This is a genomic window from Desulfuromonas thiophila (assembly GCF_900101955.1).
Lineage (GTDB): Bacteria > Desulfobacterota > Desulfuromonadia > Desulfuromonadales > Desulfuromonadaceae > Pseudodesulfuromonas > Pseudodesulfuromonas thiophila.
In genome coordinates this window covers 1-52,422 of record NZ_FNAQ01000017.1, presented here as the reverse complement: position 1 = coordinate 52,422, position 52,422 = coordinate 1, and the positions used below count along the sequence as shown (strand labels likewise).

Here is a 52,422-nt window from a genome sequence, read left to right as displayed (position 1 = left end):
AGCTTGACCAGGTGATCCAGCAGAACGCCAGCGCCTCGGAGGAGATGGCCTCCACCAGCGAGGAGCTCTCCAGTCAGGCCGAGCAGCTGCAGGACACCATCAGCTTCTTCCGGGTGGCGACCACGGGCAAAAGCCAGCGCAGAGCCTCTGCCCCCAAGGTTCCGCCGCGCATTGCGCATGTGGCCCGGGGCGGCGCGGCCCGGCCGGCGGCCAAGGCTGGCGCTGCCAGCGGCGCCGGGGTGCTGCTGGACATGGGCAGCGGCAAGGACAAGCTTGACGACGAGTTCGAGGAATACTGAAACCGGCAAGACACGCGGGTGCGTATCAGAGGTGGACCGCCACGGGGCCTGTGCCTGACGCAAGACGGTGGCGAACGGCGGGAAAAAGGCCGCTGAGAGCTGCTGCGCGGCTCTCAGCGGCCAAGGCTCTGCGTGAGGACAGCATGGACATCGGCCCGGCGGAATTCCGGCGTATCAGCGCCTACATCTACGATGAACTCGGCATCCGGCTGACCGACAACAAGCGCACCATGCTGGCCGGCCGGCTGCACAAGCGCTTGCGCGAGTTGCAGCTGGCCACGGTGAGCGACTACTGCGACTATCTGTTCAGCCCCCGCGGCCAGCAGCTGGAAAAGATTCATCTGTTCAACGCCGTTACCACCAACAAGACCGATTTTTTTCGCGAACCGAGCCATTTCGACTACCTGGTCGGTCAGGTGCTGCCGGCCTGGCAGCGCCTGGGCCGGCGCAGCTTCCGCGTTTGGAGTGCCGGCTGTTCCAGCGGCGAGGAACCCTATACCCTGGCCATGGTGCTGGATGACTATGCCCGCCAGCACAGCGATTTTGTCTTCGAAATCATCGCCACCGATATCTCCACCCGTGTGCTCGATCAGGCCAAGCAGGCGGTCTATCACGAGGAGCGGATCGCGCCGGTGCCCATGGCCTTGCGCCGCCGCTACCTGCTGCGCAGCCGCGACCGCACCAGCCCGCTGGTGCGCATTGTGCCGGAGCTGCGCCGGCATGTGCGTTTCGGCCGGCTCAACTTCATGGACGAACAGTTTGCCCTGCCCTTTGTTCTAGATGTCATTTTCTGCCGCAATGTGATCATCTATTTCGATCACCCGACCCAGGAGCGGCTGGTGCAGAAATTCTGCCGTCATCTGCAGCCCGACGGCCATCTGTTTCTGGGGCATTCGGAATCGCTGCATGGCTATGCGGTGCCCCTGCAGCAGATCGCGCCGACCGTTTACCGTCACCAGCCGGCGCTGGCTGCGGTCTGAGCCCTGAACCCTTTTTTGCTGAGGTGGTAACAGCTCAGCAACGCGCCCAGGGCCGGACGTTTTGCGACTTCATCTTTTTTGCCGGGAGGCAGGCCATGGCCGAGAAGATTCGTGTTCTGATCGTTGACGATGCCGCCGTGGTGCGCGAGGCTCTCAGCAGCATCCTGGCGTCCGACCCGCAGATCGAGGTCATGGCCACTGCCGGCGATCCCTTCATCGCCGCGGCGCGCATGAAGGAGCAGATTCCCGATGTCATCACGCTGGATGTCGAGATGCCGCGAATGGACGGCCTGACCTTTCTGAAAAAGATCATGACCCAGCATCCGATTCCAGTGGTCATGTGTTCGAGTCTGACGGCCCAGGGGTCGGAAACGGCGCTCAGGGCGCTGGAATATGGCGCCGTCGATATCATTACCAAGCCGCAGCTGGGCACCAAGCAGTTTCTGGAGGAATCGCGGGTGCGTATCTGCGATGCCGTCAAGGCGGCGGCGCAGGCGCGACTGCGCCCCACCGGCCGGCCGTCCCTGACGGTGGCGCCCAAGCTGACCGCCGACGCCGTGCTGGAAAAGGGTTCGAGCCGCGCCCTGGTGCAGACCACTGAAAAGGTGGTGGTGGTCGGCGCCTCCACCGGCGGTACCGAGGCCTTGCGTGAATTTCTGCTGCAGTTTCCGGCCGATGCGCCGGGTATCGTGATTGTCCAGCACATGCCGGAGAATTTCACCGCCGCCTTTGCCCGCCGCCTCGATGGGCTGTGCCGCTTGTCGGTCAAGGAGGCGGCCGATGGCGATTCGGTGATCCGCGGCCGCGCCCTGATCGCGCCGGGCAATCGTCATACCCTGCTCAAGCGCAGCGGCGCGCGCTATTATGTCGAAATCAAGGACGGGCCGCTGGTTTCGCGCCATCGGCCGTCGGTGGATGTGCTGTTCCGCAGCGCGGCCCGTTACGCCGGCAAGAACGCCATTGGCGTTATCATGACCGGCATGGGCGACGATGGCGCCAGGGGCATGAAGGAAATGAAGGAGGCGGGTGCCGCCACCCTGGCGCAGGACGAGGCGACCTGTGTGGTCTATGGCATGCCCAAGGAAGCGGTCAAGGCGGGCGGGGTCGATCTGTCGCTGCCTCTTGACCAGTTGGCGGCCAGGGTGCTGCAACTGGAACGCTGATGGCTTGCTGGCGGTGTAAAAACGCTCCCACGGCGGTTTTGCGCTGGCACCAGCAGCGCCCAGAAAAGGATGAAACGGATGCTTGGGACGACGCGATCTGTTACGGTTTTTAGCCTCGGCTGGCAGCGGCGGCTGGCATTGCTGTGTGCCTGCCTGGCGCTGGTGCTGCTGGGGCCGGGCCAGCCACCGGCGGCGGCCCATTATGTGCCCAGCCGCAGCCTGAACCCGGACAGTCTGACCCTGGGGGTGCACCCCTATCTCAATGCCGCGGAACTGCAACGGCGTTTCGCGCCGCTGTGCGCGCACCTCAGCCGGGTCTGTGGCCGACCGGTGCAGTGGCGGATTCTGCCCAGTTTTGGTGACATGGCCGAACAGTTCGGCCAGCCGGGGCTGGAGCTGGCCTTCACCGGCCCGACCCTCTATGTCCGGTTGCGCCAGCAGCAGCCCCGCCTGCAGTTGCTCGGCAGCCTGAGCGACGGCCGGGGATTGCTGCGCGGCGCTCTGGTGGTGCGGCAGGACAGCCCGCTGCGCCAGGTTGCCGATCTGCGCGGTCAGACCCTGGCGCTGGTGGCGCCCTATTCCACCATGGGCTGCATGGTGCCCCGGGCGGTGCTGGCCGAGCATCGGCTGGGGCTGGAGGATCTGGCGGCGGTGGCTTTTCTGGGCAACCACGATAACGTGGCTTACGCGGTGCTGGCGGGGCGCTATGCCGCCGGCGCGGTCAAGCAGGAGGTGCTCGACAGCCTGCAGGGGGCGGGCCTGCGGGTATTGGCGCCGTTGCCGCCGGTGGCCGATCACCTGTTTATCGCCAGCCCGACCCTTGAGCCGCAGCTGGTGGATTGCCTGCGCACGGCCCTGCAGCAGCTGCATCTGAGTGCCGAAGGCCGGACGCTGTTGCGGGCGCTGCGTCCCGATGCCCGCTGCGTGGCGCCGGTGCAGGACAGCGACTACGACGGTCTGCGGGGGCTGGAGTCTCTTGCGGACACGCCAGTGGACTGGGCGCAGGATCAAGGCGTCGCGGGTATGGAACAGGGGGAGGAAGCAGCTGGTGTCACGCCTGCGCACTAAATTTTCGACGGGTTATGGTCGTACCCTGGCGGTGGTGCTGCTGCTGTTGCTGCTGTTTGTGCTGCTGCAGAGTCTGCTGATCCAGCGGGCGCGCCAGCTGGGTCTGCAGAAGACCCTGCAGCAGAGCTTTGTCAGTGAACAGAATCTGCTGCGGGCCCAGCTGCGCGATCCGCTGTTGCGGGGCGACTATGTGCAGGTCCGCGCCCTGCTGGAGGGCTACTTTGAACAGGATGCGCTGATTGCCGGCGTGGCGTTGCAGGCGCCCAACGGTTTTATGCTGTACCAGGCCGAGCGGCCGCAGCCAAGCACCGGACTACGTCAGGCGCAGCTGGAGATTGCTGTTGCCGGTGAGCTGCTGGGGCGGCTGCAGTTACGTCGCAGCGATGGCCAGGTTCCCGGCTGGTGGGGTCGACACAGCCTCAAGGTGACCAGTGGCCTGCTGCTGCTGACACTGGTGTTCGGTTTTCTGGTCTGGCGGGTGGTGCGCCGTTATGGCCTTGACCCGCTCAGCAGCGCGGTGGCGCGCGAGCAGCAGGCTTATGCCGCCCTGTTTGAACAGTCGCGCGAGGCCATCGTGGTGCTGTCGCCCCAGGGCGAGGTCGAGCGCATGAATCCGGCGGCGGCCCGCTTGCTGGGCCTGGCGGGTGATCAGACGGGGCTGGCCATTCGCGAACTGCACAGCACGACGGTCTGGCCCCAGGTGGAGGCGCTGCTGGCGGCGGTGGTGCGGCAGGGCCAGGCGGCGCAGGAGGTTTGCCTGACCACGCGGCGGCGCCAGGTGGAGATTCGCGCCAGTCGGTTGAAGTTCGGCGACGACGACCATATCCAGCTGCTGCTGCAGGATGTGACCGAACGCCGGCAGGCCGAGGCCGAGCTGGAGGCGTTGCGGCTGGAACTGCGCCGTAACCTGGAGAGCTATCAGGAATTGTTCGATCACAGTGCCGATGGCCTGGTGCTGCGCGATTTCAACGGTCTGCTGCTGATGGCCAACCAGACCTATCTGCGGATGGTGGGGTATTCGCTGGAGGAGCTGCTGGGCACTCATTGCACCCTGCTGTGCCAGCGCAGCAACTGCAATCATTTCAGCGATCTGTTGCACAATGGCGTGACCCGCTTCGAGTGTGCCCATCGCCATCGCGACGGTTCCTGGGTGCCCGTCGAGGTGCGCAGCGCCCTGGTGCATTTTCAGGGCAGTCAGGCGGTTCTGACCAGTGTGCGCGATATTCGCGAGCGGCGCGAGCGTGAGGCGCGCCTGCAGCTGCTGTCGCTGGTGATGGAAAACAGCAGTGAAGGGGTGCTGGTCACCGACAGCAGCGGCAGCATCCAGGCCGTCAACCAGGCCTTCAGCCGCATCAGCGGTTACAGCGAGGCCGAGGTGCTGGGCCAGAACCCGCGCCTGCTGCAGTCGGGCAGCCACGGGCCGGAATTCTATCAGCAGCTGTGGCAGCAGCTGCGCCAGCAGGGCAGCTGGCAGGGCGAGATCTGGAACCGGGCCAAATCGGGCGAGAATTTCCCCGCCTGGCTGCAGATTCGCGCGCTCTGCGATGAGCAGGGCACGCTGCGTCATTATGTGGCGCTGTTCGCCGATCTGCGTGAGGCCAAGGCCTGGGAAGAAAAGATGCTCAAGCTGGCCCAGACCGATCCCCTGACCGGTATGGCCAACCGGGTGTTGTTGCGCGACCGCTTGCAGCAGGCCCTCAAGCGCGCCAGCCGCAAGCAGGTCGGCGTGGCCGTGCTGGCGGTGGGGTTGGATCATTTCAAGAAGATCAATGACAGTCTCGGCCATGCCGTCGGCGATCAGGTATTGGTGGAAATCGGCCAGCGGCTCAGGGACTGTGTGCGGGCCGAGGACACCTTTTCGCGGCTGTCGGGCGATGAGTTTGCCCTGCTGGTGTGCGGCCTGCGCAACGACGAGGCCACCCAGATTGCCATCAAGGTGCTGGAGGCGGTGCGGGCGCCGCTCCAACTGGACGGCATGGAACTGTTTCTCAGTGCCAGTATCGGCATCGCCTGCTATCCCGATGATGGCGCCGATGACAGCGCGCTGCTGGAGAATGCCGACCGTGCCATGCATCAGGCCAAGCTGCAGGGCCGCGATCGTTTCTGTTTCTTCTCCAGCGATTTCGCCCGCCGTGCCAGCGAGCACTTCAGCATCGAACGGCATCTGCGGCGGGCCATCGAGGCCGGCGAACTGCAGCTGTACTACCAGCCGCAGGTTAGCCTGGCCGATGGCCGGCTGGTCGGCGCCGAAGCCCTGCTGCGCTGGCAGTCGGCCGAGCTGGGCTGGGTCACGCCCGATCGCATGATCCCGGTGGCGGAAAGCAGTGGCCTGATTCTGCCGATTGGGCAATGGGTTCTGGCCACCAGCTGTGATCTCATCCGCCGCCATCAGGCCGCCACTGGCGACTGGCTGCGCATTGCCGTCAACGTGTCGGTGCGCCAGTTCCAGACCGCGGGCTTTGTCGAAACGGTGCGCCAGATCCTGCAGCAGAGCGAGGTTCCACCGGCCTGTCTGGAACTGGAACTGACCGAAAGCCTGATGATGAACGATGTCGCCCAGGCCATTCCGCTGTTGGAGGAACTGCACGCCCTGGGCGTGGCCCTGGCGCTGGACGATTTCGGCACCGGTTATACCTCACTGGCCTACCTCAAACGTTTTCCGGTCGACCGGGTCAAGCTCGACCGCGCCTTTGTCACCGATATCCATCGCAGCCGCAGCGACGCGGCCCTGGCCCAGTCGCTGGTGGCCTTTGCCAGTGCCATGGAATTCGAGCTGGTGGCCGAGGGTATCGAGGAGGCGGTGCAGCACGAACGGCTGCGCCAGATCGGCTTTGCCTATGGTCAGGGCTATCTGTTTGCCAAACCGCTGCCGGAAGCCGAGTTTCTCGCCCTGGTGCGGGCTGGCCAGCCGCTGATTCATTAACCGGCTGTTTTGCGTCTTTGATCCCTCTCCCGCCAGCGGGCATGACACGCTGGCCGACCGCCCCGTGATCTTTTTGCCGGCGAAAACCGTTTTTCCCGTTCTTGCGGTTGCCAGCTGCCGGCGGATTGGGTAACATCCGAGCCCTGTTTTTTTCGCGATGTCATGGGTTGTTCCTGGCGTCGAACCTGCCGACCCCCCCTTTTGTGTACCAGGAGCATGCCATGAACGACAGCCCGACCGGCCTGAGCCTTGATCAGGCCCTTGAAGAGTACCGCGACAATCCGGAAAATCCCGACGTGCAAAGCCGCTTCTACGATCTGGTGCTCAATACGGTGTTTTTCCTGCCGCTGCATCCCGAGACCGAGCCTCCGGCAGCGGAAGGCGAGGAGCAGTCTCAGGGGTTTCCGCTGGTACTTGAATCGGACGGTGATGACTACCTGCTGCTGTTTGATTCCGAGCAGCGTCTGCAGGATTGGGCGCAGCAGCCGGTTCCCTTCATGAAGGCACCGGGCTATCTGCTGGCCGAACAGTCGCAGGCGCCGCTGCACTGGGCGCTGAATGTCGGGACGGATTTTTCCAAGACCTTCGTACCCGATGAAATTGCCTGGCTGGCCGAGGTGGTTCAGCAGTGTCAGCAGGCGGATGCCGCCGACGAGGACTGATGCTGGCGCCAGCGCCAGCCGGGACGGATCACCCGCGGGACGCACTCCCATGCTGAATTTATTTACCCGCCTGCTGGCGCTATTGCGCCGTGGGCCGCTGGTTCTGACCAGCCGCTTGCGCCTGAGCGAGAATACCTTCATGGCCATCCTGGCGGTGGCCATCGGCCTGCTGTCGGGGTTGTGCAATTTCGCTTTTCGCCGGACCATCGAGTTTTTTCACTGGCTGGTCATCGAACAGGGCGTCAGCTTTTTCGCGATCGATTTCAATCAGTTCAGTCCCCAACGTTTCTGGGTGGTGCTGTTCCCTCTCAGCGGCGCGCTGCTGCTGATTCCCTTTGGACTGTTCTTTGCCCGCGATCTGCGCTTTGGTTTTTCCGCCTTTCTTGAGCAGGTCAATCTGCGCGGCGCCAAGATCCCCGGTCGCACCATTCTCACCCGTGGCCTGGCCAGCGCCATTACCCTGGGAACCGGCGGCAGTGCCGGCCAGGAAGGCCCCATCGCCCAGATTGGTGGTGCTGTTGGCAGCCAGTTCGGTCAGGGCTTCAAGGTCAGTGGCAACCGCCTGAAGGTGCTGGTGGCCTGTGGCGTGTCCGGCGGGGTGGCGGCCACCTTCAACGCGCCCATTGCCGGGGTGTTCTTTGCCCAGGAAATCGTGCTGCTGTCATCCTTCGAGATCGCCAGTTTTACCTCCATTGTGATTGCCAGCGGCATGAGTACCGTGGTGTCGCGTGCCCTGCTGGGCAATGAGGTCGCTTTCGCGGTGCCGCCCTATCAGGTCGGTTCGCACTGGGAACTGCTGCTTTATCTGCTGCTGGGTCTGCTGGTCGGGGTGCTGGCGGCGGCCTTTATCGACAGTCATTTCCGGGTCAAGGGTCTGTTTGACCGTTTGCGGCTGCCGCGCCTGGTCAAGCCGCTGCTGGGCATGCTGCTGGTCGGCCTCATCGGGATCGGTCTGCCGCAGGTGTTTGGCAACGGCTATGAGTTTATCAACGGTTTTCTGCAGGGGGACGGTACCTGGCGGCTGCTGTTGGCGCTGGTGCTGTTCAAGGCGCTGGCCACCTCCATTACCCTGGGATCGGGCATGCCCGGCGGTCTGTTCGCGCCGGTTCTGTACATCGGTGCCGTTATCGGCGGCTGCTTCGGCCACCTGGCGCAGCAGTTGCTGCCACAATTGGGTCTGTTGCCCGGCGCCTACGCCCTGATTGGCATGGGGGCCTTCCTGTCCGCCGCCACCCACGCGCCCATGACGGCAATCTTCCTGCTGTTCGAGATGACGGCGTCCTATCAGGTCATCGTGCCCATCATGCTGACCTGCGTGGTGGGGACCACCATCAGCCGGCATTTCTGCAAGGAAAGTCTCGATACCGTTGAACTGGCGCGCGCCGGCATCAATCTGGAGGCTGGCAAGGAACGCAATATCATGAAGTCGCTGCGGGTGGGCGATGTGATGGCCCGTCAGCCGGTGACCCTGCCCGAAAGCATGACCCTGCGCCAGTTTACCGATTTCATCAGCCAGACCCGCCACACCAATTTCCCGCTGGTCAATCAGATGGGCGAGTTGACCGGTATCATTTCGGTGCAGGATTTTCTCGGCGTGGTGTTCGAGAAGGATCTGCTCGATCTGGTGGTGGTCAAGGAACTGGCCACCATCGAGGTGACCACGGTGTTTGAGGATGAGAACCTCGACCAGGCCATGCGCCGCATCGGTTACCGCAACATCGAGCAGCTGCCGGTGGTGGCGCGCGATTGCCGCCAGCAGCTGGTCGGCATCATTTCGCGGCGCGACATGGTGTCGGCCTATAACCGCGCGCTGATGGCGCGCACCCTCAAGGAGGACAGCGGTGGCTGAAACCGCAGCCAGTCTCAATGACCGTCAGCGCGAGGCGGTGGAATACGGCGATGGCCCGTTGCTGATTCTGGCCGGTGCCGGCAGCGGCAAAACCAGTACCCTGACCCGGCGGGTGATCCATCTGATCCAGCAGCAGGGGGTGCCGCCCTGGCGCATTCTGGCGGTGACCTTCACCAACAAGGCCGCCGCCGAGATGCGCGGCCGCATCGAACGGCTGCTGGATGGTGGTGAACCGCCCTGGGTGGCCACCTTTCACAGTGCCTGCGTGCGCATTCTGCGGCGCGAGATCGCCGCCCTGCCCGGTTACAGCGCCAGCTTCAGCATCTACGATGATCAGGATCAGGAACGGCTGCTCAAGGTGGTGCTGAAGGAATTGGGCATCAGCGAGAAAAGTCTCAAGCCGCGCACGGCGGCCGCCGCCATCGATGCCGCCAAGAATCGTGGCCTTTTGCCAGAGGATCTGCCGGCCGATGATCCGCGCAGCGCCCAGCTGCGCCAGGTTTATCAGGCCTATCAGGAGCAGCTGCGCCAGGCCAACGCCCTCGATTTCGGCGATCTGCTGCTGCAGTGCTGCCAGCTGTTCGAGCAGCAGCCGGCCATTCGCCAGCGCTACGCCGAGCGTTTTCTCCACGTGCTGGTGGACGAATTCCAGGACACCAACGCCGTGCAGTACCGGCTGGTGCGCATGCTGGCGACCGGGCACGGCAACCTGTGCGTGGTGGGGGATGATGATCAGTCGATCTACCGCTGGCGTGGCGCCGAAATCGGCAACATCCTCAATTTTGAACGCGATTTTCCCGGCTGTCATACCATCCGGCTGGAGCAGAACTACCGCTCGACAGCGGTGATTCTCGAAGCGGCCAGCCAGCTGGTGGCCAACAACCGCGCCCGGGCCGGCAAGACCCTGTGGACGCAGCAGCAGGGCGGCGAGCCGATCCATGCCGAGGTGCTCAACGACGATCTGGCCGAGGCTGACTTTGTTGTCCGTCAGCTGCGCCAGCTGCATGCCGCCGGCCGCCACCTGCGCGACATGGCGGTGCTCTACCGCACCAACGCCCAGTCGCGCGTGCTGGAAGAGGCGCTGGTACGCGAGCGCTTGCCCTATGTCATGTTCGGTGGCATGCGCTTCTTCGCCCGCCTGGAAATCAAGGATGTGCTGGCCTATCTGCGCCTGCTGGTCAATCCGGCCGACAGTGTCGCGGCGCGCCGCATTATCAATGTGCCGGCGCGCGGCATCGGCGCCGCCACCGTCGAGCGGATTGCGCCCTTGTCCGAGGCCGCCGGCGGTTTCTATCCGGCCTGTTGCCAGGCTGTCGCCGATGGGTTGCTCGGCGGCGCGGCGGCCCGCCGGCTGGCCGAGTTTGTCGCGCTGATCGAGGACTTTCGCGCCCGTGCGGCGCAGACGCCGTTTCCGCAGCTGACCGCTGAACTGATCGATGCCAGCGGTTATGGCCCCATGCTGCGTGAGGACGATAGCAGCGAAGCCCAGGACCGGCTGGAGAACCTCGATCAGCTGCTGGCCGGCATGGAGGAACACGACAGCCGCCTGCAACAGGCGCAGGACAGCGCCAGTCCGCTGGAGCGGCTGCAGGACTACCTGGAGCAGATGGCGCTGGTCACCGATTTGGATGCCTACGATCCCAGTCTCGACCGGGTGACGCTGATGACCCTGCACGCCGCCAAGGGCCTGGAGTTTTCCGTGGTGTTCATGACCGGCATGGAGGAAGGGCTGTTTCCGGCCGAGCGCGCCGGGGGCCAGGAGGAGCAGATCGAGGAGGAGCGGCGGCTGTGTTATGTCGGCATGACGCGGGCGCGCGAGCGCTTGTTTCTGACCGCCGCCGGTCGCCGGCGGGTCTATGGCAGCTACCAGTTCAATCCGCCCAGCCGCTTCCTGACCGAGGTGCCGCCGCATTTGCTGGCCGGTTGTGGCAGCGCGCCGCTGCGCCAGCCGGCAGCGCACAATCTGGCATCGTTGTTTGAACAGCTGCCCCGCACGGACCAGGACGAGGCGATTGCGGCGTTGCCCGTGGTTGAGCGGCCGCCTGCCCCGCCCTCGCCCGGCCCGCGCCTGGCGGCGGCGGAGCCGGTTATCGAGGTGGAGGCCGGCGCCGCCCCGACCCTGCGTATTGGCAGCCGGGTGCGCCACGCCCGCTTCGGCGTCGGCACCGTGCGCCGGCTGGAGGGGGCCGGCGACAAGCAGAAGGTGATCGTCTATTTCAACCTGCATGGCCCCAAACGTCTGCTGCTCAAGTTTGCCGGTCTTGAACCGGCCTGAGCGCCGCCTGTATCTGTGAAGCAAAAAGCCCGTTGCGCGGGACTGTTCGTGCGCAACGGGCTTTTTTGGTGTTTCTGGCAGGGGCGAATTGGCTGGCGGGCTGTCCGTCAGCGGGTGGCGCCGAGCTGTTGCTCCACTTCGGTCAGTTTGCGGCGCAGGTCCTTTTCGCGGGCGTGACGGGCGCTGACATCGCGCAGGATGGCGGCAATGGCACAGGGGGCGCCGGCGCCATCGTGCAGCAGAACAATGCTGAACTCGCTCGATAGCTGCTGGCCGTTTTGGTGCAGGGCCGGCACCGCCAGCAGATCGTCGCCGTAACGGCTGGGCGCGCCGGCCATCACCCGGTGGTAGCCCTGCCAATGGCGTTCACGCAGGCGCTCGGGAATGATCAGATCAAGGGAGGCCCCCAGGGCTTTGGCGGCGCTGAAGCCGAACAGCCGCTCGGCGCCGCGATTCCAGTAACGGATGGCGCCGCCGGCATCCGCCAGCAGAATGGCATCGGGTGCCTGGTCGATGGCCTGGCGCAGCAGGTCGGCGAGGTTGCGTTGCGCGTTGTCGGGTGGCGAGGTGGCGGTCGTCATGGCGCTCTCCTTGGGCAGGGGCTGACCGGTCAGTGGCCGATGCGGTCGGCCAGGGGGATCAGCCGCAGGTAATCGCTGTATTCCAGACTGCTGTGCCAGTGGCCGCTGACCATGCCGAGGCTGACGCCGCCGCTGTAGAGGACCAGCACCAGCAGCGGAAAAACCCAGCGTGGCAGGGGCTTGCGTTCGATCAGGGTTCCCATGCGCAGGCTGCCGTGCGGGCAGCTGTCGACACAGGTGAGGCAGCCGGTGCATTCCACGCTCATCACCGTATCAAGCCGGTGTACCGGCAGCAGCGCCGGGCAGGCGGCGCTGCAGCGCTGGCAGCTGGTGCAGCTGTGGCGCTCGCGGCGGATCTTGAACGGGCTGAGCAGACTGAACAGTCCGAGCAGTGCGCCATAGGGGCACAGATAGCGGCACCAGAAGTTTTGGTACACCAGCGACAGCAGTGTCGCGACCCCGACGACCGTCAGGGTCAGGCTGGACGGCGCGGTGAAAAAGCGCAACATTTTTACGTCGCTGATGGCCCAGTAGGGCGATTGCAGAAAGGACGCGATGGCGAAGCTGGGCATGTCGAGCAGCAGAATCTTGACGAAAAAGCCCAGCAAGGCGTACTTCAGCCCGCGCAGCGGAATATCGAGCCAGCGCCACATGCGCCAGTTGCGGCCCAGCAGCTTGCGGCCCAGCTTCCAGGCGCCTTCCGACAGGGTGCCGACCGGACAGAGCCAGGAACAGAAGGATTTTTTCGCCAGCAGACTCATGGCCAGAAAGGTCAGCAGCAGCACCAGCGCTGCCGGGTGGCTGGGGTCGATTTCGCCGCGCAGCAGCCACAATTTCAGGCTGGCCAGACCGCCAATGGGCAAAAAGCCATCGACACCGGCCGGGCGTGGTACAAAGGCGGTTGCCCCCTGGCTGGTAAAATGGCCAACGAATTGGCCGAAGCGCCAGCCCAGCCACAGAATCCACAACAGGAACAGCCATTGTATCAGTTGCCGCCAGCGGCTCGGCCGGTTGAGGGCGGCAGGACGCGGGAAGGTTGGGTTCATGATCTCTCCTTGGTTGGAGCGGCGGTCAAGGCAGCGGCCGGACCGGGCTGCTGACCACAACGGTTTGTTCCGGCTCGCCATTGGGGGTGTAGAGTCCCTGCTGCCGGCGTTTTTCAGCTGTGCGTGAGATCCAGCTGTCTTCAACCAGATCCAGCCCCAGACGACTGACCAGGATTTTGAGATAATCCAGGTGCGGGCAGGGTGGCCCGTGGTGGTTGTCCTTGCAGATGCAGGAGGCCAGATGTACCACCACCTGCGCCGGTTCAATGCCGTCACGCTGGTGGGCGCTGCGCAGCAAATGACTGAGCTTGCGCTGCAGGGCACGGCCACAACAGCCGCCACAGGTCAGACTCAGCCGCCGCAAGCCGGGCTGATCGGCATAACGGGCAAAGCCGCCGGTGCGGTCGGTAAAGGCTTTTTCGCAGTGAAAGCCGCTGCAGCGCTGCTGCACTAGGTGGCACTGCACCACCACCAGATAGGTTTTATCGCTTGCTGTCATGCTGTTGTCTCCTGGCGCGTGGCCGCTGTGGCTTTATGGCAAGCAGCCTGCCACAGAACGGCGGGAGAAAATTTGATCGGGGTCAAAAACGATGAAGGGATAATTGCACAGCGGGGCGTGGCCGTACCATAAAAGAGGGGAAGCAGCCCGTTGCTGCTTCCCCTTGTTGTTGTCGGCATGGTCCTGCGCGGGCGGTATGGATTTTTAGCGGCGTGCCTGCGGCAGCAGTTCCTCCAGCAGGGCAAACAGCTCGTCCAGGTCGGCATCAGTCATGTCGGCCATGTGGGCAATACGGAAGCTGGTGTTCTTGATCTTGCCGTAGCCGTTATCGATGGCATAGCCGCGCGCCCCGGCCAGTTTTTTCAGCGCATCGAGATCGGTGCGGCCATCGTTGCAGCCGCTGGTGAGGGTGACGGAGCGGTAACCTGCGGCAGCGAACAGGCCGAAGCCCTGGGCCTGAATCCAGGCGCGGGTTTTTTCCGCCATGGCGGCGTGGCGGCGGTAACGGTTGTCGAGTCCTTCAATGAACATTTTTTGCAGCTGGGCGTCGAGACCGTAGATCAGGCTGATGCAGGGCGTGCTGGGCGTGTTGTGCTTCAAATCGTTCTTTTCGAATTCTTCAAAGTCGAAGTAATAGCCACGGTTGGGCGTGGTTTTAGCTTTGTCGAGGGCCTTGCGTGACACGGCGCAGACCGCCAGCCCCGGCGGCAGTCCGAAGGCCTTCTGCACCCCGGCCAGACAGACGTCGAGACCCAGGGCGGCGAAATCAATGGGCACGGCGCTCATGGAGGAAACGGTGTCGGTAATGAAGGAGACCTCGGGATAGTTTTTCATCACCTCGGCAATGTCTGCCAGTGGCGACAGCACGCCGGTGGAGGTTTCATTGTGCACCAGGGTGATGGCGTCGTAGCGGCCGGTTTTGAGTGCGGCCTCGACCATTTCCGGCGTGACCGGCTGCCCCCAGTCGGCCTCAAACAGATCCGCTTCAAGGCCGCAGCGGCGGGTGACATCGTGCCATTTGCTGCTGAAGGCGCCGTTGCCGAAGTTGGCACAGCGCTTCTGTACCAGGTTGCGCACCGCACCTTCCATGATGCCGAAGGCGCTGGAGGTGGACAGGAACACCGGCTCGCTGGTGTTGAGCAGGCGCTTGAGATTGTCGGTCACGCGCTGGTGCAGCTGGGCGTATTCGGCCATGCGATGACCGATCATGGGTTGTGACATGGCGGCGAAAACGTCGGCGCTAACCTCCACCGGGCCGGGAATGTAGAGTTTTTTGTGCACCTCGGGGTTCTCCTTTCACAGGCAAAACGGGGCCGCTCCTCATGGGGCAGCCTGGCCGAATACTGGCCACGTTATAGGATTTTATCAACAATTTTCGTGGTGTAGCACGGTGCCCGGCGACTGTCAAGGGCTGTGGCCGCCCAACGCGGCTGGCTGCTGGCAGGATTTTTTCTGCAACGCGGGCCTTGACATTCACAGCGGTCTGACTATATTTGGCCCTGTTGTTAGCACTCGCCGTGTTTGAGTGCTAACAGGATCGCCGCAAGGGCGGTTATCCAGGCTGGTATTGAACGACGTCGTTGACTTAAATCCCGGACGACCGGGCGGCGCCAGCTGGTTGGTGCCGTCACCTTTACTTTCCGTACAAAAAGGAGTCAGGAAACATGAACATCAGACCGCTGCAGGATCGTATCATCGTCAAATGTGTCGCAGAGGAAACCACCACGGCCGGTGGCATCATCATCCCCGATACCGCGTCGAAGGAAAAGCCGCAGCAGGGCGAAGTCATCGCCGTTGGCAAAGGCAAGGTCACCGCTGAAGGCAAGGTGCTCGGCATGGATGTCAAGGTGGGCGACAAGGTTCTGTTTGGCAAGTATGCCGGCACCGAGATCAAGGTGGAAGGCGAGAGCTTTCTGATGATGCGCGAGGACGATATCCTCGGCGTGGTCGAAAAATAATGGCGCGAGGGCGCTGAGAGCCCGTTTTTTCCTTACCTGCTTAACCCCTACAGGAGAATTGTTCAATGTCTGCTAAAGAAATCAAGTTTTCTGAAAAAGCCCGCGCCAGCATCCTGGCCGGTGTCAATATGCTGGCCGATACCGTCAAGGTGACCCTCGGCCCCAAAGGCCGCAACGTCGTGATCGAGAAATCCTTTGGCGCACCGCTGATCACCAAGGACGGCGTGACCGTTGCGCGCGAGATCGAGCTGGAGGACAAGTTCCAGAACATGGGCGCCCAGCTGGTGAAGGAGGTTGCCTCCAAAACCTCCGATATCGCCGGTGATGGCACCACCACCGCCACGGTTTTGGCGCAGGCGATCTACCGCGAAGGCGTCAAGCTGGTCAGCGCTGGCCACAATCCGATGGAAATCAAGCGTGGTATTGACAAGGCCGTCGAGGCCGCCGTCGTTGCCCTGCGTGACATTTCCAAGCCCATCGCCAACCACAAGGAAATTGCCCAGGTCGGCACCATCTCGGCCAACAGTGACGAGACCATCGGCAATATCCTGGCCGAGGCCATGGACAAGGTTGGCAAGGAAGGCGTCATTACCGTCGAGGAAGCCAAGTCGATGGAAACCTCGCTGGAAACCGTCGAGGGCATGCAGTTCGATCGTGGCTATCTGTCGCCCTACTTTGTCACCGATGCCGAGCGCATGACGGTTGGCATGGACGATCCGCTGATCCTGATCCACGACAAGAAGATCAGCTCCATGCGTGATCTGCTGCCGGTGCTGGAGCCGGTGGCCAAGCAGGGCCGTCCGCTGGTGATCATCGCCGAGGATGTCGATGGCGAAGCACTGGCTACCCTGGTGGTCAACAAGCTGCGTGGTACCCTCAATGTTTGCGCTGTCAAGGCACCCGGCTTCGGCGACCGCCGCAAGGCCATGCTGGAAGACATCGCCATCCTCACCGGTGGCCAGGTGATCAGCGAGGATCTCGGCTTCAAGCTGGAGAACGCCACCCTCGACATGCTCGGCCGCGCCAAGCGTGTGGTGGTCGACAAGGATAACACCACCATCGTTGACGGTGCCGGCAGCGAGGCCGATATTCAGAGCCGCGTGAAGGTCATCCGTGGCCAGATCGAGGAGACCAGCAGCGAGTACGATCGCGAGAAGCTGCAGGAGCGTCTGGCCAAGCTGGTTGGTGGCGTGGCCGTGGTCAAGGTCGGCGCGGCAACCGAAACGGAAATGAAGGAGAAGAAGGCCCGCGTCGAGGACGCCCTCCATGCGACTCGCGCCGCCGTGGAAGAAGGCATTGTCCCTGGTGGTGGTGTTGCGCTGATCCGCTGCATCAAGGCGGTGGAGAAGGTTGCGGTTTCCGGTGAGCAGGTGTTTGGCGTGCAGATTGTTAAGCGCGCCCTGGAAGAGCCGCTGCGTCAGATCGCCAGCAACGCTGGTCTGGAAGGTTCCATCGTGGTCAACAACGTGGCTTCCAAGGAAGGTGCCTACGGCCTCAATGCCGCGACCGACGAGTATGTCGACCTGCTCGAAGCGGGTATTCTCGACCCGACCAAGGTGACCCGTAGCGCGCTGCAGAACGCCGCTTCCGTCGCCGGCCTGATGCTGACCACCGAGGCCTGCATCGCTGAGCTGCCCAAGGATGAAGCTGCACCGGCCATGCCGGGCGGTATGGGCGGCATGGGTGGTATGGGCGGCATGATGTAATCAGTCGCCGCGCCCCTGGCGTGTCGCTTGCGTAACAAAAAACCCCCGCCTTTGCGGGGGTTTTTTTGTGGTTCACGGACCAGGCAGCAAGGCTGGCGGCGTTTTTGCCTCCGGCAGGCTCTGTGGCCGTGCTATTCTGAGAAAATCTGTTTCCTGCCGTTCTTTGCCCTGCGGAGTCTGCCCCTTGTCTGAGTCCCCTGCCCCCTTTACCGAACTGCTGGCTCCGGCTGGCAGCCTGGAAGCCTTTTTTGCCGCCCTTGAAGCTGGCGCCGATGCTGTCTACTGTGGCCTGAAGAGCTTTTCCGCCCGCGCCAAGGCGAAGAATTTTTCCTTTGCCGATCTTGACGCCATGACGCGCTACGCCCACCAGCAGGACCGCAAGCTGTTCGTTACCCTCAACACGCTGGTCAAGCAGCAGGAACTGGCGGAACTGGTCGATACCCTCGATGCCATCAGTGCCGCCGGGGTCGATGCCGTGATTTTGCAGGATCTGGCGGTCTGGCGGCTGGCGCGGCGCTATTTCCCCGACTTGCCGCTGCACGCTTCCACCCAGATGACGGTGCACAACAGCGCCGGTGTCAAACAGCTCGAAGCCATGGGATTCGAGCGGGCGGTGTTGGCGCGGGAACTGACCCTGGCTGAAATCGCCCAGATCCGCAGTCAGACCAGTTTGCAGTTGGAACATTTCATTCACGGCGCGCTGTGCTTTTGCTTCTCCGGCCAGTGTTATTTTTCTTCCTGGCTGGGTGGCCAGAGCGGCAACCGGGGGCGCTGTACCCAGCCCTGTCGCCGGCGCTACAGTTACCGCAACAAGCCCGGCTACTACTTTTCACCCAATGACCTGTCGGCCATTGATCTGTTGCCGCAGCTGCAGCAGGCCGGGGTGTGCAGTTTCAAGATCGAGGGTCGCATGAAAAGCGCCGAGTATGTCGCCAACGTGGTGGCGGCCTACCGCCAGGTGCTGGATGCTCCGCCGGCCCGGCGGCAGCAGGCCATCGCCGAGGCGCGCGAGAAGCTGCGCGACTCCTTTGGCCGCGCGCCGACAAAGGGTTTTTTAAGTGGAGCCCAGCCGGTCGATCTGGCGACGCCGGCGCGGCGCGGTTCCACCGGCCGCTTTCTGGGCGAGGTCAGCCGGGCCGGCGGTGGCAAGCTCAGCTATCATAGTAAGGATGTGCTGCGCATCGGCGACCGGCTGCGGGTACAGCCGCGCAACGATCAGGTCGGCAAGGCATTCACCGTGCGCGAGCTGTGGCAGGGCAACCGGTTGGTCAAGCAGCTGCCGATTGGCCCGCAAACGGTGTCGACGCCGTTCCGGGATGCCTTCAGGCCGGGCGATGCCGTGTTCAAGGTGTCGTCACAGCAGGCTTTCTCCCTGAGCGATGCCGCCTGTCGCCGGCGTCTGCAGCAGGCGCCGCTGCAGCGTTGGCCGCTTGATTTGCGAATAGCTCTGACGGCGGGACAGTTGCAGCTGCAGGCTGAACTGCCGGATCTGCATGTTGAGTCCAGCTTTGCGGTAGAAACCTTCAATGCCACGGATCAGCCGTTAAGCGCCGCCGTGCTGCAGCCGTTGTTTGCCCAGACCGATCAGGCCCCTTTCGCTCTGCGTCAGCTGTGGGCGGATAACCTGCCGCCGGTGGCCATCGCCCCCAAACAGCTCAAACAGATCCGCCGCGATTTTTATCAACAGCTGCAGCAGCAACTCGAACAGCAGCAGCACGAGCAGCGCCAGCAGCGTCGCCGCCAGGCCCTGGATGATGGTGTCGCTGCGGCAGCGGCGGGGGCGGGAGGCTGTGATTTCACTGTCATGGTGCGCGATGCCCGCGAGATTCGTCTGCTGGAAAATCGTGCGATTGACCGGGTTCTGGTGCCCCTCACCGCTGCCGTGCTGCACCGACCCTGGCAGCCGTCGCCGCGGCAGCAGCAGCGGCTGGTATGGGATCTGCCCTTTGTCTGTTTCGATAGTGACTGGGATCGGCTGCAGAAGTCTGTTCATCATCTGGTCAGTGCCGGTTTTCGCGCCTTTCGGCTGAATAACCTCAGCCATTTCCGCCTGTTCCGCCAGTATGACGGCCTGCGCCTGGAGGCCGGCTATCGTCTGTTCAGCCTTAACCGTCAGGCCGTGCAGGCCTGGCAGGAGCTTGGCGCCAGCAGTGCGGAACTCTATGTCGAGGATGATCAGGCCAACATGGCGGCGTTGCTGCGCCACAGTGCCCTGCCCCTGCGGGCGTTGGTGTACAGCAGTATCGATCTGATCACCTCCCGCATCCGTATCGCGGGTGTGCGGGGTGACGCGCCATTGCTGTCTGACCGGGATGAAGGCTACCGCGTGCGCCAGCGCGCCGGCCTGACGGTACTCAGCAGCGAAACCGATTTCTCACTCGCCGGTCAGCTTGCCGGTCTGCGCCAGCTGGGTTGTGCCGGTTTCATTGCCGACCTGTCGCACCTGGGCGCCTTCAGCGACACGGGACGGCGTGTGCTTGACGCCCTGGCACAGGACCGCGCCCTGCCCGGTACCGCACCGTTCAACTATCAGGCTGGCATGGAATGAAGCCGTCACGGATTGTTGTTTACGTATGCTGCAGGGTTCGCCAAAAGCTGTTTGGCGCTTTTGGGTCGGATGACTGCCCAAGATAGCCCATGAAGCGGAAGAAACTGCCCATCGGGATACAGATATTTCGGAAGATTCGAGAAGAAAACTGTTACTACGTCGATAAAACCGACTTCGCCTGTCAGCTGGCAGAAGAAGGGACGCACTACTTCCTGTCACGACCGCGCCGTTTCGGCAAAAGCCTCCGTGCCACCCGCGGAGAGCACCTGGAAGTGTAAGAAACTTCCCGGCTTATATGCTGTCGCTCCTTGCTTCTCGTTCGCAATGCCAGCCGAGAAAAACCGCTGAAAATCAACAGCCCGACCGGGGGAACCGGTCGGGCTGTTGTGCTTCGGTGGTAAAAAGAGTGGTTAGTCTTGCGGGCTGTCGATTAACCCTATCTCTATCACGTCTTTGTTTTCTGTATATGACCATAAAATCTTTGTCCCGGATTTAAAAGCATCTTTTCTTGCCGGGTGGCCACTGGTGCGGTAATAGCGGGTGTTTTCCGTCAGGTGAAACAGGCGGTCACCGATGACGACGTCCGTTTCGCTGATTTTTTTTATTTTCCCCGTGTAAACTAGATTTTCATCGCTTAAGACGAGAAATGGCATTGAGGAAATTGCCAGAAACAGTAACAAAGCTATCGCCAGTTTTTTTCTCATAGAAGTCTCCTTAGTTGAGAACCTGCCAGTAAACTTCACCGAGTCGTTCGGATTCTACTTCTTCCTCAATAATTTCACCCGTCGATGAGCTAATGTAGACCTCGTCTTTGTCACCTCCGGTGGAGACGAACGTTGGCTCGTGCAGCATGCCGGTGTAAAGCTTGCCGGTAGGGGCGACGCCGGGAGTGTCCTGATCGTCATCGTGATCAATGAGGTCGTCGCCGCTGCCGAGATCAAACTGTGCCGTACCCAGACGGCCACCTGTTGCAGCATTGAGGATATAGAGGAACGAATAGCCACCTCCGGAGCAGGGTGAGCTGTTGGGAATGAACGAGACGATAAATGCTCGGCCATTGCTGATCAGAATGTCTTTGATAACGCGCTCGCCCTCATAAAAATCATCATCGTCATCATCGTCGGTGTCTTCCTGCACCCGCAGATCGACAAACCAGCCGGCATAGAGGGAGGGGTTGGGGTTTTGACCGCTTTCAGCGTCATTTGTGGTTGGCCAGAAATCAAGATCTTCCCGAATCGTTGTTGTTGCGGGGTTATCCTCTGTTGACGGCAGATTATTCGAGAATGTTCGATACAAAGAACCATCCAGGGTGCGGGCATCAATCACGGTCTGACGCAGGAGTTTTAACTCGTTGCGGCCCAGGGTCGCTTCGGTGGCGGAGGCTGTGCGGTTGGCGATGGCGCCCAGATATTCGCTGTCGTCGGCGTCATCGCCGTAGTCCCAGATGCCGTAGAGGGATTGAATTTCGACATTGGTTCGATCGGACTCGCCAAGGAATTTCCCTGTGCCGAAGATGACCATGTAGCCATGACGGTTCGGATGGTGCATCACGTCCGGTTTGGATGTGATGGGTTGAGCCGTTGCGGTGAACAGAGGTGCAGGATTAGAGTCCACATCTTTGTAGGCGACATCCCATTCCGTATAGACATTCGACTTCAGATCGAATTTCCACAGATTGCCGTTCAGGTCGCCAGCATAGGCGTAATCGGCCTTGAAGTCGCCGTTGACATCGACGACGGCAGGCTCGGAAAGGCCGTTGGAACCGCTGGCCAGGGTTGAAATTTTACGCAGCAGGGCGCCACTTTGCAGGTCGAAGATATAAAGAACAGCCGTTTCATTGGTGCTGCTGTAGCCGTTTCCGATGATGACCAGCCAAGGATGATCAATATCGTTGCTGCGTACAATGGCGGGTTTGCTGAAGGTGTAACCCAAATCATTATCGGCGTTAGCTGTCGCGGCATATTCCCATTTCACCATGCTGGCAATGGTGCTGATGCCGGTATCGCTACTGTAGCTGTTGGCGTCGATGGTGGCATTGCCGCTGCTGTCAGCTTCATAGGTTTTCAATGCGTAAAGCCCTTTGCCGCCCTTGCCCAGCCCGCCTACCAGCCAGGCGTTACGTGAATCGAGCTTTTTGGCGGTCGGTGTCAGGTCGACATAAAACTGATGCTCGTAGTTGCGTTCGGTGAGCAACTTCAGATTGTCAAAAACGCTGTTGGGCACAAAGGCAAAACGTTCTTCGCCGGTTTCCGCGTCAACGGCATGCAGCATGCCATCGTTGGCACCGAAGTAGATGGTTTGACCACCGGCAGCAACGGTTGGCGCCGAATGCACCACGTCGCCGAGATTGCTGGTGCGGTAGCGGAAGTTGTAGGTATTGATGGCACTGTTATCGCCGCGCAGGTAGTTAAGACGCGCCTGCGCCAGGGTGGTATTGCCGCTTTCATCCCCGAACAGCAACAGCCCTTTTTGGGTTTCCGTCAGACTGTTGTAGCTGAAGGCCGCGCCGCCGCTGCCATTGTAGGTGACGATATTGCGGTCGGCATGGGCGGGGAGGCCATCCTTGGCATGCCAGAGGATATCATCCTCGTCCTTGTAGATTTCACCGGAATACGGATCGACCGGATAAGCCACAACATCACCGGTCCATTCGTTGGCGATATAGCGCGTCTGGTAGACGACCAGTCCTTCCTGTAATTCATTGCTGTTGACCGAAACGGAAGCGCCTGATGCTGGCAAGGAAATATCAGAGACGATTTCGTTAAGGGCGTTGACCAACTGCTCTGGGTCGTCGGCTTGGAAATACAGTCCCCGGCCATTAATGGCGGCGTGGAACAGATCGTCGATTTTGCCGGCATCACTGGAGGTGCTGGGCCAGGTGATCGTCGGTGCGTCCGCATTGAGGAAGCAGGGGTCATCGGTATATCTTTTGGGCGGGTTTGAGCCGGGTTCGAGGTCGTTGGGATCAATCGAACCCTTGACGCCAAAGGAAACCGCATGGGTGACCATGTGTTGATGACGTGCTTTGTCGCAGGAGTCAACGGGAACCTCGTTATCCAGATCGGTGCGTAGATCAGCGTAGTAATATTTCATGGCGATGTCCGCCAGGGTGTTGGAGTGACCATCCGTATAGGGGGAAACGCCGGAATACAGCGTATCGTCATCATCCGTGTTGCCGGCGTAGGTGTCACTGTCGTTATAGTAACCGTCAGTCATGGCAATGACAAAAGCCTTCTGGCAGGCGCCGCCGTCAGCTTCAGCTGAATAGGGCGAATTGCCGCTGTCAATGTCGTTGCTTTCGCCTTTGTAGTATTTCCCTACTTCATCCAGGCCGGCACGCAATGGAGTGCTGCCGTTGGAGTTCATAGCGTACAGCATGTCGAGCAGGTCGTTGGTTCGGTCGATATTGACAAAGCTGGCGGAGATTTTTTCCAGTTTAACGGCATCCGCCCAGGTTCTGCTGCCTCCTGTGCTGCCGGAGTGTCTTTCTATCGTGATGCTGTGGCTGGTTCCTTCAGAAAAGGTATGCGAACCAACAGGAATCCAGGAATCACACAGGTTTGTCCGATCGCTGTCTTGATTGATATAATAGGTGTTGGTTCCAGAGCTGTGATTGACGGAAATCTTGGCGTTTCTGTCGCCATCGGAACTGCAGGCTCCATAAACGTAAACGTTATATTCACCAGCTTCTGTAATATTCAGGGAGAAGGTGGCTGTTGATGTCCCAGATGCCCCCGTTCTCCTGGCCCTGTTGTTGTAGGCAGAAGAGTTGTCCCGCGAGACCCAGTTTCCTGATGGCGTGTCGCTGTAGCCTGCATCGGCATTGTCAACGATAACCTGGTTGTCGATGGCTTCTTGCAGCATATCCAGTTTGACCGGCAGGACAGACTGCTCCAGATTGCCGTTGATGGAATAAAAGCCCACCTTGACACCCTTGAAATCCTTCAGCGCCTGGCCGATGGCGGCCTTGGCGGTAAACTCGCGCCGGCGAAAATAGCTGTACCAGTTGGCGAAGTTTTGCAGATCCTCCTCGGCGGTGTAATAGCCGGTAATCTGGCCGTCGGAATCGTAAATTGCTTTTTTGATGGAGACGGGAACCTCGTCATCGGCAACCTCTGTCAGCTCGCCATCGTCAACCCGGTTGTCAGTGTCGTGATCCTCGAACCGATAGTAGTTGCGCGTGCTGGTTGCCGGATCAAGATTGACCAGATAGGTGTTACCGTCAGTGTCTTTTGTGAAATAGTGCGAAATTTTGATTGAAACCGTTGTGCTTGACGGAGCATCGGCCGGAATCAGTCGGATAGCATCGGCCAGGGTGCTGCTGCCATCACTGTCATGTCGCGTGACGCGTATTTTGTATTCGCCAGCGGTGTAGCTATGGGTACCCAGATAGTTCCAGTCGCCCGAATAATTGCTCTGGTTTTTGTAATAGTCGGTCGAACCGCCACTGTGATTGACCGTGTAGCGGGCATCGGGGTCACGATCACTGAAATCATCCCACCAAGCATAGACTTTGTAGTCGTCGGCTTCGGGAATAGTGAATGTCCATTCCGCCCAGGCGCCCGTGCTGCCCGTGTATTTCGCATGACCGCCGTACTCATCGGTAGTGCCGCCGCCGGATTCCCACCAGCTGTTGGTATTGGAATATTCAAAATAGTCGGTATTGTTGGCTATCGATGACGTCAAGGGGTCATCGACAATAATTTCACCAGAGGTGCCTGTTGAAACCGCATAAAACTCATTTCCAAGGCTGATGGTGTAGCTGCTCGAAATCGGGTTGGAGCGCGGGGTGGTGGTGCTGGCATCGGCCAGACTATAGGTGTCCGTGCTGGGCCAGGGGCGATAGGTGCTGTGCGGATTGTAGTAAATGCGGTTGTAGCCCGACCACTGGGATTTCCATTCGCGCCGCTCTGTTGAATCAACTGTGCCGGCGCCGGTGTTGGTCAAGTTGTCGCCGGGATTGTAGAAATAGGCGTCATCATCGAATAAGCCATCATCTTCTTCGGTCATCATCTCCCAGTCCATACTCCCTGAATCGTCCATCAGGAACATGACGAGAGGGGGGGCTGTCTGGACCTTGGTTTCCATGGGGCGGTCACTGATATCAATTTCGCCTGCCACGGCCGAAAATGCGGACAGGCAGATTGTCAGCAGGATCGTTAAAGAAATAATCCGTTTCATAGCTTGATCCTTTCTAAGATTATTTAACCCGGATGCGCAGGCCTTTTTCGATTCTGACATCGCCTTGGCGAGCGCCAGAGGTAGAACTATAACGACCATTGATGACATAGTCATGCTTGATACCGCCTGTTGAATTATTCAGGGAGAGACTTTCTCCCGCTCCAGCACCATAATCAATGATTCGGTAGCTGGTGTTCGGTCGTGTTCCGGCGACGGTATTGGGTTCATCGGCGGAAGGGGCAGTCCAGTTAACCGGGTTGCGGAAAGTATTCAGCTCGTTTTTAAGATCTTCCTTAGCCATGCGATCATGGGCAGTTAAGCCAAGCCCGGTGAACGTTTGCCCTGGAAGAGAGCCTTCATCATTCGCTAAATTGCGTAGCCAACGAGCCCCCTCTGTGGCGGTTCCTTCTGCTTCGTATAAATTCTGCTTGTAGACCAAGCTGTTGAGAGAAGTAGAAATTTCCACATCGGTTGTGTTGAGGCCACTGATCCCGGCTATCGTCAGGATGAGAAGAACAAGCAGGGAAAAAATCAGCACGGAGCCTTTTTCGTTCTGAAGGGGGGAGGGCGTTGGCATGGTTTATCTCCCGATAATTTGAGTCAGGGTCAGCGTGCGCTGGACACCAGCGTAAGGCCATTGAACGATAAGGCCAAGGGTCAGGGTGTTTTGGACTGGATCATTGGTGCTGATATTCCAGGAAAGCTGGTAAGCAATATTGTTTACTGTCAGAGCCGTCGAAAAATCAGCATTATTGCCGGTTTCAGCTAAGCCCCCGGCGCCATCGCCGTTTGTGTCCTGCAGAAGAGGGTCATTGAATGCACGTGCCATAAGGTCTTCAACCATGCCTTGTCCGACCGAGGCTGCCTCTGTACGGCTGAACGACAGCGCGTTGTTTCTCAGGGAGGTCACTTGCATAGTGACAACAGCCAAAATGCCAACGGCGAGAATGGTCAGGCCGATGAGCATTTCGATCAGGGAAAATCCTGCCTGTTTTTGACGCGACATATACTTACCCCCCCATGTTACGGCATTGAATGATGGCGGTCAGAATGCGGCGCCGGATGTTGTCGTTGGGTGCGATGATATGGCGACCGACACAGTAAGCGGTTGCGTTGGTGAACTCCTGATCCGGGTAGTCCGAGGTGCCCAGCAGCGTCAGGCGTACGGCGCGAATGTCATCGACATCGACGGCAGTTCCCGTGTTGACCAGGTTGATTGTGCCGTCGCTGTCGGTATCATCGTCGGTGTTGATGAGTCCATCACCATTAGCGTCAAGACGCATCCAGTTGCCACTGCCGGCCGGATCGGGAATGGCCCAGATAATTTCCGTTGTGCCTGTTGTGGTCGTGTAGACATCGACAGCGCCGTTGCCATTGGCATCGTAGCCATAGGCGAACGCGATTGCCTGGATATCTTCGGCAATGGTCTGGTACCCCCCCGCGCCACTAAACTGGATGCAAAGATTCGCGTTGCCGGTGTCAGCGATGCCGTCATTGTTGGCGTCGTCGGCTGGGCGCAGGCGGATGTCCAGGTCGCGTAAATTCCCAGCTGCCTCGTCGTGCATGGTGAAGCGAAACTGCGATTCGGTCGCAGTGGTCATTCCAGGAACAGGTGTGCCGCTGGCAAGGGCTTCGGCCGGAGGCATCTGATTGTGAAAGCCGGCCATGCGGATTTCCATGGCCAGGTAATCGGCGATGGCCCGCAGATTCATCTGGGTGTTGACGACCTGGGTCTGGGCAGTATGGATGCGGGTGTTCTTGATGTACATGTTGGTGATCGCTGTCCCGAGAATCCCGAAAATGAATATGGCGATCAGCAACTCCAATAAGGTGAAACCATGATTTCTGTCCATTTTTTACTCCCAGGTGCTGCCGGTCCAGCGACGTAGCATGAGAAATCCAGTTGTCAGGGCGCCAATGGCATAGGTTGTTCCGTCTGTATTCTGAACGTAGGCATAGCCGGAATTTCCGGTAAGTCCTCTGGTGTTAAACGTGACAGAGTTGCCGGCAAAGGTCACATTATCGGCATCAAAGGAGGCCCCTATTGCGGCGGTCGCATTTCCGTGGCCGAAGCTGTTTCCCTGGGCAAGGTTGTAGCTGGTGGCCAGAATGTCGTCACCGCCATTGTCCCATGTACCATTGGGCCCTTGCCCGGAGAACAGATCGACCTTCTGGGGTGTTGCTGTGGTGTCAAAAAAAATTCGGACATTCTGTTGTTGCTTGATGGCGAGCATCTTGGCTTCCTGCAGAAGGCTCAAAAGTTTCTGGGCATCAGCACGCAGGTTGGCGCTGCGGTTGTAGCTTGCGAGCATGGGTGTCGTCAGTGCTGCACCGATAGCGATGATGACAATGACGATAATCAGCTCCATCAGCGTGAAGCCGGCCTGTCGGTTGCGTTGTTTCATGGTAACGGTCCTTTTTTGAAGCGTTGATCGCAAGGGGGTTTGTGTTAGTCTTTTGAAAGTTTCGTGCCAGCGGCTAAGGGGCCGATCTTTAAAGCTTTATTATGCACAAGCCGTGCACGGATTGCACGGCTTGTGCAATTTTTGCATTGTTTCTGCCCTCTGATGCCGGTACGGCATCAACCCTGGCGGGCAAGGCCGCAGGTGCGGTTAGCAGGAGTACGGCATGGCCATTCCTCAGGTTCAGATTTTTACGGCGCGGTTCGATGACGCCTGGCCCGCTGAGATGCTGGAACGGGCGTTGGCGTTGCTGGGGCCGGCGGATCAGGCGCAGATCCGTCGCTTTCGCCGCTGGCAGGATCGGCAGCTGCGGCTGGTGGGGCGTTTGCTGCTGCGGCAGGCCCTGCCCGCCTATGGTCTGGCGGCCGAGGCGCTGTGGCGGTTGCAGCGGGAGGCCGGGGGCCGGCCGTTTATCACGGGCGCACCGGCGTTCAGTATCGCCCATGCCGGGAGCCGGGCGGTCTGCGCTGTTGGTGACGGGGTGACGCCGGGCATCGATCTCGAACCGCTGCGGCCGCTGGCGCCGGCCGATCTGGCTCTGGCTCTGGCGGAGGTCGAGCGTCGGCGGCTGGCGGCGCAGGCGAACCCGGCGGTTGAACTGCTGCGGTTGTGGACGCAGAAGGAAAGCGCGCTCAAGGCCTGTGGCCGGGGCCTGAGCCTTGATCTGCGCCTGGTTTGTCCGCAGGCGGGACGGGTGGCGGTGGCAGGGGTGTGGTACGAGTTGCAGACCGTTGTGGTTGATCCGGCCTATTGCTGCTGCCTGGCAACGGCCGGGCCGGCGACGGTCCGGCTGACGGAGGTGCCCCTGGCGATTCTGCTGCCGCCGGCGCTGTTGTGATGGCGGCGTAAAAACATCTTTTTGGAGGGCTTGTCGCCGCTCTCGCTTGCCAGGGCGGGGGAAAACGCTAGCATGCCAGTGTTCAACAAGAAGGCCGCTGGGGTTGTGGGGTGAGTATGGTCGAAACGAACGCGGGAGGAACAGGCGTGGGAGGCTGGTGGTGGCGTTTGCTGGCCGGGCTGGTGGTGTTGCTGGGCAGCGGCCTGCTGTGCCCAGCCCTGGTGACGGCGGCGGACGAAACCCTGACACTGGGTTTTTTTGCCTATCGGCCGAAGGAGCTGTTGCAGCAACGCTGGCAGCCGCTGATCGATCATCTCAGCGCTCAGCTGCCGGGCAAGCGGCTGGAGCTGCGCCTGCTCGACCAGGCTCAGATGCAGCAGGCGCTGACGGATGGCGAGCTGGATTTCGTGTTTACCAATCCCAGCCATTACATCCGCTTGCGGGCGCAGACGGAACTGACCGGTGCCATTGCCACCCAGGTATCGCTGGAAAACGCCTTGCCGACGGCGGTACTGGCCGGGGTGGTGGTGCGGCAAAAGGCGCGCACCGATCTGCGGCGGCTGGAGGATCTGCGTGGTCAGCGGGTGGCCTGCGCCGGCAAGCAGTATCTGGGGGGCTACACGGCTCAGGCGGCGGCGTTGCTGGAACGGGGGGTGCCGCTGCGGTCGCTCAAGCTGATCGAAACCGGCCAGCCGCATGACCGGGTGGTGCGGGCGGTGCTGCAGGGCGAGGTGGATGCCGGCTTCATCCGGACCGGTGTGCTGGAGAGCCTGGTGCGTGAGGGCCGGCAGGCCGAGGTCGAGGCGCTGGAGGTTATCGAACTGCAGAATCACCGGCATTTCCCCTTTGTCGCTTCGACCCCGCTGTATCCTGAATGGCCCTGGGTGGCGTTGCCCCATGTCGATGGCGAAACCTGCCGCCGGCTGTCGTCGCTGCTGCTGGGGCTGGAGCCCGACCATCCGGCGGTGCGCGCCGCCGGCATTCACGGTTTCGCCGTGCCGGCCGATTATTCGCGGGTGGAAGCGGCGATGCAGGCCCTGCGGCTGCCGCCGTTTGACCGGTCGCCGGCCTTCACCTGGGCCGATATCTGGCGCCGTTATTGGCCTGGGCTGCTGGCCACGGTGCTGGTCATGCTGCTGCTGGCTAGCCTGACGCTGGCGCTGCACCGCAGTCGCAGCCGTATCCGCCGGGCCCATCGCGAGCTGCGCCAGGCTACCGATCAGCTGCGGCTGGCCGCCAGTGTGTTCGAGCACAGCTACGACGGCATTCTGATCACCGACGCCGCCAACCGCATCGTCAAGGCCAACCCGGCCTTCAGCCGCATCACCGGCTATTCTTTGGTGGAATGTCTGGGGCAGAGTCCGGCCATGTTCGGTTCCGGTCGGCACGACAGCGCATTTTTCCAGGACATGTGGCAGCGTCTGGCAAGTGAGGGGTTCTGGCAGGGCGAAATCTGGAACCGGCGCAAGAATGGCGAGGTTTATCCGCAGAAGGTGGCCATGTCGCTGATTCGCGACGAGGCTGGTCAGGCGCAGTACCACATGGCGGTATTTTCCGACATCAGCCTGGAGAAGAAGCACGAAGCCGAGCTTGACCGACTGGCCCATTATGATGTGCTGACCGGCATTCCCAACCGGCGGCTGCTGACCGACCGGCTGGCGCAGGCCATGGCCCAGGCGCGTCGCAGCGGCCAGCCGCTGGCGGTTTGCATGCTTGATCTTGATGGCTTCAAACTGGTGAATGACCGGCTGGGCCATGAGGCCGGCGATCAGCTGCTGGTGGAGGTGGCGCGCCGGCTGCAGCAGGTGATCCGTGCCGAGGATACCGTCGGGCGGCTGGGGGGGGACGAATTTGTGCTGATCTTCCGCGACTGCCAGACCCCGGTGGTGTTCGAGCGTATTCTGGCGGCTCTGCGCCAGCCGGTGGCACTGGAGAGGGGGTCGGCGCAGGTAGGCGCCAGTCTGGGCATCAGCTATTATCGCTCCGGGGTCGGCGATGGCGACCAGTTGCTGCGCGAGGCCGATCAGGCGTTGTACCAGGCGAAACGGACCGGCCGCAACCGCTACTGTCTGTGGTCCAGTGAGGAAAACGCCGACCTGCCCTGAAGCGCTGCGTCTCGATGATCCCGCCGGATGACGGCGCAAGAAATCATCGCCCCCCTTTTTTGCTTCATCACAACTGATATTCGCGAATCTTGTAGTGCAGAGCCCGCAGGCTGATGTCGAGCAGGCGGGCGGCCTGGGTGCGGTTGCCGCCGGTCTGTTGCAGGGCGGCGCGGATATGGTGCTGTTCCAGGCTGGCGATGGCCTGTTTGAGCGACAGCCCCTGTCCGGCTGCGGCGCCGGCGCCATTGTCCGGCCGGCTGTGCAGTTCGGCCGGCAGGTCGGCCGGGCTGATGGGGCCGTCGCGGTGGAAGATCAGTACCCGTTCGAGCAGGTTCTGCAGCTCGCGCACGTTGCCGGGCCAGGGATAGCGCCGCAGCACCTCCAGTGCGGCGGGGCTTAGTTCGGGGGCCGGTCGGCCGCTGGCGGCGGCGCAGCGCTTGAGGATGTGACGGCTCAGGGGCGCGATATCGTCGGGCCGCTGGCGCAGGGCCGGCAGCTGCAGTTCGACCACGGCCAGACGGTAGAACAGGTCTTCGCGAAAGCGGCCCTGGGCAACGGCCTGTTTCAGGTCGCAGGCGGTGGCGGCGACGATACGCACGTCGATGGCGCGCGGCCGGGTTTCGCCGACGGGGCGGACTTCGGCTTCCTGCAGCACGCGCAGCAGCTTGGGCTGCATCGTCAGAGGCAGTTCGGCGATCTCGTCGAGGAACAGGGTGCCGCCGTGGGCGGCGCTGAACAGCCCCGGCCGGGCGCGGTCGGCGCCGGTGAAGGCGCCCTTGGCGTGGCCGAACAGCTCGCTCTCGATCAGGTTGGCAGCGATGGCGCTGCAGTTGAGGGCGATGAAGGGCCGCTCGGCGCGGGGGCCCTGCTGGTGCAGGGCGCGGGCGATGAGTTCCTTGCCGGTGCCGGTTTCGCCACGAATCAGCACCGGGCTGGCCACCTGGGCCAGGGTTTGCACCTGCTGCAGCACGGCGGACATGGGCCCGGCGGCGTGGACGATGGCGCTATTGTCGGCGCGGCCCTGCTGCTCGCGCAGATTCCGGCGCAGCTGGCGGTTTTCCTGCCGCAGGCGGCGGCGTTCGAGGGCCTTGCGCAGCACCAGCAGCAGGTCGTCGTTGGCGAAGGGCTTGGCAATGTAGTCGTAAGCCCCCTGCCGGATGCAGTCGAGGGCGGTCTGGCGGTCGCCGTAGGCGCTCATCAGCACGATGCCGCGGTCGCCATCGTCCGCTAAGGCCTGGCGCAGAAAGCTCAGGCCATCGCCGCCGGGCATGCGGATATCGCACAGGACCAGGTCAAAGTCCTGCTGGCGCAGCAGCTGCAGCGCCCTGGGGGCACTGTCGGCCAACTGGCAGGCGAAGCCTTCCTCGGTCAGCAGGCAGTGCAGCAGATGGCGCAGGGCCGGTTCGTCATCGACGATCAGCAGGCGGGCGGCAGTGGTCATGCATCACCTCCGGCCGGGGGCGCCTGGGGCAGCCGCAGGGTGAAACAGCTGCCTTGTCCCGCAACGGAGGACAGCAGGATATCGCCACCGCATTCGTGCAACAGCTGATGGCAGACGAACAGACCCAGACCGCGGCCCTGACCCTCGGCCTTGCCGCTGTAGAAGGGATCGAAGGCGGCCTGCCGTTGCGCTTCGTCCATGCCGCAGCCATTGTCGCGCAGCCAGATTTCCACCGATTGGGGATGGCTGCAGGCGCCCAGCTGGATCTGGCCTTCACAGCTGGTGGCATCGCGGGCATTGAGCAGCAGATTGATCAGCACCTGCTGCAGTTTGTGGCCGGCCATGGCCACGGCGGGCAGGTTGGCTGGCAGGGTCAGTTCAAGCTGGCGTTGCTTGAGGGCGCCCTGCTGCTGTAGCAGGTGCAGGCTGGCCTGAATCACGGCCAGCGGATCGCAGCTGGCGCCGCTGTGCCTGTGCTGTTGCGGGCTCTGGCCGTCGGTCGCCTGGGCGCGGGCCTGACTGGCGTAGTCGAGCAGATCGCGGATGAGCCGGTCGATGCGGCGGGCTTCCTGTTCGCTGCGTTGCAGCAGATCTTGCTGGGCCGGATCGGTCGCCTTGCGCCGCAGCAGATCGAGATAGCCGAGAATGGCGCTTAAGGGGTTGCCGATTTCGTGCGCCATGCCCGAGGCCAGCCGGCCGACACTGGACAGGCGGGCGGATTGGTCGAGCTGCTGGCGGGTGGCGCGCAGTTCGGTGTTCTGCTGCTGCAACTGGTCGAGCTGCTGCTGCTGGCGGCTGATGGCCTGTTGCAGCGCTGCGGCCATCTGGTTGAAGCTTTCGCCCAGCTGGCGGATTTCGCGCGGGCCGTCGACGGGAGCGCGGCTGGTGAAATCGCCGCCGGCCAGGGTGTGGGTACGCTGGCGCAACTGCTCCACCGGCCGGATGACGGCGCGTTGCAGGATCAGCACGGCGGCCAGTACCAGCACCAGGCCATAGGCCAGACAGAGCTTCAGGGCCAGGGACAGTTGGGCCAGGGTGGCCTGGCGCAGCGGCTGCAGGTCGAACTGCAGCCACAGGGCCTGGCGTGGCGCCGCCTGGCTGGTGAGCGGTACGGCCAGTTGCAGCGTGGTGCCAGCGGATGTTGCCGCCGCCAGCGACCAGAGGGGCGGAAAACGCAGGTCGATGACCGGCTGCTGTTGCAGCAGCGCCTGCCGCAGCAGCCGGTCGCTGACGGACGCGCCATTGCCATCACCCAGGCGCAGCCGGGAATTGTGCAGCTGGCGCTGCAGGCTGGTGAGAACCGCCGGCTGGTGCTGTGCCGGCACGGCGGCAAGCGCCTGGGCGCAGCATTGGGCCTGTTCCAGCCGCCGCTGCAGCTCGGCGCTCAGGCGGTCCTGTTCGTGTAGCCGCAGCAGCAGCAGGGCGCTGAACAGCAGGGCGGCGCCAGCCAGCAGACTGGCGCCCAGCACGATTTCGCTGCGCAGGCCGCTGACCCGCCGGGCCTTCATGTCAGCAGGCCTTGCTGGCTCAAGCTGATGTAGCTGTCCCGGCCGATGATGATGTGATCGAGCATGCGGATGCCGAGCAGGTCACCGGCCTGCTGTAGCCGGCGGGTGACCTGGATGTCTTCAGTGCTGGGACTGGGATCGCCCGACGGGTGGTTGTGGAGAAACAGCACGGCGGCGGCCGATTCGCGCACGGCAGGGCTGAAGGCCTCGCGCGGATGGACAATGCTGGCGGTGAGGCTGCCTTCGGACACGCGCACCTCGCGGATCAGGCGGTGCTTGGTGTCCAGCAGCAGGCACAGGAAAACCTCGCGGTTGTAGTGCAGGAACTGGTTGCGGTAGCGCTGGAAGACGGTTTCGGCGCTGCAGAAGGGGTCGCCCGGCTGCAGGCAGTGGGCGCTGAGACGGCGGGCCAGCTCGAACACGGCCAACAGTTCGGCCGATTTGGCCGGGCCGATGCCGGGGATCTGGCACAGTTCGGCGCTGCCGGCGCGCGCCAGTCTGGCCAGGCTGTCGAAGCGTTGCAGCAGCAGGCGGGCCTGATCGACGGCGCTGGTGTGGCTGGCGGCGTCGCCGGTGCGCAGGATCAACGCCAGCAGTTCGGCGTCGCTGAGGCTGTCGGCGCCGCGCTGGTGCAGCTTTTCGCGTGGCCGCTCGCCCTCGGGCCAGTCCTTGATGCGGCGCAGCCCGTCCATGGCCTACAGCGGCAGGGCAGCGCCCAGGTGACTTTTCAGCTGGGCATAGAGGATGAAACCGAGCAGCAGGGCCGCCAGCCAGCAGGAAACGATGTCGCTGCTCTTGCTCGGCGGATCGGCCGCCAGGGCGGTGGCTTCGGCGCTGATGCTGCTGGCCGGCACCCGCGCCAGCAGCAACCGCACCAGGCGGGGAAAGTCGGCGTAGGCGTTGGACAAAATCAGATAATCGTCATCACCGGCACACAGGGTGATGAAGGCGCGTTTCTTGATCAAGATGCTCTCGACCGCGGTGATGTCGGCAAAGCGCAGGCGCTTGCGGCGCAGCAGCTTGCGCACCTCGATGGTTTCGTCGTCGAAACGGGCTTGGCGCAGCAGGCTTTCGGCGAACAGCACCAGCACCGGCAGGATCATGAAGCCGAGAATCAGGCTCTTGGCCAGGGGTTCATCGAACCACAGGCAGCTGGCCAGCAGGGCCAGCACCTCCAGGCACAGCAGGCCCAGCGGAATGAGAAAGGCATGGCGGATGCGGAAGGTCATGGGGCAAGGCTCCTTGCGCCGAGGGTGTCGGCGGACACAATCAGTCGAACAGCCGTTCCAGCGCCTCGGCCACGCTGCGCACGGCGATCAGCTGCAGCCCGGCGGGCGCATCAAGATTACGGGCGTTACCGGCGGGCAGCAGGCAGCGGCTAAAACCCAGCCGGGCCGCTTCCTGGATGCGCAACTCCGGTCGTGATACGGCACGCAGTTCACCGGCCAGGCCGGCCTCGCCGAACACCAGGGTTCGACCCGGCACCACGCGGTTGAGGTGGCTGGAGGCCAGCGCCGCCAGGATGGCCAGATCGGCTGCCGGTTCGTCGAGTTTAACACCACCGGCGACATTGACAAAAATATCGTGACTTAAAAGCGACAGGCCGGCCTTTTTCTCCAGCACCGCCACCAGCAGCGACACCCGGTTGTGGTCGATGCCCATGGCCGTGCGGCGCGCCGTGCCATAGGGCGCGCTTGACACCAGCGCCTGCAGTTCCACCAGAATCGGCCGGCTGCCTTCCAGTGCCGGAATCACCACGCTGCCGGCGGCCTCCTCGGCCCGTTCGGCCAGAAACAGCTCCGACGGGTTGTGAACCTCGCGCAGGCCGCTTTCGCGCATCTCGAATACGCCGATTTCATTGGTCGAGCCAAAGCGGTTCTTTACCGCCCGCAGAATGCGGTAGGGGTGGCCGGGATCGCCCTCGAAGTAGAGTACCGTGTCGACCATGTGCTCCAGTACTCGCGGACCGGCGATGCTGCCGTCCTTGGTGACATGGCCGACAATAAACGTGGGAATGCCGCTGCTCTTGGCCCATTGCATCAGCCGGCCGGCGCAGTCGCGTACCTGGCTGACGCTGCCGGGCGCCGATTCCAGCGCGGTGCTGTAGATGGTCTGGATGGAATCGATCACCAGGACTGCCGGCTTGAGGCTGTCGGCCTTCTCGAAAATCAGTTCCAGGGCGGTTTCAGCCAGCAGGTAGAGCTGATCGGCATCGACCTGCAAACGCTCGGCGCGCAGCTTCACCTGCAGACAGGATTCCTCCGCCGTGACGTACAGCGCCGGCGCCTGTCGGGCCAGCCGGCCGACGGCCTGCAGGATCAGGGTCGATTTGCCGATGCCGGGATCACCGCCCAGCAGGGTGAAGGCACCGGGCACGATGCCGCCACCGAGGACACGGTCGAGTTCGTCGATACCGCTGCGCTGGCGCAGCTGATGGGTGCTGGCGATTTCCGTCAGGCGCAGGGCCGCTGCGGCCGGGCCGGTGACGGGCCGGTGGGCGGCACCGCCGTTGCTGCCGGGAATCTGTTCCTCGATCAGCGTGTTCCAGGCCTGGCAGTCGGGGCAGCGCCCCAGCCATTTAGGACTCTGGTAGCCGCACTGGCTGCAGCAGTACAGACTGCGCGGCGGACGGTTCTTGCGTTGTGACATGGCGACGGCTGCTTTCGGCTGGCGGGTTGCGGGACAGTCGCACCCTAGCAAAGTTTATCGCATTTTGCAGTTTTTTCCGCGGTCGGCCATGGTTATACTCTTTGCCCTTGCGCCGGCCGGACCTTTTGCCTAGACTGCAAAAATGACTAAAAAGGTCACGTTTGGAGACGGACGCGCTGTCAGGCGGCGTGTCGCCATTGCGCTTTCTCATGCCCGGAAGGATGCTTTCGATGCTCGCACCCCGTATCATCCGCCAGCTGGAAGAGATTGTCGGCAAGGAGCAGGTGACCTGCGACCCGACCGACATGCTGTGCTATTCCTACGACGCCACCCAGCAGAGCTTTCTGCCCGATGCGGTGGTGTTTCCCGCCGATACGGCGCAAATCAGCGCCATTGTGCGCCTGGCCAACCGCGAACAGGTGCCGCTGTTTCCGCGCGGCGCCGGCAGCGGTTTTTCCGGTGGTGCCCTGCCAACGCGCGGCGGCATCGTGCTGGTGACCACCCGGCTTGATCGCATTGTCGAAATCGACCAGGACAATCTGGTGGCGCGGGTGCAGCCGGGCGTGGTGACCGAGCAGTTCCAGCAGGCGGTGGAAAAGGTCGGCCTGTTTTATCCGCCCGATCCGGCCTCTCTCAAGTTCAGTACCTTGGGGGGCAATGCCGCCGAATGTGCTGGCGGGCCGCGCTGTGTCAAGTACGGCGTGACCAAGGATTACATCCTCGGCCTGGAGGTGGTCACGCCCCAGGGCGACATCATCCGCACCGGCGGCGCCACCATGAAGGGTGTGGTCGGCTACGATCTGACCAAGCTGATGGTCGGCAGCGAGGGCACCCTGGGCATCATCACCGAGTTGATCATCAAGCTGTTGCCGCTGCCGGAGGCCAAGAAAACCCTGCTGATCCTGTTCGATTCCATTGATGGCGCGGCCCAGGCGGTGTCGGCCATCATCCGGGGCAAGATCATTCCGACCACGCTGGAGTTCATGGACGCTGCCACCATTGCCTGTGTCCGTCAGGCCACCCAGCTGGATCTGCCGGAAGAGGCCCAGGCGGTGCTGATCGTCGAGGTCGATGGCGACGCCGCCCTGCTCGAACGGCAGGCCCAGCGCGTGCTCGATATTGTCGCGCCGCTGGGCGTGGTGGGAACCCGCGTCGCCAACACTCCGGCTGAAAGCGAGGAACTGTGGAAGGTGCGCCGCAGCGTCTCCGCCAGTCTGCGCAACGTCAATCCCGACAAGTTCAACGAGGATATCTGCGTGCCGCGCAGCCGGGTGCCGGAGATGATCCGCAAGGTGGACGTCATCGCCCGGAAATACGGCATTCCCATTGTCAACTTCGGCCATGCCGGCGATGGCAATATCCACGTCAACATCATGGTTGACGGACGGCAGGAGGGCCAGCTTGATCTTGCCAAACAGGCCATCGAAGAGGTGTTTGCCGGGGCGCTGGAGCTGGGTGGCACCATGAGCGGTGAGCACGGTGTCGGCAACACCAAGGCGCCCTATATTCCCATGGAACTCGACCCGGCGGCGGTGGCCTACATGCAGACGATCAAGCGCGCTCTTGACCCCAACAACATTCTCAATCCCGGCAAGATCTTTCTCGAAGCGCCGGTTCAGGCGAGCTGACATTATGGGCCGCCACAAAACGCTGGAGGATTTTCGCGCCGAGATCGACAAATGCGTCAAATGCGGCGCCTGCCAGGCCCAGTGCGCCGTTTACAAGAGCCTCAGGCGCGAATCGACGGTGGCGCGAGGCAAGATCGCCATTGCCGAGGCCCTGCTGGACAAGGAACTGCCGCTCGGCGAGCGTTTCGTGCTCGACATGTCGCAGTGCCTGTTGTGCGGCAGCTGTCACGACAAATGCCCCAATCTGGTGCCGACGGAAGAAATCGTCATGGCGGCGCGGCGCGAAATTGCCCAGCGCCAGGGGCTGTCCAGCTTCGGCAAGGTGCTCACCGGCGTGCTTAAGCGGCCGAAGCTGATGGACGTGCTGGCCAAGGCCGGCGGCCGGCTGGAGAAACTGGCGTTCCGCAAGATTCCCGATCACAGCGGCCTGCGCCTGCGTTTTCCGGTGCCCTTCATTGCCCGTGAGCGCTCTTTGCCCGAATTCACCACCCGCCCCCTGCGTGAGCGGCTGCCGGAATATCTGGCCGGCCGGGCCGACGCGTCGCTGACGGCTTTTTTCAGCGGCTGTATGATCCAGTACAGCTATCCCCAGGTGGGCGAGGCGCTGGCGCGTATCTTCCGCTTTCTCGACCTGCCGCTGTGGATTCCGCCCCAGCAGGGTTGCTGTGGTCTGCCGGCCCAGGCAGCCGGTGATGCGGCGACGGTGGATCAGCTGGCCGACGCTAATGTGGCAGCCTTCGCCGGGCGCGAAATCGGCCAGGTGGTGACGGCTTGCGCCTCCTGCAACGCCGGTATCGGCAAGCATTACCGTGAAATGGGCGAGGCTTGCGCGGCGCTGGGGGACAAGGTGGAGGATGTCCACCGTTTTCTGGTGCGGCAGGGGTTGGTGGAAAAACTGCAGCAACTGCCGCGGCAGCAAGAGCGCGTGCGGGTGACCTATCACGACCCCTGCCATCTGCGTACCCAGGGTATTACCGCCGAGCCGCGGGCGCTGCTCAAGGCCCTGCCCCAGGTGGAGTTTGTTGAAATGGAAGGGGCCGACCGTTGCTGCGGCCTGGGTGGCACCTTTTCGGTTTATCATTACGACACCAGTCGCCAGATCGGCAGTCGCAAGGCCCATGGCATTGCCACAAGCGGTGCGGCGCTGGTTGCAACGGCCTGTCCCGGGTGTATGCTGCAGCTGCAGGACAGCATCAATCACGCCGGCCTGGCGACGCGGGTCTGCCATGTGCTGGAGCTGGTGGCTCAGGCCCTGCCCGCAGAGGGTTTTGAGTCCGACCCTATTCCACCCAAGGAGGATTGCCCATGAAAGCTGCGTTTCTGACAAGTCTGCTGCTGGTGCTGCTGGGGGCGAGCGTCGCCCTGGCCGTGCCGGCCGGCAAGAGCCTGACCTTCGACAAGGGGGCGCCCGGTGTGGTGACCTTCGATGGCGCCCTGCACAACAAGGCGGCTAAAAGCTGTCGCGAGTGTCACAATCCCGAGGTGTTTCCGCAGATGAAGCAGGGGGCTGTGACCATCAAGATGAAAGAGATCTATGCTGGCAAGCAGTGCGGCATCTGTCACAATGGCGAGCGCGCCTTCAGCGCCAAAGGCAACTGTCAGCGCTGCCACAAACGCTGATCTTTCTGTTTTTCCACAAAGTGCATGTCCGGCAGGCAGGTGGCCCCGATGTCATCTGCCTGCTTTTTTCTGTTTGCTTTCCTGACGAGAAGAATTCATGAACCGACCCGTGACCGCATTGGGCATCTTTTCCGGCGGCCTCGACAGCATTCTGGCGGCCCTGCTGCTGCGCCAGCAGGGCATTGCGGTGGAATGCCTGTGTTTTGTCACGCCTTTCTTCGGTGCCGAGCGCGCCGAGGAAGCGGCCCGGCGCTACGACCTGTCCCTGACCGTGCGCGATATCAGCGCGGTACATCTGCAGATGCTGAAGAATCCTCACTACGGTTACGGCCGCAACCTCAATCCCTGCATCGACTGCCATGCGCTGATGTTCCGCCTGGCCGATGAGCTGCGGCAGGAGCGGGGCTGGAATTTTCTTTTTTCCGGCGAGGTGCTGGGCCAGCGGCCCAAAAGTCAGCTCCGGCCGGCACTGCAGGCGGTGGACAAGGCCAGTGGCTGTGGCAGCCGCATTTTGCGGCCCCTGAGTGCCCTGCTGTTACCGGAAACGGCGATGGAGCGCGACGGCTTGGTCGACCGGACGCAACTGCAGGGAATTTCCGGTCGCAGCCGCAAGCTACAGGAACAGCTGGCGGCCGAACTGGGCGTGACCGACTATCCCAGTTCCGGTGGTGGCTGTTTGCTGACGGAACCCTCCTTCACCGTACGCTTGCGTGATCTGTTCGATCACGAACCCGATTGCACGCCGGCCGATATCGCGCTGCTCAAGCAGGGCCGGGCCTTTCGTCTGTCGCCCCAGGCGCGGCTGGCGCTGGGGCGTCAGCGGGGCGATAACGAACGGTTGCGGGCGCTGGCCCTGCAGCGCCATGTTCAGTTGCGCTGTGCCGAATGTTCCGGTCCACTGGGGGTGCTGGTGGCAGCGGCGGCGCCGCTGGCGCCGCAGGATGTGCAGCTGGCGGCGGCGCTGGTGGCCAGCTATGGCAAGGATCAGGCGAAGGCGCAGGTGGCGGTGCGGCTGGAGTGGCCGGATGGCCGGGTCGAGGTGTTGCAGGTGGCGCCGCTGGCGCGAGAGCGGGCCCAGCAGTTGCAATTGTGATGCTTTTGCAACAGCATCAGCATGGCTGGCGGTGGTTCAATCGAAGTGGGCGTCGAACTGCAGCCGAACCTGTTTGTCGTCGCTCAGCAGGGAGAAGCCGCTGCGCTGTTTGAGAGTAGCGAGGGCAGCCTGGTGCTGATCGCGGTTGAATTTGTGGGCGCTGTTCATGGCGTTGTAGATGTTGCCGCCGTACCAGCCGGCCTCGAAGAACAGCAGAATGCCGCCAAGAATGCTGTTGCCGGTATCGATGGCCTGCAGGCCACCGAGCAGAAAGGCGGCATTGAGAGCCAGCGCCAGGCCGGCTTCGCGGTAGCGGCCGTTGTAGAGCTGGCCGGCACCGGGCAGCACGGCCGACAGGCTGCCGGCCAGTGCCGGTGACTTGCGTGGCTGCTGCTGCAGCGCCAGCAGGTCGGCTTCCTTAAGGCCGAAGATGGCCGGGTTGCTGTGCCACAGCGCCAGAGCCTGGGGATACTGCTCGCCATGCAGCAGATTCCACAGGCTCAGTCGCTGCTGATGCTGGCGCAGAAAGGTGCTGGCGCTGTCCATCAGAGGCTGTTGCAGTAGCTGGTGGCTTTGCTGGTAGTGTTTCTGGCGGAAGGGAATTTCGGCCAGCAGTAACTGGGCGGCAGCCGCTTGCGGGCTTGCGGGGTGGCGGCTGATGAGAGCGTCGAGGGCCTGACGCCCTTCAGCGCTGCGGCCGGCCAGCAGGCTGGCGCGGGCCAGGTTGAGATGGGCCTGGGCGGCCCAGGAGGAATCGGGCTGCAGATAGAGGTAGCGTTTGTATTCGCTGACCGCGCGGTAATAGTCGCCTTCGGCGAACAGGGCGTCGGCAAAGCCGAGTTGCCGGGCCGCGGTTTCGGCCCGCAGCGGGGCCGCCAGCAGGATAAGGGACAGGGCCGCCAGCAGAATCAGCAGTCGCGGGGCGACGGACGGGCCGGCAGGAAAGAGACGCTGGAGGGTCATATTTCTCCCCTTTTCTTCACGAATGGACCCTTAAAGAAAAAGCCAAGCAAACTAGCACAGGGCCGGGGACGATTTCCAGTCCTTTTGTTGACTTTTTGGTGTTTTTTTTGTATCCTGTCGTTTCCGTTTGCAAGGTCCGGCCGTCCGGCCGGTGTTTCGTCGAGGCGATCGGAAGGGAACGGACGTTTCCTGGGGTCGGCCAAGGGTTCTGTGCGGTGCGGCTGCCGGCGACGTCGGGTGCCTTCTGGTTGTTTCACCAACCCGTTGCCGCAGTGAGGAGTATCATGAGTTTCAACGTCGGGGACAAGGCCGTTTATCCGGCTCAGGGAGTGGGCGTGATCGAGGCCATCGAAACCAAGGAGTTTTCGGGCCAGAAGCACGATTTTTATGTGCTGCGCATCTGTGACAGCAACATGACCATCATGGTGCCGACCAAGAACGCGGCCCATGTCGGCATGCGCTCGCTGGTGGACAAGACCCGCGTGCCCCAGCTCTATGCCCTGCTGTGCGATACCGATGGCCAGGTCGGCGGTCTGTCGTCCTGGAGCCGGCGGCAACGGGAATATGCCGAAAAAATCAAGACCGGCGATTTGTTTGAGGTTGCACAAGTGATGCGGGAATTGTATATGATTGGCGCCGGCAAGGAGCTGTCCTACGGGGAAAAGAAGGTGCTGGAGCTGGCCCGCCGGCTGGTGGTGAAAGAGGTCGCCTTCGCCGAGGGGGTGGCTGAGGATCAGGTGAACCGCAAGCTGGAGAACGCCTGGCGCCACTAGCGTCGCGCGGCCTGCCCGCCACCATCAATGAACGACAACAGAATGACCGGGTGCTGCTCGGTCATTTTCTTTATCCGGGCCGTTCTGGTGTCAGATCGGCCATACCGCAGGGAGAGCCGATGGCACAGCAGAAACGGGTGCTGGTGTTGGTGCCGGCGGCCGGTCTGGGCCGGCGCATGGGCGGTCAGGTACGCAAGCCCTACCTGCAACTGCAAGGGCTGCCGGTGCTGGTTCGCACCCTGCGGCTGTTTCAGTGCCATCCGCTGGTCGACGAGATTCTGGTGCTGGTGGCGGCCGACCAGGTGGCGCACTGTCGCCGTGATATCGTCGAGGCTTATGGCCTGACCAAGGTACGGACGGTGCTGGCCGGCGGCGCCGAGCGACAGGAATCGGTTCATCTCGGGCTGGAGGCGCTGACGGCGGCGGATGAGGACATCGTGGTGATTCACGATGGCGTGCGGCCGCTGTTTGCAGCCGAGCAGCTGGAGACCCTGCTGGCGGTGGCGCGGCGTGACGGTGCCTGTTTGCTGGGGGTGCCGGTGACCGATACCATCAAGGAGGTGGCCGACGGTCGCAGTGTCGCCACGCCGCCGCGGGCGCGCTTGTGGGCGGCACAGACGCCGCAGCTGTTCCGCTATGGCCGGATTCTTGCCGCGCACCGCCAGGCGGCGCAGCGGGGCTATCAGGCGACCGACGATGCCGCCTTGCTGGAATGGCTGGGGCAACCGGTCACTTTGGTGGCGGGCGCGGCGGGTAATCTCAAGCTGACCCGGCCGGAGGATCTGGCGCTGGCCGACTTTCTGCTGCGCAGCGCTGATCACAGCGCACAGGCGGCCGGTGAGGAGGAAATCGAGGTGACGCCTTTCCGTATCGGGCAGGGCTATGACGTCCACCGGCTGGTGCCGGGGCGGCCGCTGGTGCTGGGCGGCCTGACCATTCCGCACGAGGTTGGTCTGCTGGGCCATTCCGACGCCGACGTGCTGTTGCACGCCCTGTGCGACGCCCTGCTCGGCGCCATCGGCGCTGGTGATCTCGGCCGCCATTTTCCCGATACTGATCCGGCCTACAAGGGGATTGCCAGCAGTGAACTGTTGCGGCAGGTGCTGCAGCTGGTGGCCCGGCGCGGTTATCGTGTGGGCAACATCGATGCCACCATCGTGGCCCAGCGGCCGCGGCTGGCCGGCTACATTCCGCAGATGGTGGCCCAGTTGGCCGCCTGCTGCGCTATTATGCCTGAACAGGTCAACATCAAGGCAACCACCACTGAAACCCTCGGTTTCGAGGGCCGGCAGGAAGGCATTTCCGCCCAGGCCGTGGTGTTGCTGATTTCTCACAACGGAACGCCATCATCATGACAGAAACCATCCTCAGCGAAACCCCGCCCCGTGATTTCATCCGTCAGATCATCGCCTCGGATCTGGCCGCCGGCAGGAATGATGGCCGGCTGGCGACGCGTTTCCCGCCGGAACCCAACGGCTATCTGCACATTGGCCACGCCAAGTCCATCTGCCTCAATTTCGGCGTGGCGCAGGAATTCGGCGGAGAGTGCCACCTGCGTTTCGACGACACCAACCCGGTGAAGGAGGAACAGGAGTTCATCGATGCCATCCGTGCCGATGTACGCTGGCTCGGATTTGACTGGGGTGTGCATGAATACTACGCCTCGGATTATTTTGAGCAGCTATACGCCTGGGCCGAGCAGCTCATCGGTGCCGGATTGGCCTATGTTGATGATCAAAGCGCCGAAGAGATCCGCCAGCGGCGCGGCACCCTGACCACGCCGGGGCAGGACAGCCCCTGGCGCGATCGCAGTCCGGCGGAGAATCTCGAGCTGTTCCGCCGCATGCGGGCCGGCGAATTCGCCACGGGGGAAAAGGTGCTGCGCGCCAAGATCGACATGGCCGCGCCCAATATCAATCTGCGCGATCCGGTCATGTACCGCATCCTGCATGCCCATCATCCGCGTACCGGCACCGCCTGGTGCCTCTACCCGATGTACGATTTCGCCCATGGCCAGAGCGACGCCATTGAACGCATCACCCACTCCATCTGCACCCTGGAGTTTGCCGATCACCGGCCGCTGTACGACTGGTTTATCGCCCAGCTGAACCTTTTTCCGGCGCGGCAGTACGAATTCGCCCGCCTGAATCTGGGCTATACGGTGATGAGCAAACGCAAGCTGCAGGAGTTGGTGGCGGAAAAGGTGGTTTCCGGCTGGGATGATCCGCGCATGCCGACCCTGGTGGGCATGCGCCGGCGCGGCTATCCGGCCCGCGCCATCCGCACCTTCTGCGAACGTATCGGCGTTGGCAAAAGCGATAACTGGATCGATTACAGTGTGCTGGAAGATTGCGTGCGCGAGGAGTTGAACGAGATCGCGCCGCGTGCCCTCTGCGTGCTCAATCCGCTTAAGGTGGTGATCACCAACTATCCGGCGGATCACAGCGAGATTATCGAGGTGCCCAACCATCCGCAGCAACCGGAGCTGGGCCGCCGCCAGCTGCGTTTTGGTCGCGAACTCTACATTGAACGTGATGACTTCATGGAGGATCCGCCGAAGAAGTTTTTCCGCCTTGGTCCCGGCCGCGAGGTGCGGCTGCGCTATGGCCATGTGATCCGCTGTGACGAGGTGGTCCGCGACGCCGCCGGCGCGGTGGTCGAATTGCGCTGCAGTTACGACCCGGCTCCCGGCGAGCGCAAGATCAAGGGGATCATCCACTGGGTCAACGCCGTCGATGCCGTGCCGGTGCAGGTGCGGCTGTACGACCGGCTGTTCGCGGTGGAGAATCCCGGCCGCGGCGGCAGCGATTACCGCGCCGATCTCAATCCCGCTTCCATCGCCCGGATCGAGAGCGCCCTGGCCGAACCGGCCCTGGCCAGCGCGGCCGTGGGGCAGGCCTGGCAGTTCGAGCGGCTCGGCTATTTTTGTGCCGATCCGCAACCTGCGGCTGATGGCCGCATCGTTTTCAACCGCACCGTGACGCTGCGCGATTCCTGGGCCAAACAGGCCGAGTGACCGCACCAACCCGTCCAGACAAGGAAAGCCCGCCATGAGCCTGCGCGTTTACAACACCCTCAGTGGCCAGAAGGAACCATTTGAACCCCTGCAGCCGGGCAAGGTCGGCATGTATGTCTGCGGCGTGACCGTTTACGACTACTGCCACATCGGCCACGCCCGCGCCAATATCGTGTTCGATATCGTCTATCGCTACCTGCGTTATGCCGGCTACGACGTGACCTATGTGCGCAACTACACCGATGTCGATGACAAGATCATCCAGCGAGCCAACGAGCGCGGCATCAGTTGCCAGCAGCTGTCCGAGGAGTTCATCCGTGCCTTTGATGAAGACATGGCGGCCCTGGGGTTGCTCAGGCCGACGGTGGAGCCCAAGGCCACCGAGCATATTGGTGAGATCATTGCGCTGGTAGAGCAGTTGATTGCCGCCGGCAAGGCCTACGCCAGCGACGGTGATGTCTATTTCGCCGTCGACAGCCTGGCCGACTACCTCAAGCTGAGCAAGCGCAATCTGGAGGAGATGCAGGCCGGCGCCCGCATCGCGCCAGGTGAGAAGAAGCGTCATCCGATGGATTTCGCCCTGTGGAAGGCGGCCAAGCCGGGCGAACCGTTCTGGCCGTCGCCCTGGGGTGACGGCCGGCCGGGCTGGCACATCGAGTGCTCCGCCATGAGCATGAAATATCTGGGTGCGTCCTTTGATATCCATGGCGGCGGCAAGGATCTGGTGTTCCCCCATCATGAAAACGAAATTGCCCAGAGCGAGGGCGCCACGGGTCAGCCGTTCGTCAAGTACTGGCTGCACAACGGTTTTGTCAACGTCAACCAGGAGAAGATGAGCAAGTCGCTGGGCAACTTCTTCACCATTCGCGATATCCTCAAGCAGTACGATGCCGAGATCGTGCGCTTCTTCATCCTGTCGGCCCATTATCGTTCGCCCATCGATTTTTGTGACCAGAATCTGCGCGATGCCCGCGCCGGTCTGACCCGTTTTTACGAGGCGCTGCAGGCTGCCGGCGAGGCACTGGCCGATCTGCCGGCCGGGCCGGCGGCGGCCAGTGAGAGCGAGGCGCTGCGGGCACGTTTTTGCGAAGCGCTGGACGACGACTTCAATACTGCCCTGGCCATCGGCCATCTGTTCGACGCGGCGCGCGGCCTCAACCGGCTGCTGGCCGAGAAGAAGTGGCGCAAGCAGGCCGACAAGGTGGCGCAGGTACGCGCCCTGCACGAGGGCTTGCGGCGGCTGGGGGAGGTGCTGGGTCTGTTCGCCAGTGATCCGGCTGACTGGCTCGACCGGCAGCGCCATGCGGCCCTGGCCGGCCTGGGCCTCAGCGCCGGGGACATCGCCAGCCAGATCGCGGCCCGTCTGCAGGCGCGCCAGGACAAGGACTTTGCCCGGGCCGACGCCATCCGCGATGAACTGGAGGCGCGCGGCATTCTGCTGCTCGATGGCCCGGCCGGCACCGACTGGAAGATCCGGCTGTAACAGGCTGTTGATAAACAGCCTGTAGAGCCCATGGACGGGCGACCAAAATCAATCCTTGCTCCGCAATGGATTGATTTTGTGAGCAAGACGGAAATCGCATTTTCGGCTTGCGTCGTTGAAAAAGTCCCGGATGGAATTTTTTCAACATCCTGTTGACGTCGCTCATTCATTCGAACCCTTTTTCAGGCCCGCCCGGTTCTTTCGTGACCGGGCGGGTTTTTTCGGTCTGGGCCCCCGACGGGTCGTGAGAATCCTATAAGCCTGTTTTCTGGTCATTTTTGGCCTTGACCTGTGGGGTTGCGGCGTTATGCTGGCACAGCGTGGCGCCGATGCTGTACCGGCAGTGCCGATCCGGCTGGCTGGTTGCGGCGCCTGCCGCCTGAGGAGCCAGAATGATGCATTCAGAGGCATGGCATATCGAGCAGATCGCGGCGGTACCGGAGGTTTTGCTGCGGGTGCTGCGGCTGGCGCAGGACGCCGAGGTCGAGTTTGACGCCCTGGCCGCGCTGATCGAGCAGGAACCGGCCCTGACCGCCCGGGTGCTGCGCCTGGCCACCAGCGCTTGCTTTCGCCCGTGGTCCGCGGTTACCCAGTTGCGCCGCCTGCTGGTGGTGCTGGGCCAGGAACGCATCCGCCAGCTGGCCGTGACCAGCGCCGTCCAGCAGGTTTTCAGCCAGATCCCTCCCGAGCATGAAGCCCTGACCGACCGGTTGTGGTTTCGTTCCCTGCTGTGTGCCCAGCTGAGCCGTCAGCTGGCGCAACTGACCGCCTACCCCCATCCCGAAGAGGCCTATCTGGCCGGGTTGCTTCATGCCTTGGGCCAGCTGGTGCTGCTGCAGTCCTTTCCCCAGCGTTGCCCGGTGCTGGCGGTCGACGCGGCGGCTCTGACGCAACTGCAGGACATCGCCCGTGACTGCTTCGGCTGCCCGGCGGCCGAGGTCGCGGCCCGCTTGCTGGTTCGTTGGGGCCTGTCGCCGTTGCTGGCCGATGCGGTGCGCTATCAGAATCAGCCCGCGCGGGAACTGCGCGAGGCGGCGCCGCTGGTGCAGCTGGTGAATCTGGCCCTGCGGCTGGTCGACGCCGCCCAGACGGCGCAGGCGGTTGATGACCCGCTGCTGGGTCTCAATGCCGGTCTGCTGCAGGAACTGATTCAGCAGGCCAGTGCCGACGTGGCCGCTCTGGCGCAGGATCTGGGGCTGTCGCCAGCGGTAGCGTTTGAACGGCCGGCGCGGCGGGCGCTGGCCGACCAGGTGCGCGGCCTGGCCCTGCTGGGCGGTTGCCGCCCGGTCGCTGATCCCGGCGCGGACCAGACGGCGCTGCTTGAGCGGATGCGCCAGGATCTGGCGCTGGTTTTCAACCTCGACGCGCTGGAGTTTCTGCTCTGTCGGGACGGTGGTCAGCTGGTGGGGCAGTCCTCGCCGCGGCGGCCGCGCTGGAACGAAATTGTTCTGCACTGGCCGGATTCGGCCAGTCGGGTGGCCGAGGCCCTGCGCAGTGGCCAGGTTCAGCTGACGGATGAGCACGACACTATGGCGCCGTTGCCGGACCGGCAGATGGCAGGACTGCTGGGGCAGGAGGGGCTGCTGGTGCTGCCGCTGGTCACAGGCGGCATGCCGCTGGCGGCGGTGGTTGCTGGTGTTGGCGCGGCGCAGGGTCGCCGGCTGGCGGCTCAGATGCCCCTGTTGCAACTGTTTGCCGATCAGCTGGCCCTGGTCCTGGCCCGCCAGCGCCAGTGGCAGCAGGAAACGGCCGAGCGCCTGCAGGGTGAGCGGGACCACTACCAGCTGCAGGTGCGTAAACTGCTGCACGAGGTCAACAATCCCCTGACAGTCATTGGCAACTACCTGCACGTGCTGCAACAGAAGCTCGATGATCCGGCCCGGACGGAGGAGCTGGTGTTGCTGCAGGACGAACTGGTGCGGGTGGGTGATCTGCTGGCCCGCCTGCGTCAGCCGTTGGAACCGCTGGAAGCCACCGGCGAGCCGGCGCAGCTGGGTCTTAACGCTTTGCTGCGTGATCTCGGTCGCTTGTTCGCGGTCAGCCTGCTGGCCGGTCGCGGATTGCACCTCGAACTCGATCTGGACGAAGGCATCCCGCCATTGGCGCTCAGTGGCGCGGCCCTGCGCCAGCTGGTGCTCAATCTGGTCCGCAATGCCGCCGAGGCCCTGCCGGCCGGCGGCCAGCTGCGGCTGGTGACGCGCGACAGGGTCTACAAAAACGGTACGCAGCTGGTCGAACTGCGGATCGAGGACGACGGGCCGGGGCTGCCGGAAGCCGTGCTGCAACGGCTGTTCCAGCCGGTGACCAGCAGCAAGGCTGGTCATGCCGGTCTGGGGCTGGTCATTGTCCGCAATCTGGTCGAACAACTTGGCGGCGAAATCAGCTGTACCTCGCGCGTTGCTGCCGGTACCAGCTTCCAGATACTGCTGCCGCGCCGGCTACTGGCGCAGGAGAGCGCCGATGCCGGGGCCTGAGCCGCGCCCACGCATTCTGCTGGCCGACGATGATGCGCGACTCTGTGCCAGTGTGCGGGCGGTCCTGGAGCTGGCCGGGTACACCGTTGACACCGTCGCCGATGGTCGGCAGGCGCTGATCGCTTTGCGCCGGCAATCCTTCGATCTGCTGTTGCTTGATATCAACATGCCGGTGCTCACCGGCCAGCAGCTGCTTGATCAGCTGGCGGGTGAGGCGATCGACACCAGCGTCATCGTGCTCAGCGGTGAGTCCACCTTTGATCAGGCGACCCGGGCCTTTCGCAAAGGCGTCGTTGATTTTCTGGCCAAACCCTGTCCGCCGCCGCGACTGCTGGACAGCGTTGCCGCCGCCCTGCAGCGCCGCCTGCAGCGACAGGAATCTCTGTGTCTGCAGCGTCGGCTGCAGCGCTCCGAGGAATTGCACCGTTTTCTGATCAACTCTGTGCCGGATCTGTTCTTTCTGCTGGATGATCGGGGTATCTTCCTGTTTGTTGGTGACCGGGCCGAGGGTCTGCTGGGCTGGCCGGCGGAGGCCTTGCTGGGGCGGCATTTCAGTAGCCTGGTCTATGCCCGGGACCGCAAGAAGGCGCGGCACGCCTTTGAGCAGGTGCGTCATGGTGGTCTGCGCTCGGCCCGGCGGCTGGAACTGCGGTTGAACATGCGCGCGAGCGCCGATGTCTGCCATGTCGAGGTGCAGGCCGGAGTGACGCTGCTGCCACCAGAGGCGGCCACGGCGGAGGACGCTGGCAGCGGGATCGGCGCCACCAGCGTGATCTATGGCGTGGCGCGGGATATTGGCGAACGCAAGCAGTCGCAGGCGCTGCAGCGTCATCACCGCTATCATGATCTGCTGACCCAGCTGCCCAATGGTCTGCTGCTTGATGACCGGCTGGAAATGGCTTTAAGCCAGGTGCGGCGCGGCGGTGGCCGTCTCGCTTTGATGTCGCTCGATCTGGACCGTTTCAAAAAGGTTAACGACAATCTGGGTCGCCTGGCGGGCGACACCCTGTTGCAGGCTGTCGCCCTGCGGCTGAAAAAGAGTTTGCGGGAAGGGGATACCCTGGCGCGGATCGGCGGTGACGAATTTCTGTTGTTGCTGCCGGGGCTTGTTCTGGCCGACGAGGCCGTCCAGATCGCGGAAAAGGTGCTGGCGCTGGCGCAGCAGCCGCTGCACTACCAGCAGCAGGCGGTGCGGCTCACCTTCAGTATCGGTATCGCCCTCTACCCCGATCATGGCCAGACCAAGCAGGCCTTACTGCGTCATGCCGATCTGGCCCTGGAGCGCTGCAAGGCGCGCGGTCGCAACAGCTTTTGTTTTTACAGCGCCGAACTGCAGCGCGCGGGGGCGGCGACCCTGTCACTGGAGAACGATCTGGCCCAGGCGGTGGCACGCGACCAGCTGCGGCTGCATTATCAGCCCCAGATAGCCATGGAGACAGGCCAACTGGTCGGTCTCGAAGCCCTGCTGCGCTGGCAGCATCCGCGGCTGGGATTGCTGGCGCCGGCGTCGTTCATTGTCCTGGCCGAGGAAGCGCACCTGATGGCTGACCTGGGCGACTGGGTGCTGGAACAAGCCTGCCGCGATGCGGCGGTTCTGCGCCAGCGGGATCTGGAACATGTGAAGATCGCCATCAATGTGTCGCCGCAACAGTTTCAGCAGGCAGGCTTCGCCCGGCGAATGTTGGCGCGGATCGCGGCCGCCGGTCTTTCGCCGCGGCAGTTCGAGGTGGAGATAGTCGAAACCAGCCTCATGCGGGACATGAAGACCACCCAGAACTTGCTGGCGACCCTGGCCGATGCCGGGGTTGCCATTGCCGTCGACGATTTCGGCACGGGTTATTCCTCCCTCGGCTATCTGCAGAGTCTGCCGCTGCATACCCTCAAGCTCGACCGTTGTTTTGTCCGTCCCATCAGCCAGAGCGGCAGCATCAGCCCCATCGTTCGGGCCGTGCTGGCCATGGCGCGCGGTCTGGAACTGGACTGCGTTGCCGAAGGGGTCGAAAGTCCGATCCAGCACCAGGCCCTGCGCGAGGCTGGCTGTCGCATCGGCCAGGGCTATCATTATTCCCGTCCGCTGACCTTCGATGTTTTGCTGGCCGGCCTGCGACTCCAGGCTGGCGGCGCTGTTCTCACGCCAACATCATCGCACCCTCATCCAAACTGAACACCGGCGATACAGTCTGACCAGGGTTGCCGCCGAGTCTGTTAACAGCGCGGCGCCAGGAGGCTGTGTCCATGTCGCGCGACTGTACCCTGCATCTGAAGTCTTTGGAATCGGCCCAGGGGGGAGATCTGCCCCTGCCGGCCGTGCGGCGGGCGCTGGCGCCATTGCTGGCCGCTGGGGCCTTGCCCTTTGGCGCTAGCGATACCACCGCCGGCAGTGAAACCGAGTTGCAGGTGGCCGTGGCCGGCAGCCGGCAGCAGGTTGATCTGCCGCTCACCATTGAGCAGTCGCGTTATTTCGCCAACCTGGTCAAACGGGCCGCCAGCGGCGACGCGCCCGAACGCCAGATCGAGCGCTTGCGCGCCTTCCTCGACGAAGGGCAGACGCAGGTGTGGGAAAACAGCTGGGTGCGCTTTGGTCGTCAGCGGCTCAGTGCCGCCGCCCGCCAGGTGTTGCAGCAGGATCTGCTGGCGGATAAGCGCCGGCCCGATTCGCCCCTGCGGCGCGATCACCAGCGCTTCAGCTACACCACGGCCAGCGGCGAGGCCGGTGTGCGGCTGCCGGTGAGTTATCTGGTCAAGCTGGCCCTGGCCGACGTCGCCGGTGTGCAGCCGCAGCTGCCGGCCACCCTAAGGCAGACGGTGGCGCAGTTGCAGCAGTATTTTCTCAATGACAACACCTCGCCGGAAACCCTGTCGTTCTATGTGGTGCCGTTGACGGCGGCCACAGGACAGGGCCAGGCGCTGGCGCGCGAGACGGCGCGCCGCTTCGTGCTGACCCAGCTGCTGGTTCTTTACGCCAATGACCGTTTCGGCCTGACCGAACAGGGTCAGCAGGCCCTGATCTACAATGCGCCCCACCCACCCCAACGGCAGAAGCAGCTCAATGAGCTGATCCCCGACAGTTTTTACCGGGAACTGTTCATGAGTCCCTGCCTGTCGGGCTGGGACTGCGGCGAAGACAAGCACGCCTACATGCACCTGTGCCACCAGGTTCTCAGTCGCAGTCAACTCAATGGCGTGGCCAAGCTGCGTGAGGCCGGCATTATCACCCGCAATCTGGTGGTTCTGCCCAATCTGTCGAATACCAGCCTGGCCAATAATGGGGTGCATGTGTAGCGGAACCGGTTCCCTGGACACAAGTTTAGCTTACGCCGCCTGACGGATTTCATCGGGTGATCTGAAGCCGTTTTTCTCAACACGCCATTCGCTGTTGTAAAGCTCCACGAAGGTCATCACGGCTTCGCGAACGTCGGTGATGTTACGGAAAACCCGGCCATAGATGGCCTGCTCTTTCAAGGTGCGGTTGAACCGTTCGGCAACTCCATTGGTCTGGGGTTCGGCAACAAAGGCAAAGCTGGGAGTGATCCCCCAGAACTTGATCTGGTTCTGAAAATGGTCTGAGAGGTACTGGGTGCCGTGATCCATGCGCAGGGATAGCCCTCGGGCAATTCCTTTCTCAACGCTG

40 protein-coding genes and 2 pseudogenes are annotated in these 52,422 nt (G+C 62.7%); 25 read left to right on the top strand and 17 right to left on the bottom strand.

The genetic code is table 11. The features are described 5' to 3' along the window. From BLR80_RS13005 to BLR80_RS10980, 8 genes and pseudogenes are all read left to right on the top strand, one after another. Window positions 1–299, top strand: a pseudogene (locus BLR80_RS13005) (hypothetical protein); the annotation flags it as partial. A 143-nt stretch (window positions 300–442) separates the two neighbouring features. Then, on the top strand, window positions 443–1,279 hold the full coding sequence (locus tag BLR80_RS11010) for a CheR family methyltransferase (protein WP_092080037.1): 837 nt from the start codon (window positions 443–445) through the stop codon (window positions 1,277–1,279). Window positions 1,280–1,374: 95 nt separating this feature from the next. Continuing rightward, on the top strand, window positions 1,375–2,442 hold the full coding sequence (locus BLR80_RS11005) for a protein-glutamate methylesterase/protein-glutamine glutaminase (protein WP_092080034.1): 1,068 nt from the start codon (window positions 1,375–1,377) through the stop codon (window positions 2,440–2,442). Between the two features lie 78 nt (window positions 2,443–2,520). Continuing rightward, the gene (locus BLR80_RS11000; protein ID WP_171906430.1) at window positions 2,521–3,510 is read left to right on the top strand and encodes a PhnD/SsuA/transferrin family substrate-binding protein; all 990 of its coding nucleotides are present in this window, start codon (window positions 2,521–2,523) and stop codon (window positions 3,508–3,510) included. Next, window positions 3,491–6,433, top strand: a complete 2,943-nt coding sequence (locus BLR80_RS10995; protein WP_171906429.1) for a sensor domain-containing protein — start codon at window positions 3,491–3,493, stop codon at window positions 6,431–6,433. Before BLR80_RS11000 ends, BLR80_RS10995 begins: the two co-directional genes overlap by 20 nt. A 221-nt stretch (window positions 6,434–6,654) precedes the next feature. Further along, window positions 6,655–7,095 carry an SseB family protein gene (locus tag BLR80_RS10990; protein WP_092080025.1) on the top strand — a complete coding sequence of 147 codons (441 nt, stop codon included), beginning with the start codon at window positions 6,655–6,657 and terminating at the stop codon, window positions 7,093–7,095. Window positions 7,096–7,144: 49 nt separating this feature from the next. Beyond that, window positions 7,145–8,944 (top strand): chloride channel protein, encoded by a 1,800-nt coding sequence (locus BLR80_RS10985; protein ID WP_245691498.1) that lies wholly within the window; start codon window positions 7,145–7,147, stop codon window positions 8,942–8,944. After that, a complete protein-coding gene (locus tag BLR80_RS10980) occupies window positions 8,937–11,219 on the top strand; it encodes an ATP-dependent helicase (protein ID WP_092080022.1) in 2,283 nt (760 codons plus the stop codon). Before BLR80_RS10985 ends, BLR80_RS10980 begins: the two co-directional genes overlap by 8 nt. A gap of 107 nt (window positions 11,220–11,326) precedes the next feature. On the opposite strand, the gene BLR80_RS10975 is transcribed toward BLR80_RS10980, so the two are convergent. From BLR80_RS10975 to BLR80_RS10960, 4 genes are all read right to left on the bottom strand, one after another. Continuing rightward, complete coding sequence (locus tag BLR80_RS10975; RefSeq protein ID WP_092080019.1) at window positions 11,327–11,800, bottom strand: PAS domain S-box protein; 474 nt, start codon at window positions 11,798–11,800, stop codon at window positions 11,327–11,329. A gap of 29 nt (window positions 11,801–11,829) precedes the next feature. Further along, entirely contained in the window at window positions 11,830–12,846 is a 1,017-nt protein-coding gene (locus BLR80_RS10970; protein ID WP_092080016.1) for a 4Fe-4S binding protein, read from the bottom strand. Window positions 12,847–12,871: 25 nt separating this feature from the next. Continuing rightward, window positions 12,872–13,345: a CGGC domain-containing protein gene (locus tag BLR80_RS10965; protein ID WP_092080013.1), complete on the bottom strand. Its 474-nt coding sequence runs from the start codon at window positions 13,343–13,345 to the stop codon at window positions 12,872–12,874. A gap of 204 nt (window positions 13,346–13,549) precedes the next feature. After that, window positions 13,550–14,626 carry a pyridoxal-phosphate-dependent aminotransferase family protein gene (locus BLR80_RS10960; protein ID WP_092080010.1) on the bottom strand — a complete coding sequence of 359 codons (1,077 nt, stop codon included), beginning with the start codon at window positions 14,624–14,626 and terminating at the stop codon, window positions 13,550–13,552. Window positions 14,627–15,009: 383 nt separating this feature from the next. On the opposite strand from BLR80_RS10960, the gene groES reads away from it, so the two are divergent. From groES to BLR80_RS10940, 4 genes and pseudogenes are all read left to right on the top strand, one after another. Next, on the top strand, window positions 15,010–15,303 hold the full coding sequence (gene groES / locus BLR80_RS10955; protein ID WP_092080007.1) for a co-chaperone GroES: 294 nt from the start codon (window positions 15,010–15,012) through the stop codon (window positions 15,301–15,303). Between the two features lie 65 nt (window positions 15,304–15,368). Further along, window positions 15,369–17,009: a chaperonin GroEL gene (gene groL, locus BLR80_RS10950; protein WP_092080004.1), complete on the top strand. Its 1,641-nt coding sequence runs from the start codon at window positions 15,369–15,371 to the stop codon at window positions 17,007–17,009. Window positions 17,010–17,193: 184 nt separating this feature from the next. Continuing rightward, on the top strand, window positions 17,194–19,557 hold the full coding sequence (locus BLR80_RS10945) for a peptidase U32 family protein (RefSeq protein ID WP_092080001.1): 2,364 nt from the start codon (window positions 17,194–17,196) through the stop codon (window positions 19,555–19,557). An 89-nt stretch (window positions 19,558–19,646) separates the two neighbouring features. After that, window positions 19,647–19,802: pseudogene (locus tag BLR80_RS10940) on the top strand (AAA family ATPase); the annotation flags it as partial. A 165-nt stretch (window positions 19,803–19,967) separates the two neighbouring features. On the opposite strand, the gene BLR80_RS10935 reads toward BLR80_RS10940, so the two are convergent. The 6 genes from BLR80_RS10935 to BLR80_RS10915 are packed head-to-tail and all read right to left on the bottom strand — an operon-like array spanning window position 19,968 to window position 27,143. Then, window positions 19,968–20,261: a hypothetical protein gene (locus tag BLR80_RS10935; protein WP_092079995.1), complete on the bottom strand. Its 294-nt coding sequence runs from the start codon at window positions 20,259–20,261 to the stop codon at window positions 19,968–19,970. Window positions 20,262–20,271: 10 nt separating this feature from the next. Next, a complete protein-coding gene (locus BLR80_RS10930; protein WP_171906428.1) occupies window positions 20,272–24,738 on the bottom strand; it encodes a PilC/PilY family type IV pilus protein in 4,467 nt (1,488 codons plus the stop codon). A gap of 19 nt (window positions 24,739–24,757) precedes the next feature. Further along, entirely contained in the window at window positions 24,758–25,315 is a 558-nt protein-coding gene (locus BLR80_RS12760; protein WP_143012146.1) for a pilus assembly PilX family protein, read from the bottom strand. A 3-nt stretch (window positions 25,316–25,318) separates the two neighbouring features. Further along, complete coding sequence (locus BLR80_RS10925) at window positions 25,319–25,744, bottom strand: type IV pilus modification PilV family protein (protein WP_092079988.1); 426 nt, start codon at window positions 25,742–25,744, stop codon at window positions 25,319–25,321. A 4-nt stretch (window positions 25,745–25,748) separates the two neighbouring features. Continuing rightward, window positions 25,749–26,591, bottom strand: a complete 843-nt coding sequence (locus BLR80_RS10920; RefSeq protein ID WP_092080042.1) for a prepilin-type N-terminal cleavage/methylation domain-containing protein — start codon at window positions 26,589–26,591, stop codon at window positions 25,749–25,751. 3 nt (window positions 26,592–26,594) lie between these two features. Continuing rightward, entirely contained in the window at window positions 26,595–27,143 is a 549-nt protein-coding gene (locus BLR80_RS10915; RefSeq protein ID WP_092080039.1) for a pilus assembly FimT family protein, read from the bottom strand. Between the two features lie 223 nt (window positions 27,144–27,366). Here BLR80_RS10915 and BLR80_RS10910 point away from each other — a divergent pair, with 223 nt between their 5' ends. After that, complete coding sequence (locus tag BLR80_RS10910) at window positions 27,367–28,038, top strand: 4'-phosphopantetheinyl transferase family protein (RefSeq protein WP_092079985.1); 672 nt, start codon at window positions 27,367–27,369, stop codon at window positions 28,036–28,038. 146 nt (window positions 28,039–28,184) lie between these two features. Beyond that, window positions 28,185–30,143 carry a diguanylate cyclase domain-containing protein gene (locus BLR80_RS10905; RefSeq protein ID WP_171906427.1) on the top strand — a complete coding sequence of 653 codons (1,959 nt, stop codon included), beginning with the start codon at window positions 28,185–28,187 and terminating at the stop codon, window positions 30,141–30,143. Window positions 30,144–30,210: 67 nt separating this feature from the next. Here the strand turns inward: BLR80_RS10905 and BLR80_RS10900 are convergent, their stop codons facing one another. Genes BLR80_RS10900 through radA form a run of 5 tightly spaced genes read right to left on the bottom strand, consistent with a single transcriptional unit; the run spans window position 30,211 to window position 35,741 of the window. Further along, on the bottom strand, window positions 30,211–31,584 hold the full coding sequence (locus tag BLR80_RS10900) for a sigma-54-dependent transcriptional regulator (RefSeq protein WP_092079979.1): 1,374 nt from the start codon (window positions 31,582–31,584) through the stop codon (window positions 30,211–30,213). Beyond that, complete coding sequence (locus BLR80_RS10895) at window positions 31,581–33,092, bottom strand: sensor histidine kinase (RefSeq protein ID WP_092079976.1); 1,512 nt, start codon at window positions 33,090–33,092, stop codon at window positions 31,581–31,583. Before BLR80_RS10895 ends, BLR80_RS10900 begins: the two co-directional genes overlap by 4 nt. Further along, a complete protein-coding gene (radC, locus tag BLR80_RS10890) occupies window positions 33,089–33,784 on the bottom strand; it encodes a RadC family protein (RefSeq protein WP_092079972.1) in 696 nt (231 codons plus the stop codon). Before radC ends, BLR80_RS10895 begins: the two co-directional genes overlap by 4 nt. 3 nt (window positions 33,785–33,787) lie before the next feature. After that, window positions 33,788–34,321, bottom strand: a complete 534-nt coding sequence (locus BLR80_RS10885) for a hypothetical protein (RefSeq protein WP_092079969.1) — start codon at window positions 34,319–34,321, stop codon at window positions 33,788–33,790. Window positions 34,322–34,361: 40 nt separating this feature from the next. Beyond that, window positions 34,362–35,741: a DNA repair protein RadA gene (gene radA, locus BLR80_RS10880; RefSeq protein ID WP_092079966.1), complete on the bottom strand. Its 1,380-nt coding sequence runs from the start codon at window positions 35,739–35,741 to the stop codon at window positions 34,362–34,364. A 230-nt stretch (window positions 35,742–35,971) separates the two neighbouring features. On the opposite strand from radA, the gene BLR80_RS10875 reads away from it, so the two are divergent. From BLR80_RS10875 to BLR80_RS10860, 4 genes are all read left to right on the top strand, one after another. Further along, window positions 35,972–37,369 (top strand): FAD-binding oxidoreductase, encoded by a 1,398-nt coding sequence (locus BLR80_RS10875; protein WP_092079964.1) that lies wholly within the window; start codon window positions 35,972–35,974, stop codon window positions 37,367–37,369. A 4-nt stretch (window positions 37,370–37,373) separates the two neighbouring features. Beyond that, window positions 37,374–38,678 carry a (Fe-S)-binding protein gene (locus BLR80_RS10870; protein ID WP_092079961.1) on the top strand — a complete coding sequence of 435 codons (1,305 nt, stop codon included), beginning with the start codon at window positions 37,374–37,376 and terminating at the stop codon, window positions 38,676–38,678. Next, a complete protein-coding gene (locus BLR80_RS10865) occupies window positions 38,675–38,989 on the top strand; it encodes a c(7)-type cytochrome triheme domain-containing protein (RefSeq protein ID WP_092079958.1) in 315 nt (104 codons plus the stop codon). Before BLR80_RS10870 ends, BLR80_RS10865 begins: the two co-directional genes overlap by 4 nt. Before the next feature lie 97 nt (window positions 38,990–39,086). Beyond that, complete coding sequence (locus BLR80_RS10860) at window positions 39,087–40,082, top strand: thiamine biosynthesis protein (protein ID WP_092079955.1); 996 nt, start codon at window positions 39,087–39,089, stop codon at window positions 40,080–40,082. Window positions 40,083–40,118: 36 nt separating this feature from the next. Here BLR80_RS10860 and BLR80_RS10855 read toward each other — a convergent pair whose 3' ends face one another. Beyond that, entirely contained in the window at window positions 40,119–41,045 is a 927-nt protein-coding gene (locus BLR80_RS10855; protein WP_092079952.1) for a tetratricopeptide repeat protein, read from the bottom strand. Window positions 41,046–41,329: 284 nt separating this feature from the next. Here BLR80_RS10855 and BLR80_RS10850 point away from each other — a divergent pair, with 284 nt between their 5' ends. From BLR80_RS10850 to BLR80_RS10820, 7 genes are all read left to right on the top strand, one after another. Further along, on the top strand, window positions 41,330–41,818 hold the full coding sequence (locus BLR80_RS10850) for a CarD family transcriptional regulator (RefSeq protein WP_092079949.1): 489 nt from the start codon (window positions 41,330–41,332) through the stop codon (window positions 41,816–41,818). A gap of 119 nt (window positions 41,819–41,937) precedes the next feature. Continuing rightward, entirely contained in the window at window positions 41,938–43,173 is a 1,236-nt protein-coding gene (gene ispD, locus BLR80_RS13340) for a 2-C-methyl-D-erythritol 4-phosphate cytidylyltransferase (RefSeq protein WP_092079946.1), read from the top strand. Continuing rightward, the gene (locus BLR80_RS10840) at window positions 43,170–44,834 is read left to right on the top strand and encodes a glutamine--tRNA ligase/YqeY domain fusion protein (RefSeq protein WP_092079943.1); all 1,665 of its coding nucleotides are present in this window, start codon (window positions 43,170–43,172) and stop codon (window positions 44,832–44,834) included. Before ispD ends, BLR80_RS10840 begins: the two co-directional genes overlap by 4 nt. A gap of 34 nt (window positions 44,835–44,868) precedes the next feature. Next, window positions 44,869–46,317 carry a cysteine--tRNA ligase gene (gene cysS / locus BLR80_RS10835; RefSeq protein ID WP_092079940.1) on the top strand — a complete coding sequence of 483 codons (1,449 nt, stop codon included), beginning with the start codon at window positions 44,869–44,871 and terminating at the stop codon, window positions 46,315–46,317. Between the two features lie 392 nt (window positions 46,318–46,709). After that, the gene (locus BLR80_RS10830) at window positions 46,710–48,791 is read left to right on the top strand and encodes an HDOD domain-containing protein (RefSeq protein WP_092079937.1); all 2,082 of its coding nucleotides are present in this window, start codon (window positions 46,710–46,712) and stop codon (window positions 48,789–48,791) included. Beyond that, window positions 48,778–50,955, top strand: coding sequence for a putative bifunctional diguanylate cyclase/phosphodiesterase (locus tag BLR80_RS10825; protein ID WP_171906426.1), 2,178 nt, complete (start codon window positions 48,778–48,780; stop codon window positions 50,953–50,955). Before BLR80_RS10830 ends, BLR80_RS10825 begins: the two co-directional genes overlap by 14 nt. A 71-nt stretch (window positions 50,956–51,026) precedes the next feature. Beyond that, on the top strand, window positions 51,027–52,073 hold the full coding sequence (locus tag BLR80_RS10820) for a hypothetical protein (protein ID WP_092079931.1): 1,047 nt from the start codon (window positions 51,027–51,029) through the stop codon (window positions 52,071–52,073). Between the two features lie 30 nt (window positions 52,074–52,103). Here the strand turns inward: BLR80_RS10820 and BLR80_RS10815 are convergent. Further along, window positions 52,104–52,422, bottom strand: a 319-nt coding sequence (locus BLR80_RS10815) for an integrase core domain-containing protein (RefSeq protein WP_143012145.1), incomplete at its 5' end; no start/stop codon positions are given.

Coding starts and splice junctions, on each gene's coding strand:
- BLR80_RS11010 (WP_092080037.1), top strand. CDS start 443: ATGGACATCGGCCCGGCGGAATTCCGGCGTATCAGCGCCTACATCTAC.
- BLR80_RS11005 (WP_092080034.1), top strand. CDS start 1,375: ATGGCCGAGAAGATTCGTGTTCTGATCGTTGACGATGCCGCCGTGGTG.
- BLR80_RS11000 (WP_171906430.1), top strand. CDS start 2,521: ATGCTTGGGACGACGCGATCTGTTACGGTTTTTAGCCTCGGCTGGCAG.
- BLR80_RS10990 (WP_092080025.1), top strand. CDS start 6,655: ATGAACGACAGCCCGACCGGCCTGAGCCTTGATCAGGCCCTTGAAGAG.
- BLR80_RS10985 (WP_245691498.1), top strand. CDS start 7,145: ATGCTGAATTTATTTACCCGCCTGCTGGCGCTATTGCGCCGTGGGCCG.
- BLR80_RS10975 (WP_092080019.1), bottom strand. CDS start 11,800: ATGACGACCGCCACCTCGCCACCCGACAACGCGCAACGCAACCTCGCC.
- BLR80_RS10970 (WP_092080016.1), bottom strand. CDS start 12,846: ATGAACCCAACCTTCCCGCGTCCTGCCGCCCTCAACCGGCCGAGCCGC.
- BLR80_RS10965 (WP_092080013.1), bottom strand. CDS start 13,345: ATGACAGCAAGCGATAAAACCTATCTGGTGGTGGTGCAGTGCCACCTA.
- groES (WP_092080007.1), top strand. CDS start 15,010: ATGAACATCAGACCGCTGCAGGATCGTATCATCGTCAAATGTGTCGCA.
- groL (WP_092080004.1), top strand. CDS start 15,369: ATGTCTGCTAAAGAAATCAAGTTTTCTGAAAAAGCCCGCGCCAGCATC.
- BLR80_RS10935 (WP_092079995.1), bottom strand. CDS start 20,261: ATGAGAAAAAAACTGGCGATAGCTTTGTTACTGTTTCTGGCAATTTCC.
- BLR80_RS10930 (WP_171906428.1), bottom strand. CDS start 24,738: ATGAAACGGATTATTTCTTTAACGATCCTGCTGACAATCTGCCTGTCC.
- BLR80_RS12760 (WP_143012146.1), bottom strand. CDS start 25,315: ATGCCAACGCCCTCCCCCCTTCAGAACGAAAAAGGCTCCGTGCTGATT.
- BLR80_RS10925 (WP_092079988.1), bottom strand. CDS start 25,744: ATGTCGCGTCAAAAACAGGCAGGATTTTCCCTGATCGAAATGCTCATC.
- BLR80_RS10920 (WP_092080042.1), bottom strand. CDS start 26,591: ATGGACAGAAATCATGGTTTCACCTTATTGGAGTTGCTGATCGCCATA.
- BLR80_RS10915 (WP_092080039.1), bottom strand. CDS start 27,143: ATGAAACAACGCAACCGACAGGCCGGCTTCACGCTGATGGAGCTGATT.
- BLR80_RS10910 (WP_092079985.1), top strand. CDS start 27,367: ATGGCCATTCCTCAGGTTCAGATTTTTACGGCGCGGTTCGATGACGCC.
- BLR80_RS10900 (WP_092079979.1), bottom strand. CDS start 31,584: ATGACCACTGCCGCCCGCCTGCTGATCGTCGATGACGAACCGGCCCTG.
- BLR80_RS10895 (WP_092079976.1), bottom strand. CDS start 33,092: ATGAAGGCCCGGCGGGTCAGCGGCCTGCGCAGCGAAATCGTGCTGGGC.
- radC (WP_092079972.1), bottom strand. CDS start 33,784: ATGGACGGGCTGCGCCGCATCAAGGACTGGCCCGAGGGCGAGCGGCCA.
- BLR80_RS10885 (WP_092079969.1), bottom strand. CDS start 34,321: ATGACCTTCCGCATCCGCCATGCCTTTCTCATTCCGCTGGGCCTGCTG.
- radA (WP_092079966.1), bottom strand. CDS start 35,741: ATGTCACAACGCAAGAACCGTCCGCCGCGCAGTCTGTACTGCTGCAGC.
- BLR80_RS10875 (WP_092079964.1), top strand. CDS start 35,972: ATGCTCGCACCCCGTATCATCCGCCAGCTGGAAGAGATTGTCGGCAAG.
- BLR80_RS10870 (WP_092079961.1), top strand. CDS start 37,374: ATGGGCCGCCACAAAACGCTGGAGGATTTTCGCGCCGAGATCGACAAA.
- BLR80_RS10865 (WP_092079958.1), top strand. CDS start 38,675: ATGAAAGCTGCGTTTCTGACAAGTCTGCTGCTGGTGCTGCTGGGGGCG.
- BLR80_RS10860 (WP_092079955.1), top strand. CDS start 39,087: ATGAACCGACCCGTGACCGCATTGGGCATCTTTTCCGGCGGCCTCGAC.
- BLR80_RS10855 (WP_092079952.1), bottom strand. CDS start 41,045: ATGACCCTCCAGCGTCTCTTTCCTGCCGGCCCGTCCGTCGCCCCGCGA.
- BLR80_RS10850 (WP_092079949.1), top strand. CDS start 41,330: ATGAGTTTCAACGTCGGGGACAAGGCCGTTTATCCGGCTCAGGGAGTG.
- ispD (WP_092079946.1), top strand. CDS start 41,938: ATGGCACAGCAGAAACGGGTGCTGGTGTTGGTGCCGGCGGCCGGTCTG.
- BLR80_RS10840 (WP_092079943.1), top strand. CDS start 43,170: ATGACAGAAACCATCCTCAGCGAAACCCCGCCCCGTGATTTCATCCGT.
- cysS (WP_092079940.1), top strand. CDS start 44,869: ATGAGCCTGCGCGTTTACAACACCCTCAGTGGCCAGAAGGAACCATTT.
- BLR80_RS10830 (WP_092079937.1), top strand. CDS start 46,710: ATGATGCATTCAGAGGCATGGCATATCGAGCAGATCGCGGCGGTACCG.
- BLR80_RS10825 (WP_171906426.1), top strand. CDS start 48,778: ATGCCGGGGCCTGAGCCGCGCCCACGCATTCTGCTGGCCGACGATGAT.
- BLR80_RS10820 (WP_092079931.1), top strand. CDS start 51,027: ATGTCGCGCGACTGTACCCTGCATCTGAAGTCTTTGGAATCGGCCCAG.